The sequence below is a fragment of the Pseudomonas halotolerans genome (assembly GCF_039581215.1).
Lineage (GTDB): Bacteria > Pseudomonadota > Gammaproteobacteria > Pseudomonadales > Pseudomonadaceae > Aquipseudomonas > Aquipseudomonas tehranensis.
Map to the genome: position 1 here is coordinate 1 of NZ_JBCNTJ010000021.1, position 57,464 is coordinate 57,464.

General features: G+C 60.4%; 49 protein-coding genes (1 of these 49 running past the window's edge). 19 read left to right on the top strand and 30 right to left on the bottom strand.

Annotated elements, in window-relative coordinates:
* Positions 1–284: 284 nt before the first annotated feature.
* The gene (locus AAIS01_RS23075) at positions 285–1,445 is read right to left on the bottom strand and encodes an AAA family ATPase (RefSeq protein WP_343470861.1); all 1,161 of its coding nucleotides are present in this window, start codon (positions 1,443–1,445) and stop codon (positions 285–287) included.
* A 255-nt stretch (positions 1,446–1,700) separates the two neighbouring features.
* On the opposite strand from AAIS01_RS23075, the gene AAIS01_RS23080 reads away from it, so the two are divergent.
* Genes AAIS01_RS23080 through AAIS01_RS23090 form a run of 3 tightly spaced genes read left to right on the top strand, consistent with a single transcriptional unit; the run spans position 1,701 to position 6,909 of the window.
* Entirely contained in the window at positions 1,701–2,804 is a 1,104-nt protein-coding gene (locus AAIS01_RS23080) for an efflux RND transporter periplasmic adaptor subunit (protein WP_343470862.1), read from the top strand.
* Positions 2,801–3,865 (top strand): efflux RND transporter periplasmic adaptor subunit, encoded by a 1,065-nt coding sequence (locus AAIS01_RS23085; protein WP_343470863.1) that lies wholly within the window; start codon positions 2,801–2,803, stop codon positions 3,863–3,865. Before AAIS01_RS23080 ends, AAIS01_RS23085 begins: the two co-directional genes overlap by 4 nt.
* Positions 3,862–6,909, top strand: coding sequence for an efflux RND transporter permease subunit (locus tag AAIS01_RS23090; RefSeq protein ID WP_343470864.1), 3,048 nt, complete (start codon positions 3,862–3,864; stop codon positions 6,907–6,909). Before AAIS01_RS23085 ends, AAIS01_RS23090 begins: the two co-directional genes overlap by 4 nt.
* A 148-nt stretch (positions 6,910–7,057) precedes the next feature.
* Here AAIS01_RS23090 and AAIS01_RS23095 read toward each other — a convergent pair whose 3' ends face one another.
* Positions 7,058–9,277 (bottom strand): heavy metal translocating P-type ATPase, encoded by a 2,220-nt coding sequence (locus AAIS01_RS23095; protein ID WP_343470865.1) that lies wholly within the window; start codon positions 9,275–9,277, stop codon positions 7,058–7,060.
* Positions 9,278–9,363: 86 nt separating this feature from the next.
* Between AAIS01_RS23095 and cadR the strand changes: the two genes are divergently transcribed.
* Positions 9,364–9,810: a Cd(II)/Pb(II)-responsive transcriptional regulator gene (cadR, locus tag AAIS01_RS23100; RefSeq protein ID WP_343470866.1), complete on the top strand. Its 447-nt coding sequence runs from the start codon at positions 9,364–9,366 to the stop codon at positions 9,808–9,810.
* 145 nt (positions 9,811–9,955) lie between these two features.
* Here cadR and AAIS01_RS23105 read toward each other — a convergent pair whose 3' ends face one another.
* The 3 genes from AAIS01_RS23105 to AAIS01_RS23115 all read right to left on the bottom strand — a co-directional run bounded on the left by AAIS01_RS23105 (position 9,956) and on the right by AAIS01_RS23115 (position 12,635).
* Positions 9,956–10,927 carry a thymidylate synthase gene (locus AAIS01_RS23105; RefSeq protein WP_343470867.1) on the bottom strand — a complete coding sequence of 324 codons (972 nt, stop codon included), beginning with the start codon at positions 10,925–10,927 and terminating at the stop codon, positions 9,956–9,958.
* Positions 10,928–10,974: 47 nt separating this feature from the next.
* On the bottom strand, positions 10,975–11,784 hold the full coding sequence (gene lgt / locus AAIS01_RS23110; RefSeq protein ID WP_343470868.1) for a prolipoprotein diacylglyceryl transferase: 810 nt from the start codon (positions 11,782–11,784) through the stop codon (positions 10,975–10,977).
* A 68-nt stretch (positions 11,785–11,852) separates the two neighbouring features.
* Positions 11,853–12,635: a sulfite exporter TauE/SafE family protein gene (locus tag AAIS01_RS23115; protein ID WP_343470944.1), complete on the bottom strand. Its 783-nt coding sequence runs from the start codon at positions 12,633–12,635 to the stop codon at positions 11,853–11,855.
* A 152-nt stretch (positions 12,636–12,787) separates the two neighbouring features.
* Here AAIS01_RS23115 and AAIS01_RS23120 point away from each other — a divergent pair, with 152 nt between their 5' ends.
* Entirely contained in the window at positions 12,788–13,534 is a 747-nt protein-coding gene (locus AAIS01_RS23120; protein WP_343470869.1) for an NRDE family protein, read from the top strand.
* A gap of 132 nt (positions 13,535–13,666) precedes the next feature.
* Here the strand turns inward: AAIS01_RS23120 and ptsP are convergent, their stop codons facing one another.
* Together ptsP and AAIS01_RS23130 are read right to left on the bottom strand one after the other, a co-directional pair.
* Positions 13,667–15,946 (bottom strand): phosphoenolpyruvate--protein phosphotransferase, encoded by a 2,280-nt coding sequence (gene ptsP / locus AAIS01_RS23125; RefSeq protein ID WP_343470870.1) that lies wholly within the window; start codon positions 15,944–15,946, stop codon positions 13,667–13,669.
* A gap of 22 nt (positions 15,947–15,968) precedes the next feature.
* A complete protein-coding gene (locus tag AAIS01_RS23130; RefSeq protein ID WP_003186867.1) occupies positions 15,969–16,448 on the bottom strand; it encodes an RNA pyrophosphohydrolase in 480 nt (159 codons plus the stop codon).
* 143 nt (positions 16,449–16,591) lie between these two features.
* On the opposite strand from AAIS01_RS23130, the gene AAIS01_RS23135 reads away from it, so the two are divergent.
* Positions 16,592–17,248: a histidinol-phosphatase gene (locus AAIS01_RS23135; RefSeq protein WP_343470871.1), complete on the top strand. Its 657-nt coding sequence runs from the start codon at positions 16,592–16,594 to the stop codon at positions 17,246–17,248.
* Between the two features lie 119 nt (positions 17,249–17,367).
* Here the strand turns inward: AAIS01_RS23135 and AAIS01_RS23140 are convergent, their stop codons facing one another.
* Together AAIS01_RS23140 and ilvA are read right to left on the bottom strand one after the other, a co-directional pair.
* Positions 17,368–17,793 carry a DUF2269 family protein gene (locus AAIS01_RS23140; RefSeq protein WP_343470872.1) on the bottom strand — a complete coding sequence of 142 codons (426 nt, stop codon included), beginning with the start codon at positions 17,791–17,793 and terminating at the stop codon, positions 17,368–17,370.
* Between the two features lie 153 nt (positions 17,794–17,946).
* Entirely contained in the window at positions 17,947–19,461 is a 1,515-nt protein-coding gene (gene ilvA, locus AAIS01_RS23145) for a threonine ammonia-lyase, biosynthetic (RefSeq protein WP_214912663.1), read from the bottom strand.
* A gap of 137 nt (positions 19,462–19,598) precedes the next feature.
* On the opposite strand from ilvA, the gene rpiA reads away from it, so the two are divergent.
* Complete coding sequence (gene rpiA / locus AAIS01_RS23150; protein ID WP_343470873.1) at positions 19,599–20,273, top strand: ribose-5-phosphate isomerase RpiA; 675 nt, start codon at positions 19,599–19,601, stop codon at positions 20,271–20,273.
* 144 nt (positions 20,274–20,417) lie between these two features.
* On the opposite strand, the gene AAIS01_RS23155 is transcribed toward rpiA, so the two are convergent.
* The 4 genes from AAIS01_RS23155 to AAIS01_RS23170 form a co-directional block, all read right to left on the bottom strand.
* A complete protein-coding gene (locus AAIS01_RS23155) occupies positions 20,418–21,332 on the bottom strand; it encodes an SdiA-regulated domain-containing protein (RefSeq protein ID WP_343470874.1) in 915 nt (304 codons plus the stop codon).
* Between the two features lie 118 nt (positions 21,333–21,450).
* Complete coding sequence (locus AAIS01_RS23160) at positions 21,451–22,383, bottom strand: SdiA-regulated domain-containing protein (protein ID WP_343470875.1); 933 nt, start codon at positions 22,381–22,383, stop codon at positions 21,451–21,453.
* Between the two features lie 239 nt (positions 22,384–22,622).
* On the bottom strand, positions 22,623–23,288 hold the full coding sequence (locus AAIS01_RS23165; RefSeq protein WP_047226821.1) for a fumarylacetoacetate hydrolase family protein: 666 nt from the start codon (positions 23,286–23,288) through the stop codon (positions 22,623–22,625).
* 41 nt (positions 23,289–23,329) lie between these two features.
* Positions 23,330–24,724: an FAD-binding oxidoreductase gene (locus AAIS01_RS23170; protein WP_343470876.1), complete on the bottom strand. Its 1,395-nt coding sequence runs from the start codon at positions 24,722–24,724 to the stop codon at positions 23,330–23,332.
* A 205-nt stretch (positions 24,725–24,929) separates the two neighbouring features.
* Here AAIS01_RS23170 and serA point away from each other — a divergent pair, with 205 nt between their 5' ends.
* Positions 24,930–26,159 (top strand): phosphoglycerate dehydrogenase, encoded by a 1,230-nt coding sequence (gene serA / locus AAIS01_RS23175; RefSeq protein ID WP_343470877.1) that lies wholly within the window; start codon positions 24,930–24,932, stop codon positions 26,157–26,159.
* Between the two features lie 228 nt (positions 26,160–26,387).
* Here serA and AAIS01_RS23180 read toward each other — a convergent pair whose 3' ends face one another.
* Entirely contained in the window at positions 26,388–26,813 is a 426-nt protein-coding gene (locus AAIS01_RS23180; RefSeq protein ID WP_343470878.1) for a DUF4399 domain-containing protein, read from the bottom strand.
* Between the two features lie 132 nt (positions 26,814–26,945).
* On the opposite strand from AAIS01_RS23180, the gene AAIS01_RS23185 reads away from it, so the two are divergent.
* Positions 26,946–27,512, top strand: a complete 567-nt coding sequence (locus AAIS01_RS23185) for a transporter substrate-binding domain-containing protein (protein ID WP_343470879.1) — start codon at positions 26,946–26,948, stop codon at positions 27,510–27,512.
* A 153-nt stretch (positions 27,513–27,665) separates the two neighbouring features.
* Here AAIS01_RS23185 and AAIS01_RS23190 read toward each other — a convergent pair whose 3' ends face one another.
* The 6 genes from AAIS01_RS23190 to AAIS01_RS23215 all read right to left on the bottom strand — a co-directional run bounded on the left by AAIS01_RS23190 (position 27,666) and on the right by AAIS01_RS23215 (position 33,148).
* Positions 27,666–28,292 carry a class I SAM-dependent methyltransferase gene (locus tag AAIS01_RS23190; RefSeq protein ID WP_343470880.1) on the bottom strand — a complete coding sequence of 209 codons (627 nt, stop codon included), beginning with the start codon at positions 28,290–28,292 and terminating at the stop codon, positions 27,666–27,668.
* Between the two features lie 98 nt (positions 28,293–28,390).
* Positions 28,391–29,161, bottom strand: coding sequence for a hypothetical protein (locus AAIS01_RS23195; RefSeq protein WP_343470881.1), 771 nt, complete (start codon positions 29,159–29,161; stop codon positions 28,391–28,393).
* A gap of 460 nt (positions 29,162–29,621) precedes the next feature.
* Complete coding sequence (gene tcyN / locus AAIS01_RS23200) at positions 29,622–30,383, bottom strand: L-cystine ABC transporter ATP-binding protein TcyN (RefSeq protein ID WP_343470882.1); 762 nt, start codon at positions 30,381–30,383, stop codon at positions 29,622–29,624.
* A 3-nt stretch (positions 30,384–30,386) separates the two neighbouring features.
* Positions 30,387–31,052: a cystine ABC transporter permease gene (gene tcyL / locus AAIS01_RS23205; RefSeq protein ID WP_092402038.1), complete on the bottom strand. Its 666-nt coding sequence runs from the start codon at positions 31,050–31,052 to the stop codon at positions 30,387–30,389.
* On the bottom strand, positions 31,052–31,846 hold the full coding sequence (tcyJ, locus tag AAIS01_RS23210) for a cystine ABC transporter substrate-binding protein (RefSeq protein ID WP_047226834.1): 795 nt from the start codon (positions 31,844–31,846) through the stop codon (positions 31,052–31,054). The genes tcyL and tcyJ overlap by 1 nt, the downstream gene beginning before the upstream one ends.
* 303 nt (positions 31,847–32,149) lie before the next feature.
* Positions 32,150–33,148: a D-cysteine desulfhydrase gene (locus tag AAIS01_RS23215; protein ID WP_343470883.1), complete on the bottom strand. Its 999-nt coding sequence runs from the start codon at positions 33,146–33,148 to the stop codon at positions 32,150–32,152.
* A gap of 506 nt (positions 33,149–33,654) precedes the next feature.
* Between AAIS01_RS23215 and betT the strand changes: the two genes are divergently transcribed.
* Positions 33,655–35,616: a choline transporter BetT gene (gene betT / locus AAIS01_RS23220; protein WP_343470945.1), complete on the top strand. Its 1,962-nt coding sequence runs from the start codon at positions 33,655–33,657 to the stop codon at positions 35,614–35,616.
* 12 nt (positions 35,617–35,628) lie between these two features.
* Here betT and AAIS01_RS23225 read toward each other — a convergent pair whose 3' ends face one another.
* Positions 35,629–36,369 (bottom strand): SDR family oxidoreductase, encoded by a 741-nt coding sequence (locus AAIS01_RS23225; protein WP_343470884.1) that lies wholly within the window; start codon positions 36,367–36,369, stop codon positions 35,629–35,631.
* 271 nt (positions 36,370–36,640) lie between these two features.
* On the opposite strand from AAIS01_RS23225, the gene mgrA reads away from it, so the two are divergent.
* On the top strand, positions 36,641–37,678 hold the full coding sequence (mgrA, locus tag AAIS01_RS23230; RefSeq protein ID WP_343470885.1) for an L-glyceraldehyde 3-phosphate reductase: 1,038 nt from the start codon (positions 36,641–36,643) through the stop codon (positions 37,676–37,678).
* Between the two features lie 94 nt (positions 37,679–37,772).
* Here mgrA and gshA read toward each other — a convergent pair whose 3' ends face one another.
* The 3 genes from gshA to AAIS01_RS23245 form a co-directional block, all read right to left on the bottom strand.
* Positions 37,773–39,356, bottom strand: coding sequence for a glutamate--cysteine ligase (gene gshA, locus AAIS01_RS23235; protein WP_343470886.1), 1,584 nt, complete (start codon positions 39,354–39,356; stop codon positions 37,773–37,775).
* A gap of 272 nt (positions 39,357–39,628) precedes the next feature.
* Complete coding sequence (locus tag AAIS01_RS23240; RefSeq protein ID WP_343470887.1) at positions 39,629–40,012, bottom strand: PaaI family thioesterase; 384 nt, start codon at positions 40,010–40,012, stop codon at positions 39,629–39,631.
* Complete coding sequence (locus tag AAIS01_RS23245; protein WP_343470888.1) at positions 40,012–42,336, bottom strand: Tex family protein; 2,325 nt, start codon at positions 42,334–42,336, stop codon at positions 40,012–40,014. Before AAIS01_RS23245 ends, AAIS01_RS23240 begins: the two co-directional genes overlap by 1 nt.
* A 355-nt stretch (positions 42,337–42,691) precedes the next feature.
* Between AAIS01_RS23245 and ompR the strand changes: the two genes are divergently transcribed.
* A complete protein-coding gene (gene ompR, locus AAIS01_RS23250) occupies positions 42,692–43,432 on the top strand; it encodes an osmolarity response regulator transcription factor OmpR (RefSeq protein ID WP_039592639.1) in 741 nt (246 codons plus the stop codon).
* 113 nt (positions 43,433–43,545) lie between these two features.
* Positions 43,546–44,859 carry an ATP-binding protein gene (locus AAIS01_RS23255; RefSeq protein WP_343470889.1) on the top strand — a complete coding sequence of 438 codons (1,314 nt, stop codon included), beginning with the start codon at positions 43,546–43,548 and terminating at the stop codon, positions 44,857–44,859.
* 122 nt (positions 44,860–44,981) lie between these two features.
* Here the strand turns inward: AAIS01_RS23255 and rimK are convergent, their stop codons facing one another.
* Both rimK and rimB read right to left on the bottom strand, forming a co-directional pair.
* Positions 44,982–45,887, bottom strand: a complete 906-nt coding sequence (gene rimK, locus AAIS01_RS23260; RefSeq protein ID WP_092402059.1) for a 30S ribosomal protein S6--L-glutamate ligase — start codon at positions 45,885–45,887, stop codon at positions 44,982–44,984.
* Positions 45,884–46,366 (bottom strand): retropepsin-like aspartic endopeptidase RimB, encoded by a 483-nt coding sequence (rimB, locus tag AAIS01_RS23265; RefSeq protein WP_025211286.1) that lies wholly within the window; start codon positions 46,364–46,366, stop codon positions 45,884–45,886. The genes rimK and rimB overlap by 4 nt, the downstream gene beginning before the upstream one ends.
* A gap of 233 nt (positions 46,367–46,599) precedes the next feature.
* Here rimB and AAIS01_RS23270 point away from each other — a divergent pair, with 233 nt between their 5' ends.
* The 3 genes from AAIS01_RS23270 (at position 46,600) to AAIS01_RS23280 (ending at position 49,779) form a co-directional block, all read left to right on the top strand.
* Positions 46,600–47,004, top strand: coding sequence for an RNA-binding S4 domain-containing protein (locus tag AAIS01_RS23270; protein WP_343470890.1), 405 nt, complete (start codon positions 46,600–46,602; stop codon positions 47,002–47,004).
* 149 nt (positions 47,005–47,153) lie between these two features.
* On the top strand, positions 47,154–48,056 hold the full coding sequence (hslO, locus tag AAIS01_RS23275; RefSeq protein WP_343470891.1) for an Hsp33 family molecular chaperone HslO: 903 nt from the start codon (positions 47,154–47,156) through the stop codon (positions 48,054–48,056).
* 178 nt (positions 48,057–48,234) lie between these two features.
* Positions 48,235–49,779, top strand: coding sequence for a phosphoenolpyruvate carboxykinase (locus AAIS01_RS23280; RefSeq protein ID WP_343470892.1), 1,545 nt, complete (start codon positions 48,235–48,237; stop codon positions 49,777–49,779).
* 57 nt (positions 49,780–49,836) lie between these two features.
* On the opposite strand, the gene AAIS01_RS23285 is transcribed toward AAIS01_RS23280, so the two are convergent.
* Together AAIS01_RS23285 and AAIS01_RS23290 are read right to left on the bottom strand one after the other, a co-directional pair.
* The gene (locus tag AAIS01_RS23285) at positions 49,837–50,640 is read right to left on the bottom strand and encodes a hypothetical protein (RefSeq protein WP_343470893.1); all 804 of its coding nucleotides are present in this window, start codon (positions 50,638–50,640) and stop codon (positions 49,837–49,839) included.
* Between the two features lie 71 nt (positions 50,641–50,711).
* A complete protein-coding gene (locus AAIS01_RS23290) occupies positions 50,712–51,776 on the bottom strand; it encodes a S8 family peptidase (protein WP_343470894.1) in 1,065 nt (354 codons plus the stop codon).
* 248 nt (positions 51,777–52,024) lie between these two features.
* On the opposite strand from AAIS01_RS23290, the gene AAIS01_RS23295 reads away from it, so the two are divergent.
* From AAIS01_RS23295 to AAIS01_RS23305, 3 genes are all read left to right on the top strand, one after another.
* Positions 52,025–53,953 carry a RecQ family ATP-dependent DNA helicase gene (locus tag AAIS01_RS23295; protein ID WP_343470895.1) on the top strand — a complete coding sequence of 643 codons (1,929 nt, stop codon included), beginning with the start codon at positions 52,025–52,027 and terminating at the stop codon, positions 53,951–53,953.
* 107 nt (positions 53,954–54,060) lie between these two features.
* The gene (locus tag AAIS01_RS23300) at positions 54,061–55,302 is read left to right on the top strand and encodes a 3-hydroxyacyl-CoA dehydrogenase (protein ID WP_343470896.1); all 1,242 of its coding nucleotides are present in this window, start codon (positions 54,061–54,063) and stop codon (positions 55,300–55,302) included.
* Positions 55,303–55,341: 39 nt separating this feature from the next.
* Entirely contained in the window at positions 55,342–55,761 is a 420-nt protein-coding gene (locus tag AAIS01_RS23305; RefSeq protein WP_343470897.1) for an acyl-CoA thioesterase, read from the top strand.
* 86 nt (positions 55,762–55,847) lie between these two features.
* Here the strand turns inward: AAIS01_RS23305 and AAIS01_RS23310 are convergent, their stop codons facing one another.
* Both AAIS01_RS23310 and AAIS01_RS23315 read right to left on the bottom strand, forming a co-directional pair.
* Positions 55,848–56,333, bottom strand: coding sequence for a glycine zipper domain-containing protein (locus tag AAIS01_RS23310; protein WP_092402083.1), 486 nt, complete (start codon positions 56,331–56,333; stop codon positions 55,848–55,850).
* Between the two features lie 260 nt (positions 56,334–56,593).
* Positions 56,594–57,464, bottom strand: the 3' end of a protein-coding gene (locus tag AAIS01_RS23315; protein WP_343470898.1) for an FdhF/YdeP family oxidoreductase. 1,478 nt of this gene lie beyond the right edge of the window; the window shows 871 of its 2,349 coding nt (coding positions 1,479–2,349); its start codon lies beyond the right edge, outside the window — the gene reads right to left on this strand; the stop codon is at positions 56,594–56,596.

Genomic DNA, 57,464 nt, shown 5'->3' on the forward strand with positions numbered 1-57,464 from the left:
CGTCGGCGTTTTTTTGTGCCGACGCTGGCAAAGCCGTCTTCATCGACGCAGCTATGCAGGCGGTTTTTTCAATGCGCGGCGCAGGGCCACGAGCAGTTTGACGATGTCGCGTGGATCGAGGTGTTGCGGGGCTTTCACGTCAGCCATGGTGATCTTCCTTGTGATGGGGCCCAGGCAGTCTGGCCATAAGCTGCGGTTCCTTGGAGAGGTCCGTCGAGAAATAGACCCGTCCTACAGCCAGGGGAAAAATAGCCTTCTTACATGGCCTCTGCAAATACCGTTGATCAATCTGGCCAGCTCCACGCTGGCGCATCCAGTATTGCCTGGCCGACGATGCCGGTCTGGCCCAGATCTTTCTCCAGCACGATGCAATTGCAATCGCCGTCCTGCTGCAAGGCGGTGATCAAGCGTCGGGCGTGGGAAACCACCCAGACCTGGCAATTCTCTGAAGCCCGGATGATCAACCGTGCCAAGGCCGGCAACAGGTCCGGGTGCAGGCTGGTTTCCGGTTCGTTGAGCACCATCAGCGAGGGGGGGCGTGGAGTGAGCAGTGCGGCTATCAGCAGCAGATAGCGCAGGGTCCCGTCTGACAGTTCGGCGGCCGACAGCGGGCGCAACAAGCCATGCTGGTGAAACTCGATGCCAAAACGCCCGCCTTGCAGTTTCTCGATATGCAGCCGGGCACCGGGAAATGCGTCGCTGATGGACGAATGCAGGGCTTGATCGTCGCCGATTTCCAGAATGGTTTGCAGGGCCGCGGCCAGGTCACGCCCGTCGTGGTGCAGCACCGGCGTGCGGGTGCCCAGTTGCGGCTGGCGCGCCGGGGCGTCGGCGTCGCTGCGAAAATGGTCGTAGAAGCGCCAGCGACGAATGAACTCACGCATCTGCAGCACCTCCGGCGAGGTGCGCAGGCTGCCGACCTGATCGAACAAACTGTCAAAGGTGGGGGTGTGCTGAGCCAGGACGTCCCATGCGCGGCCATCGCGGGCACGGATCATGGGCCCGTTGCGATCCACCAGCAGGCTGGCGGGACGAAACACCGGGCCGGCCCAGATGCATTCGCGCTTGATTTCAGGGTCCAGCGAAAACGCGGATAAACTCGGTTCCGGCAGGCCGAGGGAAATCGAATAGCTGAAATCTTCCCCGGCGAACCCCAGGCGCAGACGTTTGGTGCTGAGCCGCACCGTGGCCCCGATGGGCACCTCGCCGTTGCGCATGCGCCGGCTGATCACTTCCGGGCCGGCCCAGAAGGTCGAGTCCAGCCCGCCTTCACGAGCCAGGGCGTTGACCACGCCGCCCTGGGCCGTCTCCGCCAACAGGCGCAGGGCGCGATACAGATTGGATTTGCCACTGCCGTTGGGGCCGGTGATCAGGTTCAGCCGGCCCAGGGGGATCACCAGTTTGTTGATGGAGCGGTAGTTGGCCACCGCCAGTGTCTTGAGCATGGGCAATTTTTTCCTGCTGCCTGGAGGTGTAGGAGCTGTCGAGCGAAGCGAGGCTGCGATCTTTTGACCTTCGGCTTGAAACTCAACCGGCATCAAGGACAGATCGCAGCCTCGCTTCGCTCCTCAGCGCCTACAGCGAAAGCGTTAGTCTGCCTGATGACGCATCCATTGTGATCCCGTGCCAGGTGTTGAACCCTGTTCTAAGCTCACAGTCGTATCGTCACTGGTACGTTCGTACAACGCAAAGGAGTCTGCATGGCTGGTCCTCGAAGCAAAGTTTTGGTTGGCCTTGGCTTGTGTGCGTTGCTGGCCGGATGCGGTGATGAAACGCCCGAGGAAAAGGCCCTGCCGCGGGTTTTCGTGCAAGCCGCCGTGCCCACCGAATACGCGGCATCGGTGACCCTCACCGGTGACGTTCAGGCCCGGGTGCAGACCGACCTGTCCTTTCGCGTGAGCGGCAAGATCGTCGAGCGCAAGGTGGATGTCGGTGACCGGGTTTCGGCGCGACAGGTGCTCGCCCGGCTCGACCCCCAGGATTTGCAGACCCGCGTCGACTCCGCCCAGGCTCAGGTGGCCGCTGAACAGGCGCGGGTCGAGCAGAGTGCGGCGGCGTTCGTGCGCCAACAAAAACTCTTGCCCAAGGGCTATACCAGCCAGAGCGAATATGACACGGCCCAGGCGCAACTGCGCAGCAGTCAGAGTGCGCTGACCGCTGCCCAGGCCCAGTTGGCCAACGCTCGCGAACAACTGAGCTATACCGCGTTGATCGCCGAGGCGCCGGGCATCATCACGGCGCGGCAGGCGGAGGTCGGCCAAGTGGTACAGGCCACGGAACCGATCTTCAGCCTGGCCCAGGACGGAGAGCGCGACGCCGTGTTCAATATCTACGAATCACTGTTGCGCGAACGACCCTCGGACCCTGCAATCGTCATCAGCCTGCTGGACAACCCGGCCATCAAGACCACCGGTACGGTGCGCGAGATCACCCCGGCGGTCTCCGCTGAAACCGGCACCGTGCAGGTCAAGGTGACACTCAGTGAGTTACCCGAAGGCATGCGCTTGGGCTCGGTGGTCAGTGCCACCGCCAAGTCTGCCGGCCAGACCGCCGTGGAGCTGCCCTGGTCGGCGCTGACCAAGAACCTTCACGATCCGGCTGTGTGGCTGGTGGACGATGAAGGCAAGGCGCAGTTGCACAATGTCACCGTCGGCCGGTATCTCACCGGTAAGGTCATCATCAGCGACGGGCTCAAGGGGGGCGAGAAAGTGGTCACCGCGGGTGGGCAATTGCTGCACCCTGGCGTGCGCGTAGAGATCGCTGAAAATACCCATGAGAAGTCTCCGACGGGAGTCCAGCCATGAAGCGTTTATGGATGGTCTCGTCCGCCTTGCTGTTGGCAGCGTGCTCGAAGGAAGAGCCACCACCTGAGCCGGTGCGCCCGGTGTTGTCCATCGAGGTTCGCGCGCTCGACCAGCAAGCTCTTGGGCGCTTCGCGGGCAGTATCCAGGCCCGTTACGAGACCAATGTGGGGTTCCGCGTGCCGGGGCGGATCGCCAGCCGCAACGTCGATGTCGGCGCCGAAGTGAAGAAGGGCGATTTGCTCGCTACCCTCGACCCGACCGATCAACAGAACCAGTTGCGCGCCGCCCAGGGCGACCTGGCGCGGATCGAGGCGCAGTACATCAATGCCCAGGCCAATGCCCGTCGCCAGCAGCAGTTGTTCGACCGTGGTGTCGGTGCCCAGGCGCAATTGGACATCGCCCAGACTGACCTGAAAACCACCGCCGCTTCCCTGGAACAGGCCCGTGCCTCGGTGGAGCAGGCGCGCGACCAACTCAACTACAGCCAGTTGCACAGCGACCACGATGCCGTGGTGACGGCCTGGAACGCCGAGGCCGGGCAGGTGGTCACGGCCGGCCAGCAAGTGGTGACTCTGGCTCGCCCGGACATCAAGGAAGCGGTGATCGACCTGCCCGCCGGCCTGGCCGAGCGTCTGCCCGCTGACGTCGTGTTCGAGGTCGCCGCGCAACTGGACCCGACCATCCGCACGACCGCCATCGTGCGCGAGATCGAACCCCAGGCCCAAAGTGCCACTCGCACGCGCCGCGCACGCCTGACCCTGGCCGACACACCGCCAGGCTTTCGCCTGGGCACGGCCATCAGCGTGACCCTGAGTTCAACCATCGAGCCACGCATCGAGCTGCCGCTGAGCGCGTTGCAAGAGATCGATGGCAAGGCGCGGATCTGGCTGGTCGATCCGCAGAGTCAGACTGTTTCCCCCCATGAAGTGAGAATCCTCAGCCGCTCCACCGACTCGGTGCTGGTGGCCAATGGCATCAAACCCGGCGACCGTGTGGTCAGCGCCGGTGTGAACAGCCTCCAGCCGGGGCAGAAAGTGAAACTCGACGAGGACGCACGATGAAAGGGCCTTTCAACTTATCCGAATGGGCCCTGCGGCATCAGTCGTTCGTCTGGTACCTAATGTTCGTCGCGCTGTTGATGGGGGTGTTTTCGTACATGAACCTGGGGCGCGAAGAGGACCCCTCGTTCACCATCAAGACCATGGTCATCCAGACCCGTTGGCCCGGCGCGACCCAGGAGGAAACCCTCAAGCAGGTCACCGACCGCATCGAGAAAAAACTCGAAGAGCTCGACTCCCTCGACTACGTCAAAAGCTATACCCGGCCAGGGGAGTCGACGGTGTTCGTGTACCTGCGCGATACCACCGGCGCCGAGGAAATCCCCGAAATCTGGTACCAGGTTCGCAAGAAAATCGACGATATCCGTGGTGACTTCCCCCAAGGCCTGCAGGGCCCGGGATTCAACGATGAGTTCGGCGATGTGTACGGGTCGGTCTATGCCTTCACCGGCGACGGACTTTCGATGCGTCAGTTGCGCGATTATGTGGAGCAGGTGCGCGCCGAGATCCGTGAGGTGCCCGGCCTGGGCAAGGTCGAGATGGTGGGTGAGCAGGATGAAGTCCTGTACCTGAATTTTTCGACCCGCAAGCTCGCTGCGCTGGGCATCGATCAGCGCCAGGTGGTGCAGAGCCTGCAATCGCAGAACGCTGTGACTCCCGCCGGGGTGATCGACGCCGGGCCAGAGCGGATTTCCGTGCGCACTTCCGGGCAGTTCCAGTCGGAAAAGGACCTGGCCAACGTCAATCTGCGGCTCAATGATCGTTTTTATCGACTGGCCGATATCGCTGACATCCGCCGCGGTTATGTCGACCCCGCGACCCCGATGTTTCGCTTCAACGGCACGCCGGCCATCGGCCTGGCCATTGCGATGAAGAAGGGCGGCAACATCCAGGAATTCGGCAAGGCACTGCACGCGCGCATGAACCAACTGACCGCCGACCTGCCAGTGGGCGTCGACGTGCATACCGTGTCGGACCAGGCGGAGGTGGTGGAGGAAGCGGTCGGTGGTTTCACCAGCGCGTTGTTCGAGGCGGTGATTATCGTGCTGGTGGTCAGCTTTATCAGCCTTGGCTTACGAGCTGGGCTGGTGGTGGCTTGCTCGATACCACTGGTATTGGCGATGGTCTTTGTGTTCATGGAATACAGCGGCATTACCATGCAGCGGATTTCCCTCGGTGCGCTGATCATCGCCCTCGGCCTGCTGGTGGACGACGCGATGATCACCGTGGAAATGATGGTCACGCGCCTGGAGAAAGGTGAAACCAAGGAGCAGGCCGCGACGTTTGCCTATACCTCAACGGCGTTCCCGATGCTCACCGGGACCCTTGTGACCGTGGCCGGGTTCGTGCCGATCGGCCTGAACGCCAGCTCCGCTGGCGAGTACACCTTTACCCTGTTTGCGGTGATTGCCGTGGCGATGCTGGTGTCGTGGATCGTCGCGGTGCTGTTCGCGCCGGTGATCGGCGTGCATATCCTCAGCACCAATGTGAAGCCCCACAGCGCCGAGCCGGGGCGGATCGGTCGAGCGTTCAATGGCGGCTTGCTGTGGGCGATGCGCAATCGCTGGTGGGCCATCGGCATCACCGTGCTGCTGTTTGTGTTGGCGGTGTTTTGCATGCGTTTTGTGCAGAACCAGTTCTTCCCGTCTTCGGACCGCCCGGAAATCCTGGTGGACCTGAACCTGCCGCAGAACGCTTCGATGGACGAGACGCGCAAAGCGGTTGATCGCCTGGAGGCGACGCTCAAGGGCGACCCGGACATCGAGCGCTGGAGCACCTACATCGGTGAGGGCGCGATTCGTTTCTACCTGCCGCTGGACCAGCAGTTGCAGAATCCGTACTACGCGCAGCTGGTGATCGTCAGCAAGGGCCTGGAGTCGCGCACGGCCCTCACCGAACGGCTGCAAAAGCGTCTGCGCGAGGACTTCGTCGGGATTGGCAGCTACGTGCAAGCCCTGGAAATGGGCCCGCCGGTAGGGCGGCCGATCCAGTACCGGGTCAGCGGCAAGGACATCGACCAGGTGCGCAAGCACGCCATCGAACTTGCCAGTGAACTGGACAAGAACAGCCACATCGGCGAAATCATTTACGACTGGAACGAGCCGGGCAAGGTGCTGCGTATCGACATTGCCCAAGACCGGGCGCGGCAACTGGGTTTGTCTTCGGAAGACGTGGCCAGGTTGATGAACAGCATCGTCAGCGGTTCACCGGTGACCCAGGTCAATGACGATATTTACCTGATCAACGTGGTCGGGCGTGCCGAAGACGCCGAGCGCGGTTCGCCGGAGACCTTGCAGAATTTGCAGATCGTCACGCCGAGCGGCACCTCCATTCCGCTGCTGGCGTTTGCCACGGTGCGCTATGAACTGGAACAACCCCTGGTGTGGCGTCGCGACCGCAAGCCCACCATTACTATCAAGGCCGCGGTGCGCGATGAAATCCAGCCCACCGACCTGGTGAAACAACTGCAGCCGGCCATCGATAAATTCGCTGCCGGCCTGCCGGCGGGCTACAAGGTTGCCACCGGGGGCACGGTGGAAGAAAGCAGCAAAGCCCAAGGGCCGATCGCCAGCGTCGTGCCGCTGATGCTGTTTCTGATGGCGACCTTCCTGATGATCCAGCTGCATAGCGTGCAGAAAATGTTCCTGGTGGCCAGCGTCGCGCCCCTGGGGTTGATCGGTGTGGTGCTGGCGCTGGTGCCGACGGGCACGCCCATGGGCTTTGTGGCGATTCTCGGGATCCTCGCGTTGATCGGCATCATTATCCGCAACTCGGTGATCCTGGTGACCCAGATCGATGAGTATGAACGTGACGGATATGAGCCCTGGGATGCGGTGGTGCAAGCCACCGAACATCGCCGTCGGCCGATCCTGCTCACCGCGGCCGCCGCGAGCCTGGGGATGATCCCGATTGCCCGGGAAGTGTTCTGGGGGCCGATGGCTTACGCGATGATTGGCGGGATCATCATCGCCACCCTGCTGACGTTGTTGTTCCTGCCGGCGCTGTATGTGGCCTGGTACAAGATTCGCGAGCCCAAGCGCGACTGATCGTGCGGGCCTAAGGCATAAGGGCTGCTGTGCTGCCCATCGCGAGCAGGCTCGCTCCCACATTGGATCTCGGTTGTACGCAACACGTGTGGCCGCTGAGATCTACTGTGGGAGCGAGCCTGCTCGCGATGCGGGCGCCTGGTCCCCTCTATTTACGCAACAACCGCAGCCCATTGAACACCACCAGCAAACTCACCCCCATGTCGGCGAACACTGCCATCCACATGGTGGCAACCCCGGCAAAGGTGAATCCCAGAAAGATCGCCTTGATGACCAGCGCCAAAGCGATGTTCTGTTTCAGGATGCTCGAAGTCTGCCGCGACAGACGGATGAACGCCGGAATCTTGCGCAAATCATCGTCCATCAGGGCAACATCGGCGGTTTCGATGGCGGTGTCGGTGCCCGCCGCCGCCATGGCGAAACCGATTTCCGAGCGCGCCAGGGCAGGGGCGTCGTTGATGCCGTCGCCCACCATGCCGACCCGGTGACCCAAGGCATACAGGTCTTCGATCGCTTGCAGCTTGTCGCCCGGCAACAGATCGCCTCGGGCCTGATCGATGCCCACCTGCGCGGCAATCGCCTCGGCGGTATGGGCGTTGTCGCCAGTGAGCATCAAGGTCTTGATGCCCAGCTCATGCAACTGCTGGATGGCCTCACGGCTGGAGTCCTTCACCGTGTCGGCGACGGCAAACAGCGCCAAGGGGCCTGAGTGGTCGAGCAACAGCACCACGGACTTGCCTTGTTTTTCCAAGGCGAAAAGTTGCTCTTCGAGCTCGGGGGAGCACAGGCCCAGGTCCTCCACCAACCGGTGATTGCCCAAGTGGTAGGTCTGGCCGTTGATATCGCCGCGCACCCCGCGTCCCGGCAGCGCCGCAAAGTTATCCACAGGGTGCGGTGCCAGCCGGTTATCCACAGCTGCGTTGGCGATCGCGTGAGAGACCGGATGGTCGGAGCGTGCGGCAAGACTGGCGGCCAACGCAGGGGCGGTTACTTCCGCTGTTGGGTCGAGTGGAACGTAGTCGGTCTGCACTGGCTTGCCATGGGTGATCGTGCCGGTCTTGTCCAGGGCCAGATAATCGAGCTTGTGGCCGCCTTCCAGGTACACGCCGCCTTTGATCAGAATGCCTTTGCGCGCCGCCGCGGCGAGGCCGCTGACAATGGTTACCGGGGTGGAAATCACCAGCGCACACGGGCAGGCCACTACTAGTAGCACCAGCGCCCGGTAGATCCAGTCGAACCAGGTCGCCCCCATGAACAGCGGCGGGATGATCGCCACCGCCAGGGCGAGGGCAAACACCGCAGGGGTGTAGATTTTCGAGAACTGATCGACGAAACGCTGGGTCGGGGCGCGAGAGCCCTGGGCCTGCTCCACGGCGTGGATGATCCGCGCCAGGGTGGAGTGGTCGGCTGCGGCGGTCACGGTGTATTCCAGTTCACCGGCCTGGTTGATGGTGCCGGCGAAGACCTTGTCGCCCACGGTTTTTTCCACCGGCAGGCTCTCGCCGGTAATGGGCGCCTGGTCGATGGTGGAGCGACCGGCAACGACGTCCCCGTCCAGACCCACCCGTTCGCCTGGGCGAACCCGCACCCGTGCGCCGAGGTTGATGGCCTTGACCGCTTGCACCTGCCAGCTGCCATCGGCCTGTTGCACGGTGGCTTGTTCCGGGGCCATCTGCATCAGGCCGCCGATGGCGTTGCGCGCCCGGTCCAGGGACTTGGCCTCGATCAGTTCAGCCACCGTGAACAGGAACATCACCATCGCCGCTTCCGGCCATTGGCCGATCAGCACCGCACCGGTCACCGCGATGCTCATCAGTGCATTGATGTTCAGGTTGCGGTTTTTCAGGGCGATCCAGCCCTTTTTGTATGTACCGAGACCGCCGCTGAGGATCGATACCAACGCCATTAGCGCGACCACCCACTCCGGCGCCGTGTTGGTGAAATGGATCACTTCGGCACCCAGGGCGGTGACACCCGACAGCGCCAGCGGCCACCAGGGCTTGGCCTGGGCGGGCAATTCGCTGGTTTCTTTTTCCTGGCCAGGGGCCAACGGCTCGGCCTGCATGCCCAGGGACTGGATCGCATTGATGATCGGCGTGTCGTTGGGTAAGTCGTGAGTCACGCCCAGCACGCGGTTGATCAGGTTGAATTCCAGTTGTTGCACGCCTTCAAGTTTGCCGAGCTTGTTCTGGATCAGCGTTTGTTCGGTGGGGCAGTCCATGGCCTGGATGCGAAAACTGCTCAGCCGAGCGCCGTCCGTCGGGGCCTTGCCGAGCTTGACTACCGACGGTGCCGCTTTCGCAGAGCAGCAGGAATGCCCGTGGTCATGGCCGTGGTCGGGCTTGTGGGTGTGAATGGAATCGCTCATCGGGTTACGTCCGTGAAAAGTGCCTGTTGCACAGTAAAGACCCTGTAGCCACTATAGGGTCAAGCATCTGTTTTGGAGGCAACGCCATGAAGATCGGCGAACTGGCAAAAATCACCGACTGTCAGGTCGAAACCATTCGCTACTACGAGCGCGAAGGCTTGCTGCCGGAGCCGGCCCGCAGCGACGGTAATTATCGTGTCTACACCCAGGCTCATGCCGAGCGGCTGACGTTCATCCGTAACTGCCGCACCCTGGACATGACCCTGGAAGAAATCCGCAGCCTCCTGGCCCTGCGCGACAGCCCCCAGGACCAGTGCGAAAACGTCAACGCGCTGATCGACGAACACATCCATCACGTCAAGGCGCGCATCGACGGTCTGCTGGCCTTGCAGACACAACTGATCGACCTGCGCCATCGGTGTGGTGAAGGGCCGGACCTGGATCAATGCGGGATCTTGCAGCGCTTGGAAGTGAGTGGCGCGGTGGTGCCGGAGGTGGAGCCTTCACATGTGGGGCGCAGTCATGGGCATTGAGTGCCCGTGCCACCGATCTTGACCCCATGGAGATCCAATGTGGGAGCGAGCTTGCTCGCGATAGCGGCTTGGCAGTCAACATCTAGGTTGAATGTAATGGCCTCATCGCGAGCAAGCTCGCTCCCACAGGGGATGGTGGTGTTGTTCAGACCGCCATCGGCGCGGTCATCGGCGCGTGGTGCTGGTAGCCCTCGAGGGAGAAGTCGCTCGGTTCCACCCGTTCCAGCCATTCAGGCTGGTACACGCCAGTTTTGGCGAACTCCGGCACGCGCTCGGAAATCACCAGTTTGGGCATCGGGAACGGCTCACGGGTGAGCTGTTCGTTGAGCATGTCCAGGTGGTTTTCGTAGACGTGGGCGTCGCCGATGAAGTAGGTGAACCAGCGTGGCGTGTAGCCGGTCAGGCGACCGATCAGGCTCAGCAGCGCGGCGCCTTCGGTGAGGTTGAATGGCGTGCCCAGGCCCAGGTCGTTGGAGCGGATGTAGAGGGTCAGGGAAATTTCCTTGGTCTCGACATTCGGGTGGAACTGGTAGAGCAAATGGCAGGGCGGCAGGGCCATTTCATCGAGCTGGGCGCAGTTCCAGCCGTGGAACAGGATCCGCCGGCTGCCCGGGTCCTGGATGATGGTGTCCACGCACTGGCGCACCTGGTCGATGGCTTTGTAAAGCACCACGTAGGCCTGACCGTTTTCTTCGCCTTCGGCGATCTGCCGGTAACCCTGGGCCAGGGTCTGTTCAATGGCCGCCGGGTTGCTCACAGGGATCTGCTTGTAAGCCGGCCACTTGCGCCATTGCACGCCGTAGATCTCGCCCAGGTCGTCTTCGCCCTGGCGAAACGGGTTGGCCAGCCATTGGGCGTTTTCGTTGGCGTTCTGATCCCAGACCTTGCAGCCCAGGGCACGGAATTCGGCAGCGTTGTTGACCCCGCGCAGGAAACCGCACATCTCGCCGATGGCCGACTTGAAGGCCATTTTACGTGTGGTGATGGCCGGGAAGCCGTCCTTCAAGTCATAGCGCAACATGGCGCCGGGAAAGCTGATGGTGTTCACGCCCGTGCGGTTGGCTTGCTTGGTGCCGTTCTTGATGACGTGGGCCACCAGATCGAGATATTGCTTCATGGGTTACCTGTGTCCTTGAACCCGGGGCCAGCGCCCCGGGGTTCGAATTAAACCTTGGCCGCCGCAGCCGGCGCACGATGGTAGGCCAGCCAGATCAGCGCCAGGCCACCGATGATCATCGGCAGGCACAGCAACTGGCCCATGGTCAGCCAGTTCCACGCCAGGTAGCCGAGTTGGGCGTCTGGTACGCGGACGAATTCAACGATGAAACGGAAGATCCCGTAGAACAGCGCGAACATGCCCGACACGGCCATGGTCGGCCTTGGCTTGCGCGAGAACAGCCACAGGATGGCAAACAGTGCCACGCCTTCGAGCGCGAACTGGTACAGCTGCGAAGGGTGACGGGGTAGCTGCGCCGGGTCGCTGAACGGTGGGAAGACCATCGCCCATGGCACGTCGGTGGCCTTGCCCCACAATTCGGCGTTGATGAAGTTGCCGATGCGCCCGGCCCCCAGGCCAATCGGCACCATTGGCGCGACGAAGTCCATCAGCTCGAAAAACGACTTGTTGTTGCGTTTACCGAACCACAGCGCTGCCAGCATCACGCCGATGAACCCGCCGTGGAACGACATGCCGCCCTTCCAGACTTCGAAGATCAGCGTCGGATTGGCCAGGTACGCGCTCAGGTCGTAGAACAAAACGTAACCCAGGCGTCCGCCGACGATCACGCCCATGGATAGCCAGAACACCAGGTCCGAGAGCTTTTCCTTGTTCCAGGTCGGATCGAAACGGTTGAGCCGGCTCGACGCCAGCAGCCAGGCGCCGCCGATGCCGATCAGGTACATCAGGCCGTACCAGTGGATTTTCAGCGGGCCGATGGCCAGGGCCACCGGATCGATCTGCGGGTAAGGCAGCATTGATATTCCTCGTAAACGTCAACAATATCCGGGCGACGCTGCCACCTCGGGATTAAGCCAGGATTGTGTCAGAGCAGAAAACTCAAGCCCACGCTGAACAGCAAAGCGGCGAACAGCCTTTTGAGCAAGCGCGGTGACAGGCGATGGGCCAGTCGCGCGCCGAAGCGGGCGAAAACCATGCTCGTCAGGGCAATGCCCAGCAACGCCGGTAAATAAATAAAACCGAGACTATGAGCCGGCAGCAGGGGATCTTGCCAGCCCAGAATCATGAAACTTAATGCACTGACCAGGGCAATCGGCAACCCGCAGGCCGATGAAGTCGCCACCGCCTGTTGCATCGGCACGCTGCGCCAGGTCAGGAACGGCACGGTCAGCGAGCCGCCGCCGATGCCGAAAATCGCCGAGGCCCAGCCGATCACCGTTCCCGCCATGGTCAACCCGACCTTGCCCGGAACTGTGCGGCTGGCCTTGGGCCGCAAGTCCAGACCTAGCTGCACGGCGACAATCAGGGCGAACACGCCGATGATTTTTTGCAGGTTCGGGCCGGAAATCGCTTCGGCAGTGACGGCTCCGAAACCGGCACCGATCAGAATGCCGACGGTCATCCAGGCGAAAATCGGCCAGCGCACCGCGCCTTTGCGCTGATGCTCGCGCACGGCATTGACCGAAGTGAAGATGATCGATGCCAGGGACGTGCCGACCGCCAGGTGCGTCAGCACCAGTGGGTCGAAGCCCTGCAAGGTAAAACTGAACACCAGCACCGGGACGATGATGATCCCGCCACCCACGCCGAACAGTCCGGCCAGCACGCCGGCACAGGCGCCGAGCAGCAGATAGAGCACAAATTCCACCAGCGTCCCTCGCCCATCCTCGAAACAAGAGCGGCATGGTAACGGATCCATGGCCTTGGGCTCCACTCAAGGCGATGGATGCCGGGGCGATGTCTGGGTAGAGTGAAACCCACCACAGCTGTGCTCGGCTTTATTTTCAATGGGACTACCTGATGTGCCTGATCGTATTTGCCTGGCGACCTGGACACCCCCAGCCGCTGATCGTGGCGGCCAACCGCGACGAGTTCTACGCGCGCCCGACCTTGCCCCTGGCGCAATGGCCTGACGCCCCTGATGTGCATGCCGGGCGCGATCTGGAAGCCGGGGGGACCTGGCTTGGCGTCGGCGCCGATGGCCGCTTCGCTGCCCTGACCAACATTCGCGACCCGGGCCAGCCGCCGGGCTTCAAGTCCCGTGGTGAACTGGTGGCGCGATTTTTGAGCGGAAATCTTTCAATTGCCGATTATTTGAGCGAAGTCGTACCCCGTGCCAGCGAGTTTGGCGGGTTCAACCTGCTGCTCGGCGATGGTACTGAGCTCTGGCACTTCAACGCCCGCGATGCCCGCCCACAGCGGTTGGCCGAGGGGGTCTACGGTTTGTCGAACGCCGGGCTCAATACCCCTTGGCCCAAGCTGCTCAAAGCCCGGGCAGCGCTGGTCGAGGTACTGGACGATCCGCAGCCCCAAGCCCTGTTGGCGCTGCTGAACGACCCGCAGCCGGCCCCGGTAGCCGAACTGCCGGATACCGGCGTGGGGCTGGCGACCGAGACGCTGCTTTCGAGTGTGTTCATCGCCAGTCCTGCTTACGGGACGCGAGCGAGTACCGCGTTGATTGTCCATGCCGATGGGACGCGGCATTTGGTCGAGCGCAGTTTTGGGCCGCTTGGGGGGCATTTGGGGGAGGTGGAGGTCAGGGTTTAGTTTTGTGGTGCTTGTGCCGGCCTCTTCGCGAGCAAGCCCGCTCCCACAGTGGATTTCGGTGGTACACAAAATATGTGGTCACCGAAGATCTACTGTGGGAGCGGGCTTGCTCGCGAAAAGGGCGCGACAGATTCAGAGCGTCTTGTTCGAAGCCGGATTGATCATCCGCGCCAACCCGAGGTTCTTCAGCGCCAGTTGCAAGGAGCTGTGGATCACCTGCGGGTTATCGATCGTCATCACTTCGGCCAACAACTCCTGGGCCTTGCTGAGGTTGATCTGACGCAGCATCCACTTCACTTTCGGCAGGTTGGTGGCGTTCATCGACAGGCTGTCAAAGCCCATCGCCATCAGCAGCACCGCCGCCGCCGGGTCCCCGGCCATTTCGCCGCAGATGCTCACCGGCTTGCCTTCGGCATGGGCGTCGCGGACCACGTTCTGCAGGGCTTGCAACACCGCCGGGTGCAGGTAATCGTACAGGTCGGCAACCCGCGGGTTGTTGCGGTCCACGGCTAGCAGATATTGAGTCAGGTCGTTAGAGCCCACCGACAGGAAGTCCACCTGCCGGGCCAGTTCCTTGGTCTGGTACACGGCTGCCGGAATTTCGATCATCACCCCGACTGGCGGCATCGGCACGTCGGTGCCTTCGTCGCGCACTTCGCCCCACGCCCGGTGGATCAGGTGCAAGGCCTCTTCCAGCTCATGGGTGCCGGAAATCATCGGCAACAGGATGCGCAGGTTATTCAGGCCTTCGCTGGCCTTGAGCATGGCGCGGGCCTGGACCAGGAAGATTTCCGGGTGGTCGAGTGTCACGCGTATCCCGCGCCAACCCAGGAAGGGGTTGTCTTCCTTGATGGGGAAGTAGGACAGGGATTTGTCCCCGCCGATGTCCAGGCTGCGCATGGTCACCGGTTGCGGATGGAAGGCGGCCAACTGTTCGCGATAGATCGCCAGCTGTTCCTTTTCGCTGGGGAAGCGCTGGTTGATCATGAAGGGCACTTCGGTGCGGTACAGGCCCACGCCTTCGGCGCCGCGCTTCTGCGCCCGGGCCACGTCGGCCAGCAGGCCGGTGTTGACCCACAGCGGCATGCGGTGGCCGTCGAGCGTCACGCAAGGTAAGTCCCGCAGCGCATCCAGGCCCAGGGACAGTTGCTTTTCTTCCTCCACCACATCGGCAAATTGTTTGCGCAGCAACTCGGTGGGGTTGGTGTAGACCTCGCCGTGGTAGCCATCGACGATCATCTGGATGCCGTCGACCTTTGAATACGGCAGGTCCACCACGCCCATGACCGTCGGAATGCCCATGGCGCGGGCCAGGATCGCGACGTGGGAGTTGCCCGAACCCAATACCGAGACCAGCCCCGCCAGCTTGCCTTCAGGCACTTCGCCGAGCATGGCCGGGGTCAGTTCTTCGCTGATCAGGATGGTGTTATCGGGGTAGACCAGGGTCTGCTGACGTTCCTGCTGCAAGTAGGCCAGCAGCCGGCGGCCGAGGTCCTTGACGTCGGAGGCGCGTTCGCGCAGGTAGGCGTCGTCCATCAGTTCGAAGCGGTTGACGTGGTCGGTCACCACCTGGCGCAACGCACCCTGGGCCCACTGACCGGTCTTGATGACCGTGGTCACCTCGCTGCCCAGGGAGGCGTCGTCGAGCATCATCAGGTAAACGTCGAACAGCGCGCGTTCTTCGGGGCGCAGCTGCGTTGCCAGTTTTGCCGACAGTGCGCGCATGTCGGCACGCACGCCCTCGATGGCTGTCTTGAACAGCCCCAATTCAGCGGTGATATCGCTGATGGTCTTGTCTGGCACTACGTCGAGGTCGGCGGGCGGCAACATGACCACCGCCGTACCCACCGCCGCGCCTGGAGAACCGGGCACGCCGACGAACTTGGCTTCCTGGATGCCCTTGCCCTGGCGACCCAGGCCGCTGATCGACCCGGTGGCTTCGGCGTGGGCGATAACCCCGGCCAACTGCGCGCTCATGGTCACAAGGAAGGCTTCTTCACCTTCGTCGAACTGGCGACGCTCCTTTTGCTGGATGACCAATACGCCGACGACACGGCGGTGGTGGATGATCGGCGCCCCGAGGAATGAGGCGTAGCGCTCTTCGCCAGTCTCGGCAAAATAGCGATAGCGCGGGTGACCCGCGGCGTTTTCGAGGTTCAGTGGTTCTTCGCGCGTGCCGACCAGACCGACCAGACCTTCATTGGGCGCCATGCTGACCTTGCCGATCGAGCGCTTGTTCAAGCCCTCGGTGGCCATCAGCACAAAACGGTTGGTCTCGGGGTCCAGCAGATAGACCGAGCAGACCTGGCTGCCCATGGCCTCTTTGACGCGCAATACAATAATCCCCAACGCCGCCTTGAGATCCTTGGCGGAGTTAACTTCCTGGACGATCTTGCGCAGCGTATTGAGCATGGCTCGGGGTCGAACTCCGTCGTCAGTCGCGCGTCAGCAGGCGCGGGGCAAGCTCTTTGAGGGCGCGTCGGTATACCTCGCGCTTGAATGTCACCACCTGGCCCAACGGATACCAATAACTGACCCAGCGCCAGCCATCGAACTCCGGTTTACCGGTCAAATCCATCCGCACCCGCTGCTCGTTGGAGATCAGGCGCAGGAGAAACCATTTTTGTTTCTGGCCGATGCACAGCGGTTGGCTGTGCGTTCTGACCAGGCGTTGCGGCAAACGATAGCGCAACCAGCCCCGCGTGCAGGCGAGTATTTCGACATCTTCTCGCTCAAGCCCCACTTCTTCGTTCAACTCGCGGTACAAGGCCTCTTCGGGCGTCTCCTGAGGGTTGATCCCACCCTGAGGAAACTGCCAGGCGTCTTGATTGATACGGCGAGCCCATAGCACCTGCCCTGCATCATTCGTAAGAATGATCCCCACATTGGGTCGGAAACCATCGGGATCGATCACGGCAACAACCTCGCAAACGCATGTCGCCGCATTGTTCCACAAAGGTTGTGAAAGCAGCAACGAGCCTTCCTACCTTATGTGCACTCTTGTGAAAAGTCCGTATTCTGGACGCCTTTCTTCAGATTCTTCAGCGAGTAACTGCAATGCGGCTGGCTTTATTCGACTTGGACAACACCTTGCTGGGCGGCGACAGTGACCATGCCTGGGGCGATTACCTGTGTGAACGCGGCTTCCTCGACGCCGTTACGTACAAGGCGCGTAATGATGAGTTCTATCAGGATTACCTGGCCGGCAAGCTCGACAACGCCGAGTACCTGAATTTTTGCCTGGAAATTCTTGGCCGTACAGAGATGGAAGTGCTGGCACAGTGGCATCGGGACTACATGCGCGATTGCATCGAACCGATTGTGTTGCCCCAGGCGATCGAGCTGTTGAGTCAACACCGTGACGCTGGCGACAAGCTGGTGATCATCACTGCCACCAATCGCTTCGTCACCGGACCGATTGCTGAGCGTCTGGGCGTCGAAACCCTGATCGCCACCGAGTGCGAAATGATCGACGGGCGCTACAGCGGGCGCAGTACGGATATCCCGTGCTTTCGCGAGGGCAAGGTGACCCGGCTGAACCGTTGGTTGGAAGAAACCGGGCATTCGCTGGAGGGCAGCTATTTTTATAGCGATTCGATGAACGATCTGGCGTTGCTGGAGGTGGTGACGCATCCGGTGGCGGTGGATCCGGACCCGAATCTTAAGGCCGAGGCCCAGAAGCGGGGTTGGCCGGTGATCAGTCTGCGCGGCTGAAATCGCTTTCGCGAGCAAGCCCGCTCCCACAGGATCTGTGTGTGACGCAAATGTCGCATGCACTGCAGAACCTTGTGGGAGCGGGCTTGCTCGCGAAAGGGCCGACGCGGTCCCAAGCTTTAAACCGGCTTGGCCCCCATCAACCCCGCAATGGCGATAAAGCAGACAACACTGAACAGCGCCAAGGCAAAGGTCAGTTTCCCGCTACCTCCCGGCGCCTTGCGCAGTTTGTTCAGCCGCACCAACAGCCAGAACCCCGCCAGCGCCGCCACGGTGTAGAGCACACTGGAAGCCAGCAACCAGGTCTGCCCCAGTGGCCAACCGACCTGATGCACCATCCACCACCCCGTGAACGGCAGGCTCGCCAACGCAAGGGCCATCACCAGCCAGACAAACACCCGCGGGCGTTGCAGTGTGCGCGCGGCCGCCGTGGCATCGCCGTTGCGGCGCGTCCTCCAGACCCAGATGGCCAGCCCCAGGGCACCCGCCAAGAGCAATACCGTGGCGACGACATGAGCGATCTTCAGCGCGGTTAACGTTTCCATCGTTGGATTTCCTTAAGTCTTGCTCAACAGCTTAGCCCCTGTGGCGAGGGAGCTTGCTCCCGCTTGAGTGCGAAGCGCTCACCGCTTTTTCTTGGGGCCGCTTCGCGACCCAGCGGGAGCAAGCTCCCTCGCCACAGGTCGTACTCGCGGAGTTCACCCCAAGAACAATTGGTACGCCGGGTTATCGCTTTCATCCCAGTACGGGTAGCCAATTTCTTCCAGGGCCGCCGGTACCAGATGACGTTCTTCGTGTGGTACTTGCAGTCCCGCCACCACACGACCATCCGCCGCACCATGGTTGCGGTAGTGGAACATTGAGATATTCCAGCGTCCGCCCAGCTTGTTGAGGAAGTTGAACAGCGCCCCCGGACGTTCCGGGAATTCGAAGCGCAGCACGACTTCGTCGATGACATGGGCCGCATGCCCGCCCACCATGTGGCGAATGTGCAGTTTGGCCAGCTCGTTGTCGGTCAGGTCCACCACCGGGAACCCTTGCTCGGTCAGACTGGCGATCAGCGCGCTGCGCGGGTCGTTTTCCGGGTGCGTTTGCACGCCCACGAAGATGTGCGCTTCGCTGCCTGTGTTGTAGCGATAGTTGAACTCGGTGATCTGGCGCTTGCCGACTGCTTCGCAGAAGGCCTTGAAGCTGCCTGGCTGCTCGGGAATGGTCACCGCGATGATCGCCTCGCGGCCTTCGCCCAACTCGGCGCGTTCGGCCACGTGACGCAGGCGGTCGAAGTTGACGTTGGCGCCGGAGTCGATGGCCACCAAGGTCTGCCCGCTGATGCCGCGCGACTCGACGTATTTCTTGATCCCTGCCACGCCCAAGGCGCCGGCGGGTTCGGTGATCGAACGGGTATCGTCGTAGATATCCTTGATGGCCGCGCAGATCTCGTCGGTACTGACGGTGATGACTTCATCCACGTAATGCTTGCAGATGTCGAACGTGTGCTGGCCGATCTGTGCCACGGCAACGCCATCGGCAAACAGCCCCACGGTCGGCAGCACCACCCGCTCTCCGGCAGCCATGGCGGCTTGCAGGCAATTGGAATCGTCCGGTTCGACGCCGATCACCTTGATCTCTGGCCGCAGATATTTCACGTAGGCCGCGATCCCGGCAATCAACCCTCCGCCGCCCACCGGGACGAAAATCGCATCCAGACGCCCCGGATGTTGGCGCAGGATCTCCATGGCCACCGTGCCCTGCCCGGCAATGGTGTGGGGATCGTCATAAGGATGAATGTAGACGTAGCCCTTTTCGTCGACCAGTTTCAGCGAATAGGCCAGCGCTTCGGGGAACGAATCGCCGTGCAGCACCACTTTGCCGCCGCGGGAACGCACGCCCTCGACTTTGATTTCCGGGGTGGTCTTGGGCATCACGATGGTGGCTTTGACGCCCAGTACCTTGGCCGCCAGGGCCAGGCCCTGGGCGTGATTGCCCGCCGAAGCCGTGACCACGCCGCGTGCGCGCTCTTCGTCGCTGAGCTGGGTCAGCTTGTTGTAGGCGCCGCGAATCTTGAACGAGAATACCGGCTGTAAGTCTTCGCGCTTGAGCCAGATGTTGTTGCCCAGCCGCTCGGAGAGCTGGCGGGCAGTCTGCAATGGGGTTTCCACGGCAACGTCGTAAACGCGCGAGGTGAGGATCTTTTTGACGTACTGTTCAAGCATCGGAAAGCATCACTGAGCGGGTTGGGCAGGGCCAAGGAGTCTAACCCGGCTTTTGGCTGGGCGACCACACGAATCCCAAGGTTTTGTTGGGTTATACTCGCGTCCCTCTTTACTCCCCGTCCGCTTTCGGAGCCCGCATGACCCAGGATCAACTCAAACAGGCCGTGGCCCAGGCCGCTGTCGACCTCATCCTCCCAAAACTGGATGACAAGAGCATCGTTGGGGTCGGCACCGGCTCGACGGCCAATTGCTTTATCGACGCACTGGCGCAGCACAAAGGCGCGTTCGACGGCGCGGTCGCCAGCTCCGAAGCCACCGCCGCGCGCCTGAAGGGCCACGGGATTCCGGTCTATGAGCTCAATACCGTGAACGATCTGGAGTTCTACATCGACGGCGCCGATGAAAGTGACGCGCACCTGAACCTGATCAAGGGCGGTGGCGCGGCCCTGACCCGCGAGAAGATTGTCGCGGCCGTGGCCAAGACCTTCATTTGCATCGCCGACGCCAGCAAACTGGTGCCAGTGCTCGGCGCGTTCCCACTGCCGGTGGAAGTCATCCCGATGGCCCGCAGCCATGTGGCCCGCCAACTGGTGAAACTGGGCGGCGACCCGGTGTATCGCGAAGGCGTGCTGACCGATAACGGCAACATTATCCTGGATGTCTATAACCTGCAGATCACCAACCCGGTGGAACTGGAAAGCCAGATCAATGCCATCGTCGGCGTAGTCACCAATGGCTTGTTCGCGGCTCGTCCGGCGGACGTGTTGTTGCTGGGTACTGCTGAAGGGGTGAAGACCCTGCGGGCTGAGTAAGCAGGTGGCATAACCTGCTCTTTGAGTGAAGCAGTCCCTGTGGGAGCGAGCCTGCTCGCGATAGCGGTCTACCCGACACATTCATGTTGGCTGATGCACCGCCATCGCGAGCAGGCTCGCTCCCACATTGGTTTTTTTGGTGGATCAAGGCTGCGGTTTCTTGAAGACGTAGAACAGGTTGGGCTCGCTGACCAGATAGAGGTTGCCATCGTCATCCATGGCAACGCCCTCGGCTTGAGGGACGGTTTTCTGTAGCCCTTGACGCCCCTTGCTCAACGACAGCGTGCTCAGCGGCCGGCCGTCGATATCCAGCTCGAGAATCAATCGCGACTCATCGGACAGCGCCAGTAAATGGCCGCTGCGCTCGTCGTATTGCAGGCTTGAAAGATCGCGGACGAACAGTCCGGCATCGCGCTTGGGGTTGTTGATCACATGGACGGCGTAGGATTTTTCCGGTTTGTGGTGGGGAAAGCCTCGCACTTCATAAATCAGCATCGGATCGCGCTCCTTGGCCACGAACAACCGTTTGCCCACTGAGTCGTAGGCCAAGCCTTCGAACCCTTTGTTGCCGTTCAGGTGCAGGCCAAGCGTCATTTGCTCTGCGTCGGCGGCGTCGAGGAATTGGGTGTCGTCGTCCAAGTGAATCTTGATCAGCCGCTGCTGACGTTCGTCAGTGATGACGTAAATGTCCTCGCTGATGAACTCCACCGCCTCCGGGTCGCCGAAGCCAATCAAGGCGATGCGCCTAAGGATCTTGCCGTCCAATGACAGCTCGATCAGTTCGGCATTCTTGTTGGTAACGGTAAAGAGGCTCTTGCGGATCGGGTCGTATGTCAGCGCCGAAACGTCATTGTCCAAGCCTTCGATCACCAGTGCCTCGACCGTAACCCGATACTGGTCCAGCGCAATGGCCTGCTCGCTGGTGGGCTGCCAGAGGGCGTTGAAATTGAACCAGGCGCGCTCGAACAGGCGCAGGTATTGAGCGGCGGTGATCAAAGCGATCAGCACGATGGTTATCAGCAGCAGGATCAAGGGCTTCGGGCGGGCAAGTCGACGCATGTGGGTGGGCTCGGATGAGGACAGGTGGTTGGAAATACCACGGCTGCCTGAACTGAAGCTTAATGGCCGGATGCCACACCCTACAGCGAAGGATGAATTGCCTTACAGAGTTGTGCTATCAGCGTTGTTTTTCGAAACGATAGAACAGGTTCGGCTCGCTGACCATGTACAGGTTGCCCGCCTCATCGAGGGCTACGCCTTCGGCACGGGGGATCGTGTCCTTGATGCCGTTGAAACCGCCCAGCAACGTCATGAAGCTGACCTGTTCCCCTGTATCGTCCAGCTCCAGCAACAGATGGGAGTCGGCTGACAACACCAGCGAGTGCCCCGTGCGCGGATCGATCGCCAGCGCCGAGAGGTTGCGCAGGTCCAGCTCATCGCTGGCATGGATCTGTTTGTCGCCCTTTAGCAGTTGGCTGCCGTCACTTTTCCAGGTGAACAACGCCGGTGGACGCTCCTCACCCAGGGCCAGTCGCTGGTTACGTGGATCCCAGGCGATGCCTTCGAAGCCCTTGTTCTGGTTCTTCGACGGGCCGAGATCGTAGTGGGGGAAGTCCGTGCTGTTCAGTTCGCGGGTATCGGCATCGACCTGGATGATCGACAACGTGTGTTTTCGCTCATCGGTAATGGCCAGCAGGCCATTCTCCATATAGGCCACGCCTTCAGGATTGCTCCAGCCCACCAACGGCATTTTGCGCAGCACATCCCCCTGCAGGGTCAGTTCCACCAGAAACGGGTGCTTACCCATGACCGCGAAGAGGGTTTTGGTCTGTGGGTTATAGGTCAGATCGGAAGCTTCATCCTCCTCCATACCTGGCAGGACCTTGGCATCAATCACGGCGTGGTAGTCCGGCAGCCAGATGCTTTCCTGACGCTGGGCAGGGGTCTCGAAGCGTTCCGATGCCCACAGCAGGCCCCGGTCATCCCAGTGCATGGCATACGCCAGCCAGTAAAAGGCCCCGGCCGCTATCAGCGACCAGGCATACCAGGGCAGCGCCAGGCGGGAGCGGCGGACGCGGTTGGAGGAGGGCTGTGCAAGGGGCGTGGCCATCAGGGGGCATTCCAGATAAGTCGGATTCGGAAAATGGCTGGCTCAGATGCCGCATTCCCTGGGATTATCCGGATGGGATGTGAAAAAACAGTAAAACCTAGGGCTCGGGAAAGCTGGATACCTGTGGGAGCGGGCTTGCTCGCGAAGGGGGCGTCAGATTCAACATCTATGCTGACTGTTATATCGCCTTCGCGAGCAAGCCCGCTCCCACATGATTTCTAGCGGGTCACAAAACCGAGTTAGCGAACGCTGCTTTCGAAACGGCTCGCGCCTGGCAATTCCAGTACCAGTTCATCCCCGACGTTCAACGGTCCCACGCCTGCTGGAGTGCCAGTGAGGATCACGTCGCCGGCCTGCAATGAGAAGCAGCCGGCCATGTATTGGATCATCGGCACGATGGGGTTGAGCATCAGGCTGCTGTTGCCGTCCTGGCGCACTTCACCGTTGATGGTCAGGCGAACCGGGATGTCGGTCAGGTCGGCAAAGGTGCCGCTGGACACGAAAGGTGCGAGCACCGCCGCGCCGTCGAAGGATTTGGCGACTTCCCAAGGCAAGCCCTTGGCCTTGAGCTCGGCTTGCTTGTCCCGCAGGGTCAGATCCAGGGCCGGGGCGAAGCCGGAGATGGCATCCAGCACTTCCTCGGCACTGGGCCGGGTCGACAGAGGTTTGCCGATCAGCACGGCAATTTCAGCTTCGTAATGCACTGCACCACGGTCGGCGGGGATGCTGAAACCGCCTTCCAGTGGCACCGCGCAGCTGCCGGGCTTGATGAACAGCAGGGGTTCGGTGGGGACCGGGTTGTCCAGTTCCTTGGCGTGTTCGGCGTAGTTACGGCCAATGCACACGATTTTTCCCACCGGGAAATGAATTCGGGTACCGTCGACATACTGGTGCTGATAGCTCATTACCGACTCCTGCTTCTGGGATTCATCAGGTATTTTTCGCGTTAAACCGCGAAAATCTTGCCCGGATTCATGATGCCGTTCGGGTCGAATACGGCCTTGACGGCCTTCATGTATTCGATTTCCACCGGCGAGCGACTGTAGGTCAGGTAGTCGCGCTTAGTCATGCCTACGCCGTGTTCGGCGGAGATCGAGCCGTTGTATTTCTCCACGGTTTCAAAGACCCATTTGTTCACGGTCGCGCACTTGGCAAAGAAATCGTCCTTGCTCAGGTTCTCTGGCTTGAGGATGTTCAAGTGCAAGTTGCCGTCGCCGATGTGACCAAACCAGACGATTTCGAAATCCGGGTAATGTTGACCGACGATAGTGTCGATGTCGCGCAAGAACCCGGGGACTTTCGAAACGGTGACCGAGATGTCGTTCTTGTACGGCGTCCAGTGGGAGATGGTTTCCGAGATGTACTCGCGCAACTTCCACAGGTTTTGCAGTTGGGTTTCGCTTTGGCTCATCACCCCGTCCAGCACCCAGCCCTGTTCTACGCAGTGTTCGAACGTTTCCAGGGCATGGTTGGCGACTTCATCGGTGGTGGCTTCGAACTCCAGCAGGGCGTAGAACGGGCACTCGGTTTCGAATGGCGCCGGTACGTCGCCCCGATCCAGAACCTTGGCCAGTGCCTTGTCGGAGAAAAATTCGAACGCCGTCAGGTCCAGCTTGCCTTGGAAGGCATGCAGAACGGGCATGATCGAGTCAAAATCGGCGGTGCCCAGGACCATGGCAGTGAGGTTCTTCGGGGCCCGGTCCAGGCGCATGGTGGCTTCGACCACGAACCCAAGGGTGCCTTCGGCGCCGATGAACAGCTGGCGAAGATCGTAGCCAGTGGCGTTCTTGATCAGGTCCTTGTTCAGTTCCAGCAGGTCACCTTTACCGGTGACGACTTTCATGCCGGCCACCCAGTTGCGGGTCATGCCGTAACGAATGACCTTGATTCCGCCGGCATTGGTGCCGATGTTGCCGCCAATTTGGCTGGATCCGGCTGAGGCGAAGTCCACTGGGTAGTACAGGCCGTGTTCTTCAGCCTTGTTCTGCAGTTGTTCAGTGACCACGCCTGGCTGACAGACAGCGGTGCGATCAGTGAGGTTCACGTCGAGAATCTGGTTCATGTAGTCGAATGACACGACCACTTCGCCGTTGGCCGCCACGGCAGCCGCGGAGAGCCCGGTACGCCCGCCCGATGGCACCAGCGCGACCTTATGCTCATTGGCCCAGCGGACAATGGCCTGAACCTGTTCGATGGTCTTGGGAAAGACGATGGCGCTCGGCGCCGGAGCGAAGTGCTTGGTCCAATCCTTGCCGTAAGCGTTCAGGGAGTCGGCGTCGGTCAAGACTTTGCCGGGCTCAACCAGGGTCTTCAGCTCATCTATCAGGGCAGGATGGGTCATCGACAGAACTCTCGAACAATTCATGGTCATCCTGAGAACGCTTCACGTCGCAGGAATGAGTGTTTAGCGGGGTGCGTATGCTAGCATACCGACCCCGCAGCGTAGTGCCCATTGGCTGTTCTGCGGCGACGGCTGTCATGCCGGTCGGAGCAGCATGCGCTGTCCGATTCCCTGCCATTTTTCTCCGGGACACAGGTTTACGCAGATGAGCAAGACTTCTCTCGATAAGAGCAAGATCAAGTTCCTTCTTCTCGAAGGCGTCCACCAATCGGCTGTCGACGTCCTCAAGTCGGCGGGTTACACCAGCATCGAGTACATCACCAGTTCTCTGCCGGAAGCCCTGCTCAAGGAAAAGATCGCCGATGCTCACTTCATCGGCATTCGCTCCCGTACCCAATTGACCGAAGAGATCTTCGACCACGCCAAGAAACTGGTCGCGGTCGGTTGCTTCTGCATCGGCACCAACCAGGTGGACCTCAATGCGGCGCGCGAGCGCGGTATCGCGGTGTTCAACGCGCCATACTCCAACACCCGCTCCGTGGCTGAACTGGTGCTGGCCGAAGCGATCCTGCTGCTGCGTGGCATCCCCGAGAAGAACGCTTCCTGCCACCGTGGCGGCTGGATCAAGAGCGCGGCCAACTCCTTTGAAATCCGTGGCAAGAAGCTGGGCATCGTCGGTTACGGCTCGATCGGCACGCAGTTGTCGGTGTTGGCTGAAGGCCTTGGCATGCAGGTGTTTTTCTACGACACCGTGACCAAGCTGCCGCTGGGCAATGCCACCCAGGTTAATGACCTGCACGAACTGCTGGGCATGTCCGACATTGTAACGCTGCACGTTCCGGAAACGGCCGCCACCCAGTGGATGATCGGCGAGAAGGAAATCCGTGCGATCAAGAAAGGCGGGATCCTGATCAACGCTGCCCGTGGCACCGTGGTCAAGCTCGATGCCCTGGCTGAAGCGATCAAGGACAAACACCTGATCGGCGCCGCTATCGATGTCTTCCCGGTGGAGCCGCGCTCCAACGACGAGATCTTCGAGAGCCCGCTGCGTGGCCTGGACAATGTGATCCTGACCCCGCACATTGGCGGTTCCACCGCTGAAGCCCAGGCCAACATCGGCCTGGAAGTGGCGGAAAAACTGGTCAAGTACAGCGACAACGGTACGTCGGTATCGTCGGTGAACTTCCCGGAAGTGGCCCTGCCGGCCCACCCTGGCAAGCATCGTCTGCTGCACATCCACGAAAACATCCCGGGTGTGATGAGCGAGATCAACAAGGTCTTCGCCGAAAACGGTATCAACATTTCCGGTCAGTTCCTGCAGACCAACGAGAAAGTCGGTTATGTCGTGATCGACGTCGATGCCGAATACTCCGACCTGGCGCAAGAGAAACTGCAGCACATCAATGGCACTATTCGTAGCCGGGTGTTGTTTTAAGAGCAGTGGCGAGTTGTTAGCTTCAAGCGGCAAGCTGAGGTTTGGCTTGCAATAAAAAACGGGAGCCCGGTCAGGGCTCCCGTTTTTTTTATTGCCTGACACAGCATCAGTTCTTGTGGGAGCGGGCTTGCTCGCGAAGGCGATGTGTCAGTCGATATATCCCTCACCGATACACCGCCTTCGCGAGCAAGCCCGCTCCCACAGGGGGGCGTGTTTATGGGTACCGTGTTATTTCACGTTTACCGTGATCTTCTTGGAAACGATGGTCGGATCGAACGGCATATGGCCGCTGTCGCCCAGTATCAGCTGCAAGGTGTGCTTGCCCGGTGCCAGTTTGATCGTAGCCTCGGTTTGCGCCTTACCGAAGTGCATGTGGTTGGCGTCGGTCGGAATTGGCGCACCCGCGGCAGGCAACTTGTCGACATCAATCAGCAAATGGTGATGACCTGTATTTTTCGTCACATCACCCGCCGGGGCCAGCGCGATGTCCTTGACGCCGAACTTGACCTTGAATTCCTGGCCGACGGTGGCACCGTCTTCCGGGGAAACGATGAACACCTCTGCACCCTTGGGAGCAGGGGTTGCGGCTGTCGCCAGCATCGAAGCTCCCAGCAACAGGCTGGCCAAGGCGGTGCGTGACATAAAGCTTTTCATTTTTTTCTCCAGTTTTTCATGAAATCCGCGAGATCATGACAACTTCATGACCATTCGTTGTCGAAGCCTGCAACAACCATAGCAAAGCGAGCCTGAAACGAGCGTCGCTTGTAACAATACAAAGGAGTGACCATGCGTTTTCTGCCTGGGCTGATCTGCCTGCTACCCCTCTTGAGCCCTCTGGCCCATGCCGAACTGATCGACGACGTCAACGACCGTGGCGAGTTGCGCATCGCTCTGGAAGCAAACACCCGCCCTTTCAACTTCAAGGAAGATGGCAAACTCACCGGCTTCGAGGTGGAGTTGGGTCAGATGCTGGCCGGTGAGCTGGATGTTCGCGCCGATTTTGTGGTCACCGATGCCGGGGATCTGCTGTCCGGCGTGGAAAGTGGCAAGTACGACGTTGCCATCAACCACATAGCAATGACCCCGGAACTGGCGGAACGTTTCGACACCAGCGCCGCTTACAGCAACGCGGATGCGCAACTGCTGGCGCGCAAGGATGACTTGCAACGCCCGATGGTCATGGCGCAGTCCTTCCAGCCGGAAGAAAAAAGCGGTCCGGCGCCGAGCCTGGTGATTCCGTTCCAGAAGGGCAACCCGGCGTTCAAGGCCAGCCTGGACAATGCCCTGGCGCGGATCAAGGACGATGGGCGATTGGAGCGGTTGTCGCAGAAGTGGTTGGGTCGTAGGAGCTGACGAGTGCAACGAGGCTGCGATCTTTCCACAGACACTTGAAGCTCAAGCGAAATATCAAAAGATCGCAGGCTTCGCCAGCTCCTACAGAGCCGAAGGGGAGCAAGCCCCTTCGCCCCAGGGTTCACCGCTCACCCTGTCCAAACAGGCCTGTCCTCAAGACTTGCGCCAGACGCTCGCCAGCCATGGCTGCTGCTCCCGCGGCAGCCCCGCAGGCCGATAGTAGTGCTCAAGCTCGACAAAACCTGCCTCGGTGAGCAGCGTGCGCCATCCCGCAAGGTCGTGATACGCGCCGAAACGCTGTCCGTTCCAGCCTTCCTGGTTTTGGCCCCGAGGGTTGGAACTGAACAGCACACCGCCGGGCTTGAGGGTGGCGTGCAATTGCTTGAGCACCCGAGGCAATTCCTGGACAGGGATATGGAACAGTACGGCGTTGGCGAAGATGCCATCGAAGCGTTCGATTGGCAGGTCGAGGTTCAAGAAGTCCTGCTGCCAGACTTCGCAGCCGCTGTCCTGGCGCGCCATTCGGGCAAATTCCGCTGAGCCGTCGAGGCCGACCGCGACATGGCCCATGCCAGTGAACGTTCGCAGGTCTCGTCCGGGGCCGCAGCCGAAGTCCAGGATGTGCAAGGGTGCTTGCCCCTGGATATGCCGCAGCAGCGCGTCGATGTTCTGGCTGACGTCGTGATCACGCGTGCCTTCGCGAAAACTCTCGGCGACCGCGTTGTAATGGCCCAGGGTCGTGGTGGTGATGGTCTGCAGGTCGTCGGGGGTGTGTTTCATGGTCGCTGGCTTGGGTTGGGGAGCTTGGTCGGACTATACCGCAAGCAGCCTGGCCGCTTCGCTGCCAATCACGACCAGGCTCTTGCGCATCGGATCGCTCAAGGATTTTTGCCGCGCGGTTCGGCAGCCATGAGCGCTTCTTTCGCCGGGTTTTTCAGATACGGGTTGGCGCAACCGATTTTCAACGTTCGCGGCGGCGCCCAGTGGGAGTTGTTGCCCACGCGGTCGAGGATGCAGTAGGTCACCTCCAGACGCAGGTCTTCCCCCGCCTCCAGGATGATGTGCGGCGGTACCCAGATATTGATCGGTAGGCCGACCTCACAAGGTTTGATACGGGGCAGGTCCATGCGCACATCGCCCCAGCGCAAGGTAATCGCATCGTCAGCAGCCATGTTCAGATAGGGCTCTATGGTCAGGGGGACGCCACGTTTGATCTGACTCGGATTCACGCCCTTGCGGCGGATAGCATCAGGGATTCGTACCGGCGCCAGGCCCTGGTTTTCATCACCGCTCAAGGCCGACGGCTGCCCTCCGGGACAATCCAGCTTGACCTGCACCCGTTGCGTTGCTGACAGTGCCGGGCCGCGCCCCACTTGCATCAGGCGATAATGGATGCGCGAGGTCCCATTGACGATGAAGCTCTCGGGGACCCGCAGCGTAACGCTATTTTGCACATCGGCCTGTGACAGCAGACGGGAGCCGACGTAGCAGTCGTCCCAGAACAGCTCGATCAGATCCCCCGCGTCCATGCCGGGGTAGGGAGCAATCGCCACTTGCAAGTGCGCAGCGCTGGTGATGTTGATGCTGGTACGCAGGACGTTGGCGAGGGTGGGCGCAGCCAGTTCAGGAATATTCGACGTACATGTCATGGTGTTCTCCTTGACGCTTTAAAATGAAGTCCGTTTCGGGGAAATCAAAGGCGCTTAATCATCGCGACATATTTTTATTGCGCAATATGGACCCTGTCTGCGGTTCATCGCGCAGAACTAAAATAGTTCGCATCGCCTGTGGGTCACTAGATAAGGGTTCAACAGTTTCAGTGTCAATAGAGGAACTTGCTTAATAATTAATTGTATAGGGCTTCAGAAATGTCCTACGCGTTCAAGTTAAGAATGCGCGGCGTCACGCACCTTTTTCCTCGGTTCATTCGTTTGGAAGGGGCGTGGTAAAAAGCCTGCTAAATAGCTTGGCTCAAAGGGAAGTATTGCCAGAGATATGTATATATCGCAGATCAACGGGCGTGCTAACTAAACTGAAAGTTTCAGTTTGTTGCGTTGGCGTGTGAGTTGTTCCACTTCCATCCTTGGAAGTAGGGGCAATATAAATAACTTACTGGTTGCCGTGTCCGGCCGAGAGGAACTTGCTGAGGAACTGTCGAGTGCGTTCTTCCCGGGGGGCTGCAAACAAGGCCTTGGCTTCGCCTTGTTCGACGATCACGCCTTTGTCGAAAAACACCACGCGGTTCGCCACGTCCCGGGCGAAGCCCATTTCGTGAGTCACAATGACCATGGTGCGCTTTTCTTCCGCCAGGCCGCGAATCGTCGCCAGCACCTCGCCCACCAGTTCCGGGTCCAGGGCCGAGGTCGGCTCGTCGAACAGAATCACCTCGGGCTCCATCGCCAGCGCCCTGGCAATCGCCACGCGCTGTTGCTGGCCACCGGAAAGACGCCGTGGATAGGCGTCCTCCTTGCCCGCCAGCCCGACCTTGGCCAGCAGCCTGCGGCCCAAGGCTTCAGCGTCGGCACGTGGGGTCTTCTTCACCACCAGCGGGCCTTCGATGACGTTCTCCAGCGCCGTGCGATGGGGGAACAGATTGAAGTTCTGGAACACAAAACCCACTTGCTGGCGCAAACGACGCACCAGGTTCTGCTGCTGGTTCAGCGGGCGACTGCCATCGATTTCGATGTCGCCGACCTTGATCCGGCCACTGCTGGGTTCTTCAAGGAAGTTCAGGCAGCGCAGGAAGGTGGTTTTGCCCGAACCGCTGGGGCCGATGATCGCCACCACTTCGCCTTCTTTGATCTCAAGGTCGATGCCGTTGAGTACCACCTGTCCCTTGAACTGCTTTGTCAGTTTTTCCACGACGATCATGGGTCAGGACTCCTGGTCATGTCGATTGACCCGGGCTTCCAGGACGTTCTGCAGGTGCGCCAGCACGCTGGCCAGAATCCAGTAGATCAGCGCGGCGGCAAGATACATGGTGAAGATTTCGAAAGTACGGGCAGTGATCAACTGCGCCTGACGGAACAGCTCCGGCACCTGGATGGTCGCCGCCAGTGCGGTGTCCTTGACCAGGGAAATGAAGCTGTTGCCCAAAGGTGGCAAGGCCGTTCGCGCCGCTTGCGGCAGGATGGCCCGGCGCAGGGTCTGGGCGCGGGTCATGCCGATACTGGCCGCTGCTTCCCACTGGCCGCGCTCGATGGAGCTGATGGCCGCGCGCAGGATTTCACACGCATAGGCCGCCATGTTCAGCGAGAAACCGATCAGCGCCGCCGGCAATGGATCCAGCTCAACACCCAGTTGGGGCAGCCCGTAATAGATCACGAACAGTTGCACCAGCAGCGGCGTGCCGCGAAAGAACGACACGTAGATGCGAGCGATCCAGCTCACCAGCTTGAAGCGCGACAGGCGCATCAACGCCAGGCCGAAGCCCAGCAACAAGCCGAAGAACATGCCGCCCAAACTGAGGATGACCGTGTAATACGCGCCCTTGAGCAAGAAGGGCGCGGAGTCCAGCGCGAGTTGAAAAGCCTCTTCCATTATTGAGTGACGTCAGCGTTGAAGTACTTCTGCGAGATTTTCGCCAGGGTGCCGTCGGCCCGCAGTTTGTCGATGGCCTTGTTGATTGCGTCCAGCAGCTCAGGCTCGCCTTTGCGCAGGGCGATACCGGCCTCCTGGCGGGAGAACGGCTCGCCGGCAACGGCGGTGTCCTTGGCTTTGGCGGTCAGCTCCAGAGCAGCCAGCCGGTCTACCAGAATGGCGTCGATGCGACCTACACGCAGGTCCTGGTATTTGGTCGGATCATCGTCGTAGGTGCGGATAATTGCCTTTGGCTGGTTTTCCTTGAGCCATTGCTCATAGTTGGTGCCCAGGCCAACGCCGACTTTCTTGCCGGCCAGGTCATCGGCGGTCTTGATGGCGTCTTTGTTCTTGGTCAGAACCAGCGCCTGGATGCCGGAAACTGTGTAGGGCTGGGAGAAGTCGTACTTCTTTTTGCGCTCCTCGGAGATGGTGACCTGATTGATCACCGCGTCCAAACGCTTGGATTCCAGCGCGGCGAGAATGCCGTCCCACTTGGTCGGTTGCAGTTTGACCTTCACGCCCAGCTCCTTGGCCAGGGCTTCGGAAAATTCCACTTCGAAACCGGCCAGCTTGCCATCGGCGTCCACGAAACTGAACGGTGGGTAAGTGCCTTCCAGGCCGACGTTGATCACGCCCGCGTCCTTGATCTTTTGCAGTTGCTCACCGGCTACTGCCTGCCCCAGCAGACCGGCGCTCAATGCCAGGCCCAGCGAACCCACCAACAGGTTGCGACGTAATGCGGAAAAATTCATGACAAGCCCCTGTGTTTTTTTATGGAGACGTTATTTCGGATGAGAGAAGGCGTCGCCGCGATTAAAAAGATTGCCCATCCTGCCTTAAAGCAGCCTGTGCGTCTCGCGGCAAATACGCCGGTGGCAAGACTATAAGACGGCTTTTATAGATTGGAAAACAATATTAAATCTCCCACTTATTCAACCATGGAATGAATGTTTCTGTGGGAGCGGGCTTGCTCGCGAAGGTTAACTGTCAGTCACCAAACATTGGACGCGCCGACGCTTTCGCGAGCAAGCCCGCTCCCACACAAAACGCTTCACCTAAGCCTGGAGCGCCGCATCATAGGCAAACAACGCCGGGGCGCCGCCGGTATGCAGGAAGATGATCGGGCCCTCGTCGAAGCGATCGCGACCAATACCGTCGAGCAGGCCGGCCATCGCCTTGCCGGTGTAGACCGGATCGAGCAACAGACCCTCCAGGCTCGCCAGCAATTTGACTGCCGCCAGCGTACCGGCATTGGGTTCGCCATAACGGGGGCCGAAATATTCGTCCCACAGGTTCACCTTGAAGGCCTCTGGAAGGGACACATCAAGCAGTAGGGCGGTGCGTTCGGCCAAGCCCTGGACCTTGGGGCGCTGGTCTTCTTCGCTGCGTGAGACCGTTATGCCAATCACGGGAAGTTGCGGCAGCGTTTCACTGAGCGCCAGCGTCAGGCCGCTGTGAGTCCCGGCGCTGCCGGAGGCCAGCACCACGGCGGCGAAATTCAGGCCGGTGTCCTTGATTTGTTCGGCCAGTTCCAGCCCGGCGCGCACATACCCTAGCGCGCCCAGAGCGTTTGATCCGCCAATCGGTACCAGGTACGGCTTCTTCCCATTGCTGCGCAGACGCGCGGCGAGGGCCTGCAATTGCTCGTCGGCGTTATCCAGGTTTTCGACCAATTCGACCTTGGCGTCGAACAGCTCCAGTAGCAGCCGGTTGCCGTTGCTCAGGTAGTTGCTGTCTTCGGTGCCAATGGGATTTTCCAGCAGGGCCACACAACCCAGGCCCAACTTTGCCGCCAGGGCGGCAGTCTGGCGCACGTGATTGGACTGGATCGCACCGGCGGTAATGAGGGTGTCGGCGCCTTGGGTCTGAGCGTCGGCGACCAGGTATTCCAGTTTGCGCAGCTTGTTGCCGCCCAACGCCAGCGGGGTCAGGTCGTCGCGCTTGATATAGATGTCGCGACCGAGCCAGGCAGAGAGGCGGTCGAGTTTTTCCAGGGGCGTCGGATGGCCGAGCAGGTCGAGACGGTTAAAGCGCGCCAGTTGTTGTTTGATCATGAGGTCGTACTGGTTGCCGGAAATCCATGGACTATAGGCACGCTGATATTGATGGGCAACCGCCAATCGTTTTGTTTGGACGTAAATCGGCAGGGTAGGACTCCCGATTGCTGGACAATGAAGATCCTGTGGGAGCGGGCTTGCTCGCGAAGGCGGACTTCCAATCTACATTGATGTGAATGTTACGGCCTCTTCGCGAGCAAGCCCGCTCCCACAGGGGGCATGTTCCCTAGGACATATACATTAGACACTGAACGAATGCTCTTCAGGCAGCGTCATAGCCTCCCAGACCAGCGTAGGAAAATTACCGGCCAGCCCTGGGATTAGTCCTTAGCTACCTATTCATGTTTAACTTGAACGTTCATTCAAGTTAAACCGTCGGTTTGCTGCCCGCTCACAACAGGAGGCTTGCCTTTGCCGAGTCCGTTCGCAATTTTCACGATTTCGCTTTCCGGGGACCCTCGCTCATGAGTGCCTCGTCCTCTCCACCCAGCGGCCTGGTCCGCATGAATCCGCCGGTTTTTTACTTTGCCGCGACCTTCATTCTGCTGTTCGGCCTGGTGGTCATCGCCGTGCCGGAGCAGGCCGGCGCCTGGCTGCTGGCGGCGCAGAACTGGGCGGCCAATACGGTCGGCTGGTATTACATGTTGGCGATGACCCTGTATCTGGTCTTCGTGGTGGTCACCGCCTTGTCCGGCTACGGCAAGATCAAGCTCGGTGCCGACCACGACGAGCCCGAATTCAGTTACCTGTCTTGGGCCGGCATGCTGTTTGCTGCCGGGATCAGCATCACGCTGTTTTTTTTCTGTGTCTCCGAACCGCTGACCCATCTGGTTCAGCCACCGCAAGGCGAAGCTGGTACCGCAGATGCCGCGCGCCAAGCCATGCAGATCCTGTTTCTGCACTGGGGCCTGCACGGCTGGGGCGTGTTTGCTTTCGTCGGCATGGCCCTGGCGTACTTTGCCTACCGGCACAATTTGCCGTTGGCCCTGCGTTCAGCGCTGTACCCGCTGATCGGTAAACGTATTAACGGCACCATCGGCTACGCGGTGGACGGCTTCGGCATCATCGCGACCGTGTTCGGCCTCGGCGCGGACATGGGGTTTGGGGTGCTGCATCTCAATTCCGGGCTCGATTATCTGTTCGGCATCGCCCACACCCAGTGGATTCAGGTCGGCCTGATCGTACTGATGATGGGCGCGGCAATCATTGTGGCTGTGGCCGGTGTCGATAAAGGCGTGCGGGTCATGTCCGACATCAACATGCTGCTGGCCTGCGCGTTGCTGCTGTTTGTGCTGTTTGCCGGGCCTACCCAGCATTTGCTCAACACGTTGATCCAGAACATCGGCGATTATCTCGGCGCCCTGCCGATGAAGAGTTTTGACGTGTACGCCTACAACGAGCCCAGCGACTGGCTGGGCGGCTGGACGGTGTTCTACTGGGCCTGGTGGATCGCATGGTCGCCGTTTGTGGGGCTGTTCATTGCGCGAATTTCCCGTGGGCGCACTATCCGCGAGTTTGTGTTTGGCGTGTTGCTGATTCCCCTTGGCTTCACCCTGGCGTGGATGTCGATCTTTGGTAACAGCGCCATTGACCAAGTGTTGAACCACGGCATGAGTGCCTTGGGTATGTCCGCCCTGGAAAACCCCTCGATGAGCCTTTATTTGCTGCTGGAAACCTATCCATGGAGCAAGACCGTCATCGCGGTGACCGTGTTTATCAGTTTTGTGTTCTTTGTTACGTCAGCCGACTCCGGCACGGTGGTGCTTTCGACGTTGTCGGCCAAGGGCGGCAGCCCTGATGAAGACGGGCCCAAATGGCTGCGGGTATTCTGGGGGGCGATGACCGCCCTGGTGACCAGTGCATTGCTGTTCTCCGGCAGCATCGATGCCTTGAAGTCGGCAGTGGTGCTGACGTCTTTGCCGTTCTCGCTGATTCTGCTGTTGATGATGTGGGGCCTGCACAAGGCGTTTTACCTTGAGTCCCAGAAGCAGATTGCGCAGTTGCATTCGCTGGCGCCGGTGTCGGCTTCTCGACGGGGTACGGGCGGCTGGCGGCAGCGCTTGAGTCAGGCGGTGCATTTCCCGTCTCGCGACGAGGTGTACCGTTTTCTCGACACCACGGTACGCCCGGCCATCGAAGAGGTGAAAGCGGTGTTCGCCGAGAAAGGCCTGACCGTGGTGACTCAGCCCGACCCGGCCAACGACAGCGTCAGCCTGGAGATCGGCCACGGCGAGCAGCATCCGTTCATCTACCAGGTGCAGATGCGTGGCTACTTCACGCCGTCCTTCGCCCGCGGCGGCATGGGCTCCAAGGAACTCAATAACCGCCGTTACTACCGCGCTGAAGTGCACCTGAGCGAAGGCAGCCAGGATTACGATCTGGTGGGCTACACCAAGGAGCAGGTCATCAACGACATCCTCGATCAGTACGAGCGGCACATGCAGTTCCTGCACCTGGTGCGCTGATTGGGCTGAACCTCAGACCAGGCCGCCGTTGGCACGCAGAATTTGCCCATTCACCCAGCCGGCGGCCGGGCTGACCAGGAAGGATATGATGCTGGCGATGTCCTCCGGCTGGCCGAGGCGTTCCAGGGGCGGCATTTTGGCGAAGTTCTGGATCTGTTCTTCGCTTTTGCCATGCAGGAACAGTTCGGTAGCGACCGGGCCGGGCGCCACGGCGTTGACCGTGATCTGGCGGCCGCGCAGTTCCTTGGCGAACACCTGCGTGAGTGATTCGACGGCGGCCTTGCTGGCGATGTACACCGAATAGCCGGGCAGGTTCAGGCCAACGGTGCTGCTGGAAAAATTCACGATCCGGCCACCGTCGTTCAGACGGGTTGCGGCTTCGCGCAGGGTGTTGAAGGTGCCGCGGGTGTTGATGGCGAACGTCTGGTCGAACAGCTCGTCACTGTGCTGGGCCAAGGGCATCACTTGGAGGGTGCCAGCGTTATTGATCAGCACATCCACCTTGCCCAGTTGCGCTTCGGTCTCGTCGAACATCCGGCGGACGTCGACGGCAGAGGACACATCTGCCTTGATCGCTATGGCCTGGTGACCGGCCTGGCGCAATTGCACCACCAGCTTCGAGGCCTCGGCTGCGCTGTTGGCGAAGTTAATGGCGACGGCATAACCATCGCGGGCCAGTTGCTTGGCGATTTCGGCGCCGATGCCGCGGGAGGCGCCGGTTACGATGGCAACTTTGGTGGTTTGCGGGGACATGACAGGGCTCCTTTGGAAGTGGATGAAGCCAGATTCACATGTTTACTGTCGGTGATAAATGCCCGAAGGCTGCCTTGACTGTTCAGTAATCACAAACAATACGGGCAGGAAGACGCCTCTTCCATGGGCCGACGTGTCGACCAACTGCGGTAGATCACCTGCACTGGCAAGCCCGTTCCCATGCCGGACAGGCGAACTTTTGGCCTGACGGATGCGTCTGTGAGGTGTTAGCTTGCCCTTTGTACCAGCCACCCGAACAGAGAGTCTTTGGATGACCTATACCGCTGCTGAAAACCGCTACGAGTCCATTCCTTACCGCCGTGTCGGTCGCAGCGGGTTGGTGCTGCCGGCGCTGTCGTTGGGTTTGTGGCACAACTTCGGCGACAGCACGCCGATCGACACACAGCGCTCCCTGCTGCGTACGGCGTTTGATCTGGGTATCAATCACTTCGATCTGGCAAACAACTACGGCCCGCCCTACGGCAGCGCCGAGATCAATTTTGGCCGCTTGCTGCGCGAAGACTTCAAACAGTACCGCGATGAGTTGATCATCTCCAGCAAGGCCGGTTGGGACATGTGGCCCGGTCCTTACGGCCAGGGTGGTGGTTCGCGCAAGTACGTGTTGGCCAGCCTGGACCAGAGCCTGCAGCGCTTGGGCCTGGACTATGTGGATATCTTCTATTCCCACCGCTTCGACCCCGACACCCCGTTGGAAGAAACCGCCAGCGCGCTGGCCACGGCCGTGCAGCAGGGCAAGGCGTTGTACATTGGCATCTCTTCGTATTCCGGCGTGAAGACTCGGGAAATGGCTGCGCTACTCAAAGAGTGGAAGGTCCCACTGCTGATCCACCAACCGGCCTACAACCTGCTCAATCGCTGGGTGGAGAAGGACCTGCTGGACGCCACCGATGAACTGGGCGCGGGTGTGATTGCCTTTACGCCGTTGGCCCAGGGCCTGCTGACTGACAAGTACCTCAAGGGCATTCCGGCCGATGCCCGGGTCAATCGCCCGGGTGGCGGTTCGTTGCAGGCCTCGCACCTGTCGCAGGAGAACATCGCCCATGTGCGCGCCCTCAATGAGATTGCCCAGCGACGCGGCCAAAGCCTGGCGCAAATGGCCCTGGCCTGGACCCTGCGTGACGCACGGGTAACTTCAGCGCTGATCGGCGCCAGTCGGCCGGAGCAGATTATCGAGAACGTCGGGGCGTTGAAGAACCTGAGTTTCAGCGCTGAAGAACTGGCGCAGATCGATCGGTTTGCCCAAGAGGGTGGGATCAATCTGTGGGAGAAACCTTCGTCGGCGGAGTAGTTACTTTTGCCAAGCAGCCGATCCGCCAGAAATGGCCGGCTGTACACAAAACTCTGTGGGAGGGAGCATGCTCCCTCCCACAGGTGTTCGCTCGCTAGTTACTGATCGCCAGAATGCTCGCCTGGTACGCCCCTACAAACACATCGAAATCCCCTTCTTCGTTCTGCTCAAGCTCGGCCTGCTGTACCAGGGATTGCCGGGCGTTTTCTTCGAAGGCGCTCTGTTCCCGGGCAGGCAACGGCGCGGCGCGGAAGAATTCGGCGTGGGCCTTGCTCTGGCGCAGCGAGAACTGGGCGAAACTTTCCTGGTGTTCTGCCATGGCGGCCAGCACTTGGGCGGAAGGGGTCAGTGACGGGTCCCGGACCTTCGCCAATTGCGCGTCCAATGCCTGACGGTGGGCATCGCCCCCCTGGCTCTGGTCGAGCAGCGAGGCCAATGGCGCGATTTTCTCCAGAAGCTCGACGGCCCAGGCTTGCATATCCACCGATTGCCCTTGGCGCTGCAATTGCAAACCGGGCCGACGGCCTTCCTTGACCACGGTCAGGAAGTTGTTCGTCGCATTGCTGCACTCGTTGTTTTCCAGCAGCGGACTGTCGTTCAGGCCGCAATACAGCAGGAACGCATCGAGGAAGCGCGATTCGGTGAGGTCGATGCCCATCGGCAGGAATGGGTTGATGTCCAGACAACGGACTTCGACGTACTGGATGCCCCGGGCCATCAACGCCTGGATCGGGCGCTCGCCGGTATAGGTCACGCGTTTTGGGCGGATGTTGGAGTAGTACTCGTTTTCGATCTGCAAAATATTGGTGTTGAGCTGCACCCACTCACCATTCTTATGCGTGCCGACTTCGACGTAGGGTGCGTACGGTGTCGCCACCGCCTTGCGCAGGCTGTCGGTGTAGCTTGCCAGGTCGTTGTAGCAAGGGGTCAGGCCGGCCTGGGCGTTGCTTTGGTAACCCAGGTCGCTCATGCGCAGGCTGGTGGCATACGGCAGGTATAAGGTGTCCGGGTCCAATTGTTCCAACTGGTGCGGGCGGCCACGCAGAAAGCCGGCATCCAGAGCCGGCGAGGCACCGAACAAGTACATCAGCAACCAGCTGTAGCGACGGAAATTACGGATCAGCGCGATGTAGGCCGATGACTGGAAATCACGATCGCTCGTTTCAATGGCTTCGGCCTGACGCAGCAGCGGCCAGAGTTTTTCCGGCAGGGAAAAGTTGTAGTGGATCCCGGCGATGCATTGCATGGTCTTGCCATAGCGCAGGGCCAGCCCCTGGCGGTAGACATACTTGAGCCGGCCGATGTTCGAGGTGCCGTAATACGCGATCGGAATGTCTTCCTCCGCTGGCAGCGGGCACGGCATCGAAGGACTCCACAGGTACTCGTCGCCGAGCTTGCTGTAGGCAAACCGGTGGATCTTGTCGAGGCTGCGCAAGGTGTCGGCCACGTCAGCCTGAGCCGGGGTGATGAACTCCAGCAGCGACTCGGAATAGTCGGTGGTGATCTGCTCGTTGGTCAGCGCCGAGCCCAGGGCCTCGGGGTGCGGGGTCTGCGCCAGATGCCCGGTGTCCGTGACGCGCAGGCATTCACGTTCGATGCCATGCAGGCACTGCTCGAGCAGGGAGAGGTTGGCGCGCTCGCCGAGCAGAGCCAGGCGGCGGTTTAAAAGGTCGCTCAAGTTGAATTCCTTCACGCGTCAGTCGCCCCAATATGGGGGTGGTCAAGACGGTCTACAAGGGTGAAGTTGAAACTGGCGTTTTCGCCTGGTTTTTGTGCTGCCAAGGACTGAGCGCCGCAATCCCCTGTGGGAGCGGGCTTGCTCGCGAAGGCGGTATGTCAGTCGGCATTGGAGTCGCCTGATACACCGCCTTCGCGAGCAAGCCCGCTCCCACAAGGATTTCCGACACCGCATTCGCAGCGCCGAAATTAACCCAAATCGATGACAGGGAGCTATAGGACTGCGAACGTGCCTTGTGCTTTTGCGACCAGTTTGTCGCCTTGCACCACCTCAGCCTCGACCACCAGCGTGCGCCGACCCGGGTGAATGACCCGGGCCGTGCACAGCACCTCACCGTCGGAGACGGCGCGAATGTAGTTGATCTTGCATTCGATGGTCGCGCTCTGCTGGTCAAAGCCGTGGACACTGGAGCAGGCCAGTCCCATGGCGATGTCCACCAGGCTGAACAGCGCGCCGCCGTGCAGCTTGCCGCCACGATTGCGCAGCGGTGGCTCAAGGCTCAGGGCGACTTGCGCCACCCCGTCCCCCAGGCTGTGCAGACGGCAGCCGAGCAGCTTGAAAAAGGCGCTTTCCACCAACCCGGCTGGCGCATCCATCAGCGTTTCTTCAACTGTTTGGCATTGGCGAACAGCGAAGCCATGGCGTTGTTCGCCGGGGCCTGTGTGACGCTTTCCTTGCGTGGCGCGGTGTTCTGCGACTGGCGCGGTGTCGAGCCGGGACGAGCACCACGGGCACCGTCGACTTTCTCGCCCGGCGTATCGCTCATGCGCATCGACAGGCCAACGCGTTTGCGCGGGATGTCGACTTCCATGACCTTCACTTTCACCACATCACCGGCCTTCACCGCTTCGCGCGGGTCCTTGATGAACTTCTCCGACAGCGCCGAAATGTGTACCAGGCCGTCCTGGTGCACGCCGATGTCGACGAAGGCACCGAAGTTGGTGACGTTGGTCACCACGCCTTCGAGGATCATGCCCGGTTGCAGGTCCTTGAGGTCTTCGACGCCGTCCTGGAACTCGGCAGTCTTGAACTCGGGACGCGGGTCGCGGCCGGGTTTCTCCAGTTCCTGAAGGATGTCGGTGACGGTGGGCAGGCCGAAGGTTTCGTCGGTGAATTTTTTCGGGTCCAGGCGCTTGAGAAACGCCGCATCACCGATCAGCGAGCGGATGTCGCGGTCGGTCTGGGCGGCGATGCGTTGCACCAGCGGGTAGGCCTCAGGGTGGACTGCCGACGAATCCAGCGGGTTGTCGCCGTTCATGACGCGCAGGAAGCCGGCGGCCTGTTCGAAGGTTTTTTCACCCAGGCGCGGGACTTTCTTCAAGGCGGCGCGGGTCTTGAACGCACCATGTTCATCGCGATGAGTGACAATGTTCTGCGCCAGCGTGGCGTTGAGACCCGAGATACGCGCCAACAGCGCTACCGAAGCGGTGTTCACGTCCACACCCACGGCGTTCACGCAATCCTCCACCACAGCGTCCAGGCCGCGGGCCAGTTTCAACTGGGAAACGTCGTGCTGGTACTGGCCGACACCGATGGATTTCGGATCGATCTTCACCAGTTCCGCCAGCGGGTCCTGCAGGCGGCGAGCAATGGACACTGCGCCACGAATCGATACGTCCAGGTCCGGGAATTCCTTGGAGGCCAGTTCCGACGCCGAATATACCGATGCGCCGGCCTCGGAAACCATAACCTTGGTCATCTTCATGGCCGGGTATTTCTTGATCAGTTCAGCAGCCAGTTTGTCGGTCTCCCGGCTAGCGGTGCCGTTGCCAATGGCGATCAGGTCCACCGAATGCTTGGCGCATAGCGCGGCAAGCACGGCGAGGGTCTGGTCCCACTTGTTATGCGGCACATGGGGGTAGACCGTGGCATGGTCCAGCAGCTTGCCGGTGGAGTCCACCACGGCCACTTTGCAACCGGTACGCAGGCCGGGGTCCAGGCCCAGGGTGGCGCGCGGCCCGGCGGGTGCGGCCAGCAGCAGGTCGTGCAGGTTGTGAGCGAAGACGTTGATCGCCTCGGTCTCGGCGTTGTCGCGCAGTTCGCCCAGCAGATCGGTCTCCAGGTGGGTGTACAGCTTGACTTTCCAGGTCCAGCGCACCACTTCGGCCAGCCATTTGTCGGCGGCGCGGTTCTGGTTCTGGATGCCGAACTGCTGGCCGATCATGCCTTCGCAGGGGTGCATGGTGCCGGGCAACTCATCGCCCACCTTCAACGCGGAGCTGAGAATGCCTTCGTTGCGGCCGCGGAAGATCGCCAGGGCGCGGTGTGACGGCATGCTCTTGAGCGGTTCGTCGTGCTCGAAATAATCGCGGAACTTGGCGCCTTCCTCTTCCTTGCCAGCGATCACTCGGGCGCTGAGGGTGGCTTCCTGCTTAAGGTAATTGCGCAGTTTTTCCAGCAGGTTGGCGTCTTCGGCGAAACGTTCCATCAGAATGTACTTGGCGCCTTCCAGCGCCGCTTTCACGTCCGCCACACCTTTTTCGGCATCGACGAAACGCGCGGCTTCGGTTTCCGGGGCCAGGGTCGGGTCGTTGAACAGACCGTCGGCCAACTCGCCGAGGCCGGCTTCCAGGGCAATCTGGCCCTTGGTGCGGCGTTTTTGCTTGTAGGGCAGGTACAAGTCTTCGAGACGGGTCTTGGTGTCGGCCAGCTTGATGTCACGCTCAAGTTGCGGGGTCAGCTTGCCCTGTTCCTGAATGCTGGCCAGGATGCTGACGCGCCGCTCGTCGAGTTCTCGCAAGTAACGCAGGCGTTCTTCCAGATGACGCAGTTGGGTGTCATCGAGGCTGCCGGTCACTTCTTTTCGGTAACGGGCGATAAAGGGCACCGTGGAGCCTTCATCCAGTAGCGCGACGGCCGCTTCGACCTGTTGTGGGCGTACGCCGAGTTCCTCGGCGATGCGGCTGTTGATGCTGTCCATAAAACCACCTGAAAAATTGTGAAATCAGACCCGCCACCGCAGAAGCCGGGCTCGGCGAGACTGGTTGAGCGGCCTGGCGTGCGCCGCTGCCTGGGTCAAGAGGCTGCCTGTTGACCCGCGAAATTCAGAAAGTGCTGCCTGGCAAGGGAAAAAACGATACGTCGGGATCACGATCCGACATTCCCTGGCACAAAAGGCCGCGCATTATAACCAGCGTTCCGTTCTTAGGGGGCTCCGTGGTCTGTAGGCTTGATACCCGGATTGCTGGAGATAGAGGAAAAATCTGCTAACAATGCACACGGTGCGTATAACCGCAGCTAGGCCATAATGCGCGCCGAGATCAAAGGAGCTTCCTATGAGCAGCACTGCACAAACTGCTGAAGGCGAAAAAATTCTTATTGTTGACGACGATCCGGGGCTGAGCAGCCTGCTGGAGCGCTTTTTCGTCAGCAAGGGCTACCGCGCCCGCACCGTACCGAACACCGAGCAAATGGATCGGCTGCTGGCCCGTGAAGTCTTCAACCTGGTCGTACTCGACCTGATGCTGCCAGGTGAAGACGGTTTGACGGCCTGCCGTCGCCTGCGTGGCGCCAACAACCAGATCCCGATCATCATGCTGACCGCCAAGGGCGATGAGCTGAGCCGTATCAAGGGGCTGGAGCTGGGGGCCGACGATTACCTGGCCAAGCCGTTCAACCCGGACGAGCTGATGGCCCGGGTCAAGGCGGTGTTGCGTCGTCAGTCGGCGCCGGTGCCTGGCGCCCCGGGCAGCGAAGATGAAAGCGTGACCTTCGGCGACTATGAACTGTCACTGGCCACTCGCGAGCTCAAGCGCGGTGATGAGATACACATGCTCACCACCGGTGAGTTCGCCGTGCTCAAGGCCCTGGTGATGAACGCCCGTCAGCCGCTGACCCGTGACAAGCTGATGAACCTGGCCCGTGGCCGTGAATGGGATGCCCTGGAACGCTCCATCGATGTGCAGATTTCCCGTCTGCGCCGGATGATCGAGCCCGATCCTTCCAAGCCGCGTTACATCCAGACCGTCTGGGGTGTGGGTTATGTATTCGTGCCGGATGGCGCCGCCGGCAAGTGATCGGTGATTTGTAGGAGCGGGTGGCCTGACGGGTTGAATTTCTTCCTGCAGGCGACTCGCGGTCCGTTATTGTGCGAGCATCGCTCGCTCCTGCAAGTGTGTAGCGGCTATTCATGAAAACCCCCGTTTGGTTCCCCCAGAGCTTCTTCTCCCGCACCCTCTGGCTGGTGCTGATTGTCGTGCTCTTTTCCAAGGCACTGACGCTTGTCTACTTGCTGATGAACGAAGATGTGCTGGTGGACCGGCAGTACAGCCACGGCGTTGCCTTGACCCTTCGAGCCTATTGGGCCGCCGATGAAGCCAACCGGGAGAAGATTGCCGAAGCGGCGACCCTGATCCGGGTGGTTGGCGCCGGTGTGCCGGAGGGCGAGCAACACTGGCCTTACAGCGAGATCTATCAACGGCAGATGCAGGACGAACTCGGCGCCGATACCGAAGTGCGATTGCGCATGCACTCGCCTCCGGCGTTGTGGGTGCGTGCGCCGAGCCTGGGGGATGGCTGGTTGAAGGTGCCGTTGTACCCCCACCCGTTGCGCGGCCAGAAAATCTGGAACGTGCTGGGCTGGTTCCTGGCCATCGGCCTGTTGTCGACGGCCTCGGCGTGGATCTTCGTCAGCCAGCTCAATCAGCCGCTCAAGCGCCTGGTCTACGCGGCCCGGCAGCTGGGCCAGGGTCGTAGCGTGCGACTGCCCATCAGCGACACCCCCAGTGAGATGACCGAGGTGTACCGCGCCTTCAACCAGATGGCCGAGGATGTCGAACAGGCCGGTCGCGAGCGTGAACTGATGCTGGCGGGCGTCTCCCATGACCTGCGCACGCCGTTGACCCGTTTACGGCTGTCGCTGGAGTTGATGGGCGAGCACACCGACCTGACCGATGAAATGGTCCGCGATATCGAAGACATGGACGCGATTCTCGATCAGTTCCTGGCGTTCATTCGCGACGGTCGGGACGAGTCCGTGGAAGAAGTCGACCTCAGCGAGCTGGTACGGGAAGTGGCCGCGCCCTATAACCAGAACGCCGAGAAAGTGCACCTGCGCCTGGAGCCGATCCAGCCGTTCCCGTTGCGCCGGGTGTCGATGAAGCGATTGTTGAATAATCTGATCGGCAATGCTCTGAATCACGCCGGCACGGGCGTCGAAGTGGCGGCTTATGTTTCCGGGGATACCAGCGCGCCCTATGTGGTGCTCAGCGTCATGGACCGTGGTGCAGGGATCGCCCCGTCGGAACTGGAAGCCATTTTCAACCCCTTCACCCGCGGCGACCGCGCCCGAGGCGGAAAAGGCACCGGATTGGGCTTGGCCATTGTCAAGCGCATTGCTTCGATGCACGGCGGCAATGTCGAGTTGCGCAACCGCGCCGGGGGTGGTCTGGAGGCGCGGGTGAGGTTGCCGTTGGGGCTGTTGTTGCCTAGGGATGCGGTATAGGGATACACCTGTTTACTCAAGAGCTGATGTGGGAGCGAGCCTGCTCGCGATAGCAGCGGATCAGCAGCATTGATGTTGACTGACACGCCGCCATCGCGAGCAGGCTCACTCCCACCTATGAGTTAACCCTTGCCCTTGGTCCGGGTCATGTTCGGCCCGCCATTTTTTTCCAGATGCTCGATGATCATCCCCGCCACGTTCTTGCTTGTGGTGGTTTCGATCCCTTCCAGACCCGGTGAGGAGTTGACCTCCATTACCAGCGGCCCGTGATTGGAGCGCAGGATGTCTACGCCCGCCACGGCCAGGCCCATGACCTTTGCTGCGCGCAGGGCCGTCATGCGCTCTTGCGGCGTGATCTTGATCAGGCTGGCGCTGCCGCCGCGATGCAGGTTGGAGCGGAATTCCCCTGGCTTGGCCTGGCGCTTCATCGAAGCGATCACCTTGTCGCCGACCACAAAACAGCGAATGTCGGCGCCACCGGCTTCCTTGATGTACTCCTGAACCATGATGTTCTGCTTCAGGCCCATGAACGCCTCGATCACCGACTCTGCCGCCGTCGCAGTTTCACACAACACCACGCCGATACCCTGGGTGCCTTCCAGCACCTTGATCACCAGCGGCGCGCCGTTGACCATGGCAATCAGGTCGGGAATGTCGTCGGGAGAGTGGGCAAAACCGGTTACCGGCAAGCCAATCCCACGGCGGGACAACAATTGCAGCGAGCGCAGCTTGTCCCGGGAGCGGGCGATGGCCACGGATTCGTTGAGAGGAAACACGCCCATCATTTCGAACTGGCGCAGCACCGCGCAGCCATAGAACGTTACCGACGCACCAATGCGCGGGATCACTGCATCGAATCCTTCCAGCGGCTTGCCACGGTAGTGGATCTGCGGTTTGTGGCTGGCAATGTTCATGTAGGCGCGCAGGGTATCGATCACCACCATTTCATGGCCACGTTCGGTCCCGGCTTCAACCAGGCGACGAGTGGAATACAGACGCGGGTTACGCGACAGCACAGCGATCTTCATGCAACACCTGTGGCAGAGGTAGTGGACACCGGGAACACCGGCTTGTCTTGAACGTATTTGATACCCGGATTGACCACCAGTTGGCCGTCGATCAAGGCTTTGGAACCCAATAACAGGCGATATCGCATGGACTTGCGGCAGGCGAGGGTGAACTCTACTCGCCAGATCCGATCCCCCAGTGCCAGCGTCGTGCTGATCACGTAGCGGACCTGAGCGTGGCCGTTGGAGCTTTTTATCGTTTTGCGCGCCACCAACGGGGCTTCGCAGCGGCGATGGCGCAACTGCACCACCGTGCCCAGGTGCGCGGTGAAACGCACCCATTTTTCACCGTCGCGCTCGAAGGGCTCGATGTCGGTGGCGTGCAGGCTGGAGGTGCTGGCGCCGGTGTCGATTTTTGCCCGCAGGCCCGCGACACCCAGATCCGGGAGCGCCACCCACTCGCGCAGACCGACAACGGTCAGATGGTCAAAAGTCTTCAATAAAAAAACCTGCGATCAGTACATCGGATCGTGGAGCCCGCGAATTGCGGTATTCACGCAGAATAATCACAAAATGGCGACAGTTATCTACACACCTGTTTGCGCTCGTGACCGACAGCGGCGTGCATCGAGCCGCCAGTCGGTTCGGCCGACATTCTATCCGTCGGACCAAATTCGTGCGCCCGACAAAAACGGTAGTACAGTTCTGACTATTGGCTGAAAGAGGAATTGCAGTGGCACAAAAAAAGGAAGAAGACGACAAGGTCCGTCTCGATAAATGGTTGTGGGCAGCGCGATTCTATAAAACCCGTGCCCTGGCCAAGACCGCCATCGAAAGCGGCAAGGTCCATCACCGGGGTGAACGCTGCAAACCGGGCAAGGAGCCTCGCATCGGCGACGAATATGTCATTCGCGCCGGGTTCGACGAAAAAACCGTGGTGGTCGAAGCCCTGTCGATTGTTCGACGCGGCGCGCCAGAAGCCCAGACGCTGTATCGCGAAACCGAAGCCAGCATCGCCAAGCGTGAAGCCGCGGCTGCCCAACGCAAGGCCGGCGCCTTGGGGGTCAGCACCGACGGCAAGCCAAGCAAGAAGCAGCGGCGGGACCTGTTCAGGTTTCATGGCAGCAACAGCGAATAAAAGATCGGCCATTGGGGCCAGGAGTGCCTGTGGCTCAGATGAGCAGTCAGCCCCATCCCGTCAGACAAAGCCTTGCCTTGCTTGGAACCCACCCTGAATGTCCATAAAATGCCTGCCATCCTTTGTCATCACCTCAGATACCAGACCCTATGACTGATTTGCCGGATACCGACTACACCCAACGCTTCATCTTCGATGACAGCGACACTCGTGGCGAGCTGGTGGCGTTGGAGCGTAGCTACGCCGAAGTGCTTGCCAAGCATCCCTATCCGGAACCGGTCGCTCAACTGCTCGGTGAATTGATGGCGGCTGCGGCGCTACTGGTTGGCACCTTGAAGTTCGATGGCTTGCTGATTCTCCAGGCCCGTTCCGAAGGCCCGGTGCCGCTGTTGATGATCGAATGCTCCAGCGAACGCGAGATCCGTGGCCTGGCCCGCTACCACGCCGAGCAGATCGCCCCCGACGCGACCCTGGCCGACATGATGCCCGATGGTGTGCTGGCGCTCACGGTCGATCCCACCCACGGCAAGCGCTACCAGGGCATTGTCGATCTCGATGGCACGTCCCTGGCTGAATGCTTCACCAACTACTTCGTCATGTCGCAACAGACCAACACTCGCTTCTGGCTATACGCCGACGGGCGGCGCGCCCGCGGTCTGCTGCTGCAGCAATTGCCCGCCGACCGCCTTCGCGACCCGGAAGAACGTGACGCCAGTTGGCAGCACATCACGGCTCTGGCCAGCACCCTGAGCGCCGATGAGCTGCTGAGCCTGGACAACGAAACCGTGCTGCATCGGCTCTACCACGAAGAGCAGGTGCGCCTGTTCGACGGTCAGCCGTTGCGCTTCCAGTGCAGCTGCTCTCGTGAACGTTCCGGCAATGCGCTGGTCAGTCTGGGTCTGGAAGATGCGCAGCAACTGGTGATCGAGCATGGTGGCGCCATCGAGATCGATTGCCAGTTTTGCAACGAGCGCTACCTGTTCGACGCCGCGGACATCGCTCAATTGTTCGCCGGTGCGGGTGTCGACATACCGTCAGATACTCGTCACTAAAACGGTTCAGCGCAGGTAAATCTCCTGGCAAACGCCGGATTTACGCCGTACTGACGGGAGGGCCCTACTTTTTTTGGGCTTTTCTGGCATAATCCGGCCCACTTTTTTCGGGTAGTAGTGCGCGACTTCCTACTACAAAACGTTTGGAGCACTCGGCCACAGGCCGACGGGGAATCTCATGACGCAAGCCAATAACGCCGTGTACACCGATCTGAGTGTCGATGATCTGGTCAAAGAAGCCCTGAGTCGCGGTGAAGGCGAGCTTGCCGATACTGGCGCGCTGGTTGTTCGTACGGGTCATCGTACCGGTCGTTCGCCGGTAGACCGTTTCATCGTTGAAGAGCCGACCACCCAGGACGCCATCGCTTGGGGGCCGATCAACCGCAAGTTCCCGGCCGACAAATTCGACGCCCTGTGGGACCGCGTAGCAGCCTATCTGGGCGAGCGTGAGCGTTTTGTGTCCCACGTTCATGTAGGTTCCGATCCTGCGCACTACCTGCCGGTCAAGATGACCACCGAGACTGCCTGGCACAACCTGTTCGGCCGCTGCCTGTTCATCAACCCCGAGCAGTACAACGCCGGTGGCAAAGATGAATGGCAGATCCTCAACGCACCGAACTTCGTCTGCGAGCCTGAGCGCGACGGCACCAATTCCGACGGCACCGTGATCATCAACTTCGCGGCCAGGAAAGTGCTGATCGCCGGCATGCGGTACGCCGGTGAAATGAAGAAAGCCCTGTTCTCCGTCCAGAACTTCCTGCTGCCAGCGGTTGACGTACTGCCGATGCACTGCGCGGCCAACATGGGCGAAGAGGGCGATGTGACCCTGTTCTTCGGCCTGTCGGGCACGGGTAAAACCACTCTGTCCGCCGATGAAAGCCGTTACCTGATCGGTGATGACGAGCACGGCTGGGGCGTTGGCGTGGTCTTCAACATCGAAGGCGGTTGCTATGCCAAGTGCATCGACCTGTCCGAGAAGAACGAGCCGGTTATCTGGAAAGCCATCCAGCACGGCGCCGTACTGGAAAACGTCGTCCTGGACCCGGTCACCAAGAAAGCCGATTACGCCGACGACAGCCTGACCCAGAACAGCCGCGCCGCGTACCCGCGTGAACTGATCGAAAAACGCGCACCGAAAAACCTCGGTGGCGAGCCAAACGCAGTGATCTTCCTGACCTGCGACCTGACCGGCGTACTGCCGCCGGTGTCGATCCTCAGTGAAGAACAAGCGGCCTACCACTTCCTGTCCGGCTACACTGCGCTGGTGGGCTCGACCGAAATGGGTTCGGGCAGCGGCATCAAGTCGACGTTCTCCACCTGCTTCGGCGCTCCATTCTTCCCACGTCCTGCCGGTGAGTACGCTGAGCTGCTGATCAAGCGTATCCGTGGCTTCGGCTCCAAGGTCTACCTGGTCAACACCGGCTGGACCGGCGGTGGCTATGGCGTCGGTAAGCGTTTCAACATCCCGACCACCCGTGCGGTGATCGCGGCCATCCAGAGCGGCGCACTGATCGGCGCTGAAACCGAGCACTTGGACATCATCAACCTGGACGTGCCGCTGGCTGTTCCGGGCGTTGATACTGGTCTGTTGAACCCACGCAACACCTGGGCTGACAAGGCTGCCTACGACGAAGCGGCCAAGGCATTGGCCGGTTTGTTCACCGAGAACTTCAAGAAGTTCGACGTGAGCGACGCGATCAAGGCGGCGGGTCCGCAGTTGTAAGGCTTGGTTTTCGAATGAAAAGAACCGCCCTTTTTAGGGCGGTTTTTTTGTGAGTGACTATTTGTGTGAAAGATGAAATGCGGGCGCCATATTGTCTTGCTCACGCCGCGATAATCCTAGTGCCCCAGCCAATACGGGCCATTGGCTGACCACCTCCTGGAACCGCGTAATGATGTCCTGTGCATCCGCTCGGCCGATCCGAAAATACTCAGCCACCTCTAGAGCGAGTTCCAGGTCCAGGGCATTGTCTGCATCGGTGATGTTGAGTTTCAGTCCATCGGCGTGTGGCACCGGGTTCGTGTCGTAGGCGGCGGACAGGCGCCATCCTCGGCCATTGAGCGATGTGTTATCTGGATCGTTCTCCAGGGCTTGACTCGCCTGCTCCAAAGCGCGCAATTCGACAAAAGGGGGAGCTGCCACACCGTCGCGGTCATCGAGGAAGTTGCCTTTAACATTTAGCTTGTATCGGAGCGCGCCGACTCGATAGAGATCATGCACCCCCAGAAGGTAGTCGGACTCGTACAGCTTGCTGCCTTTGGGAAGCAATTCGCCTCGAATATCTCGCTCCAGGCGCCGTTTCATTAACCGTTGCCCCCAGCGATCAGGGCTCGAATCGGCAAACACGCCAAAGCGGGTCTGGTGTTGGCCAGGAAACTGACGACCTTCAAAGAGCCTGATGCGAGGATCCAGGGGGGTGAAGCTCAACTCCGGATCGGACAGCGCGGGGATTCGACAGTCGCCAGCAGTGGTGGCTCTTCGGGAACTTTCATGCATCCGCCCAGCAGCAGGGACAGGATGAGGGTGGTGGCTAAAGTCAGTTTGTGCGACATGATGGTTTCCTTTTTTGAAGTCCGCGAGCATCAGGCGTCCTGCCGTTACGGGGTTCGCGGAGAATGTATTCTGGATGTCGTGAGCGAGCGGGTCGCGGGGTTTCAATCAGCCATTTGTTCAGGAGCGCGTAGCGCGGCAGCCTCAAGGTCCATCAACCCTCTGCCATAGGCTTCGCTGTTGGCGTAGATACCTTCGCGGTTGGCTGTCGCCAGCAGATGCTCGCGCACCTGCTGCGCGTTGAGCTGCGGGTAGAGGCTTTGCAGCGCAGCCAGTGCGCCACTGACCAACGCAGCGGCCGGGGAGGTGCCGGCGGTTTGCACGTAACGGCCATCCTTGCCTACGGTAAGCAGGCCTGCCTGTGGGCCTGCGTCGCCGCCGGGTACGGCGATGCACCAGGCGGCTGCGACGCCGCAATAGTTGGATTTTCCATTGATGGTGCTGCCATCGTTTTTCAACGCCACGACCGCGATCCAGCCTTTCTCCAGTTCCGGCAATGCTGCCGGTAATCCAGGTTCGGCCAAGGGCTCGCGCTTGAGCTCATTGCCGGTCGGGAAGACAAATACGGCGCCGTCTTCTACCAGTTTTCGGGCAACGGCCAGGGAATCGGGCATCACCTGGTTGTAACGTGCTTCAGTGATTTCGGTGGCGGGGATGGCGTTGGCCCATGAGTTATTGAACAGGCGCGCACCCTTGTCGAAACCGCTTTGCCAGGACTGCGCGATTTCGCTGTCGAAAAAAAACGGTTCGTTGTCGTCGCCGAAACGGAAGGGGATCAACCGGGCGTCAAACGCGATGCCATGCATCCCCTGACCGTCCTTGTTCGCGGCGAGGATGCCGGCCATTTGCGTGCCGTGACCGACACGGTCAACGGTCCCGGGACGGTTTTCGACATGGTCGAATCCGGGGTCACTCAGCCTGCCCTCGAACTCCGTCAGGTTGCTGTTCAGTCCAGAGTCGATGAGCGCCACGGTCACGTTCTGGCCGGTGCCGCCTCGGGCATACAGCGCTGAGGCCTTGACGATCTCCAGACCTTGCTGGGCAAGGTATTCCGGTGTTTCAAAGGCGGCGGCTTCCGTGTGGGGTTGTTCAGGAAGGGTCAAGCAGCCGGCCAGCAGTGAGGCCGACGTTAGCGCCAGGGTGCGTAGCGCGGAAAAAGGATGTGGCATGGTTCATTCCTTGAACGAAGTTTTGAGCGCCAGGCTTCCTGGCCTGCAGCGCATCTGGATGGCGCACCTTACCTTGCAAGCGAAACGGGAACGAGACATCAAAGTGCCTGGATTTGTATCACTTCATGGCAAAGCATAAGGGCGCTGAGGCTGTATCATCCGGTATCGTTTTCTCCCAAACCTTTTCTCGACTCCCTGCGCTGTCCGGCTAGGCTTTTGGCATCGCAGCAGTCAAGGAGTGACCGCTTATGCACAGCACCCTGGAACAGGTTTTCGGTTATCCGCAGTTTCGCCCCGGTCAGGAAGCTGCCGTCAGCGCAGTGCTTGCCGGACGGTCGGCAGCAGCCATTTTCCCCACCGGCTCGGGCAAGTCCCTGTGTTATCAACTGCCGGCCCTGTTATTGCCGCACTTGACGCTGGTGGTCTCGCCGCTGTTGGCGCTGATGCAAGACCAACTGGCGTTCTTGCATCGCCATGGCATCGCGGCGGCGAGTATTGATTCAGTCCAGCGTCGTGACGAAGCCAGCGAGGTCATGGCACGGGCCCGTTCCGGCGAATTGAAAATCCTGATGATTTCAGTGGAGCGGCTCAAGAACGAGCGCTTCCGCAATTTCCTGCAGCAGGTGCCAATCTCGTTGCTGGTGGTGGACGAAGCCCACTGTATCTCCGAATGGGGGCATAACTTTCGTCCCGACTACCTCAAGCTCCCCGATTATCAGCGTCAGTTCGACATTCTCCAGGTGTTGCTGTTGACGGCCACTGCAACGCCCAAAGTCATTGCGGACATGCAGGCGAAGTTCGCCATCGCCCCCGACGATGTGGTCACCACCGGCTTCTATCGACCCAACCTCAACCTGCTGGTGGAGCCCGTGCGCGGTGCGGATAAACGGCGGCGACTGGTGCAATGGTTGGGCGAGCGAGCCGGGCAGCCGAGCATCGTCTATGTCACCTTGCAGCGAACGGCTGAGCAGATTGCCGAGTATCTGAGCCAGCATGGGATTGGGGCCGAGGCTTACCATGCCGGTTTACCTCATGAACAACGCGAAGCCATCCAGCGACGGTTCATGGGCGGACAGACCAATTGCATCGTCGCGACCATTGCCTTCGGCATGGGTATCGACAAGAGCGATATCCGTAACGTGGTGCATTTCGACCTGCCCAAGTCCATCGAAAACTACAGTCAGGAGATCGGCCGGGCGGGGCGTGACGGATTGCCGTCTGATTGTCTGGTACTGGCCAACCGCGACAGCCTCAATGTGCTGGAAAACTTTGTTTATGGCGATACACCGGAGCTGGCGGGTATTCGCTGCGTGCTCGACGAGTTGAAGGCCGCAGCTGCCGATGGGCAGTGGGAGTTTTTGCTGGGGCCGCTGGCGGACAAGAGCAACATCCGGCAACTGCCGCTCAAAACGCTGCTGGTGCAACTGGAACTGCGCCGGCTGATCGCGCCGCGTTATGCCTATTTCGCAGAGTATCGCTTCAAATTTCTGATCGAGCCGCAGGCGTTGCTGGAGCGCTTCGAAGGTGAGCGACAGGCGTTCGTCGCGGCCATTATCCAGACCTCCAGCCGCGCCCGTACCTGGGCCACCGTGGATTTCGACGGGATGCACCAGCAGTATCACGCCGAGCGCAACCGCGTGGTCAAGGCGCTGGATTACTTTCAGGAAAAGGGCTGGATCGAGCTGGAAAGCAAACAGATGACCGAGGTGTATAACGTCCTTGAGGCAGGGTTCGACGTTCAGGCGCTGAGTGCCGAGTTGCACGATTATTTCACCCGGCACGAGCGTGGGGAAATCGCGCGGATCCACGCCATGCTCGACCTGTTCGCCACCGATCGTTGCTTAGGTTATCGGTTGGCGCAGTATTTCGGCGATGAAGATGCTCCGCAGCGCTGTGGTCATTGTTCGGTGTGCCATGGACACGTTGCCCGTCTGCCGGAGCCGCCACCATTGCCGGTACTGGTGGACAGAGACTTCAACGCGCTATGTGGCGACTTTATCAACAGGCACGAGCAGCATACTGGCAGTGCACCCTCTGCGGAGCGGGTGACCCGGTTCCTCTGCGGCATCAGCGTGCCGTTGTTCACCAAACTGAAGGCGCGGACGATTCCAGGATATGCGCAGCTGGAGGATTATCCCTACGCTGAAGTTCGCCACTGGGTTCAAGCGGCTTTGTAATCCGCATCCATCCGATGAATGCCCGCCATCACACGAATAAATTTCAAAAATATTCTGTGGCTGACTAAGGTGAGGGCTGTCTTTGGATCGCCAACAAGAGAGCAAACATGAGCCAGACACCTTTCGATATTCAGCGCGCCGCCGTGGTCGGTGCAGGCACTATGGGGCGGGGCATCGTGATGTGCCTGGCCAACGCCGGCGTGACGGTGCAGTGGGTCGACAACAACCCGCAGATGCTGGAACAGGCGTTGGCTGCCGTGGCCGATACTTATGCCCACAACGTGCGCCAGGGCCGTATCGACCAGGGTGAAGCCGATGCCCGAATCGCCAGGGTGACGCGGGCAGATGACTACCCGGCGATCCGCAATGTGGATCTGGTCATCGAGGCGGTTTACGAGAACCTTGAGCTCAAGCAACAGATCTTCCGCGAGCTGGACGGCTTGCTCAAACCGCAAGCCATTCTGGCGAGCAACACCTCGGCACTGGATATCGATGCCATCGCCGCCGTCACCCGCCGCTCCACCCAGGTGTTGGGCCTGCACTTCTTCAGCCCGGCGCACATCATGAAACTGCTGGAAATCGTTCGGGGGGCGCAAACCTCCAAAGCGGTGCTGGATGCAGCCCTGGCCTTGGGCAAACGCATGGGCAAGGTCAGCGTGGTGTCGGGCAATTGCCACGGGTTCATCGGCAACCGGATGCTTCACCCCTACGTGCTGGAGGCGCGCAAAATGCTGCTGGAGGGGGCGTTTCCCCATCAGGTGGATGCTGCATTGCAAGGTTTCGGCTTTGCCATGGGGCCATTTCGTATGTACGACGTCGTGGGGATCGATCTGGAGTGGCGCGCTCGGGAGCTGGCGGGCAAAGGCCAGGAGGCACCGGAGGTGCAGGTGGACAACCGTTTGTGTGAGCTGGGGCGGTTCGGTCAGAAAAGTGGCAACGGCTACTATCACTACGAAGCCGGGAGTCGGCAGGCCGAGCACGATGTAGAGGTCGATGCGCTGGTGCAGCGGGTCAGTGAAACGTTGGGTTTTCAGCGTCGTGAGATCGGACCCGAGGAAGTCCTCGAGCGTTGCTTGCTGGCGCTGGTCAATGAGGGCGCAAAAATTCTGCAGGAAGGTATTGCCGAGTCGGCTCACGACATCGACCTGGTGTATCTCAACGGCTACGGATTTCCCGCGGACAAGGGCGGCCCGATGGCCTGGGCCGACCATCAGGGACTTGAAGACATCCATGCACGGTTGCTGGAACTTGAAACGAAGCAGGGGGACCACTGGAAGCCCGCGCGTCTGATCGGGGAGCTGGCGGCACAGGGCAAGGGATTCGCACAACACCAGGCCTCAAAATCCTGAACAACGCATGAACCATTGAGCAACCGTAAAGGACACCTGATGCCCCAACGTAGCGAATACCCGCACCTGCACCCCATCACCACGCGTTGGCATGACAACGATGTGTACGGTCACGTCAATAACGTGACTTACTACAGTTTTTTCGATACGGCGGTGAACACCTACCTGATCGAGGTCGGCGGTCTGGATATCCATGATGGAGAGGTGGTGGGGTTCGTGGTGAGCTCGGCTTGCGACTACTTTGCCTCGATCGCCTTTCCCGACCGGATTGAAATCGGTTTGCGGGTAGGAAAGCTGGGTAGCAGTTCGGTGCAGTATGAACTGGCGGTGTTCAAGGCGGGGGAGGACGAGGCCTGCGCGGCGGGGCGCTTCGTACACGTATTCGTGGGTCGGGCGTCAAATCGGCCAGTGGCGATTCCGGATTCGCTACGTGCGGTTTTAGAGCGGTTGGTGGTCTGAAACGAAAATCGCAGTCTCCTGTCAGGCTCTTGAGAAGCGCTGACGAAGACTGCGATTTTCTATCGACGGCTGGCTAGAGCCAGTGATCAATCGTCGTGATAGCGATGTTTGTGCTTGTGCTTGCGATGCCCGTAGGCATGGCCACGACCCGGATGGCCGTCACGGTAGTAGCGGCGATCACCACGGCGACCGTCATAACGACGATCGTCGTCATCGTCCTTGCCCATGTAGTTGCCCAATGCACCGCCGGCGCCACCGCCCGCTGCCGCACCGATCAGGCTGCCGGTGGTGCCGCCTACGCTACGGCCGACCACGTTACCGCCGGCTGCGCCCAGCGCACCGCCAATCGCTGCTTCGCCGCGGCTGCGTTTGTCCGCACCGACGGCACTGCCACCCGCGCCGCCCAAGGCCGCGCCGATGGTGGAGCCGGTGTTGCCGCCCAAGGACTGGCCGACCACTGAACCCAGAACCCCGCCCAATGCGCCGCCCACGCCTGCTTCGGTGGTGCCACCGGCAGAGGCTACGCCACTGACCAGGCCAAGGGACAACAAGAGAATCGAGGAGAACTTCATAGAGGAGCCTCAAAGGGATGACGGCGCGATCCTGAGGCTGGCTTCGCTTGGTTACAATCAAAATCCGACGAGTAACACGACTTGTGCACAATTCGATAAGTTATTGTTTTAACTGCGGAACTTAACAGATTTTCGCCGGTCTTTAGCTACTTCGGACAGGCCGTTTTCTATGGAAAACGGCCTTTTTTGTGGGCGTTTGAAAACAGTATCGTGGGAGCCGAGCCTTGCTCCCACACAACCTGATCTCCTGGCACGTTGTGTCAGGCCGACTTGGCCAGAATCAGCCCATTCTCGCTCGCCGCTTCCAGACGGATCGCCACGAATTTCGAGGTCGGGGTATGGCTGCCGTCGCCGGTGCTCTCCAACGGCACCAACGGATTCACTTCAGGGTAATAGGCGGCGGCCTGTCCGGCAGGGATGTCGAATGCCAGCAGGGTAAAGCCCTTGACCCGTCGTTCGCGCCCGTCGTCCCACAGCGAAACAATGTCGGCCTTCTGCCCTGGCTTGAAGCCCAGGCGAATGATGTCCGCTTCGTTGACGAACAACACGTCACGCTGGCCCTTCACGCCACGATAGCGGTCATCAAGGCCATAGATCGTGGTGTTGTACTGATCGTGAGAACGCATGGACTGCATGATCAGGTCAGGCAACTGGCCGGTGGCGCGGGTGCGTTCGTGCACCAGGTCGGTTGGCAACCGGTTGGGTTTGAAGTTGGCGCGGCCGGAGGCAGTGTTCCAGCGACGCGCACCGGCACTGTTGCCCAGATAGAAACCACCGGGATTCTGGAGCTTCTCGTTGAAGTCTTTAAACCCCGGGATAGTGTCGGCGATCAAGTCGCGGATGCGGCTGTAATCAGCCACCAGCCAGTTCCAGTCCACCGGGCGGCTGCCCAGCGTGGCGGCGGCGATGCCGGCGATGATCCAGGGTTCGGAGCGCATCTGGTTCGACAACGGCTGCAATTGGCCATTGGACGCATGGACCATACTGAAGGAGTCTTCCACGGTCACCGCTTGCGCGCCTTCGACTTGAAGGTCGATGTCGGTGCGGCCCAGGCACGGCAGGATCAGCGCCTCTTTTCCGTGAGCCAGATGGCTGCGGTTGAGCTTGGTGCTGATCTGCACGGTCAGGTCG

Coding starts and splice junctions, on each gene's coding strand:
- AAIS01_RS23075 (WP_343470861.1), bottom strand. CDS start 1,445: ATGCTCAAGACACTGGCGGTGGCCAACTACCGCTCCATCAACAAACTG.
- AAIS01_RS23080 (WP_343470862.1), top strand. CDS start 1,701: ATGGCTGGTCCTCGAAGCAAAGTTTTGGTTGGCCTTGGCTTGTGTGCG.
- AAIS01_RS23085 (WP_343470863.1), top strand. CDS start 2,801: ATGAAGCGTTTATGGATGGTCTCGTCCGCCTTGCTGTTGGCAGCGTGC.
- AAIS01_RS23090 (WP_343470864.1), top strand. CDS start 3,862: ATGAAAGGGCCTTTCAACTTATCCGAATGGGCCCTGCGGCATCAGTCG.
- AAIS01_RS23095 (WP_343470865.1), bottom strand. CDS start 9,277: ATGAGCGATTCCATTCACACCCACAAGCCCGACCACGGCCATGACCAC.
- cadR (WP_343470866.1), top strand. CDS start 9,364: ATGAAGATCGGCGAACTGGCAAAAATCACCGACTGTCAGGTCGAAACC.
- AAIS01_RS23105 (WP_343470867.1), bottom strand. CDS start 10,927: ATGAAGCAATATCTCGATCTGGTGGCCCACGTCATCAAGAACGGCACC.
- lgt (WP_343470868.1), bottom strand. CDS start 11,784: ATGCTGCCTTACCCGCAGATCGATCCGGTGGCCCTGGCCATCGGCCCG.
- AAIS01_RS23120 (WP_343470869.1), top strand. CDS start 12,788: ATGTGCCTGATCGTATTTGCCTGGCGACCTGGACACCCCCAGCCGCTG.
- ptsP (WP_343470870.1), bottom strand. CDS start 15,946: ATGCTCAATACGCTGCGCAAGATCGTCCAGGAAGTTAACTCCGCCAAG.
- AAIS01_RS23135 (WP_343470871.1), top strand. CDS start 16,592: ATGCGGCTGGCTTTATTCGACTTGGACAACACCTTGCTGGGCGGCGAC.
- AAIS01_RS23140 (WP_343470872.1), bottom strand. CDS start 17,793: ATGGAAACGTTAACCGCGCTGAAGATCGCTCATGTCGTCGCCACGGTA.
- ilvA (WP_214912663.1), bottom strand. CDS start 19,461: ATGCTTGAACAGTACGTCAAAAAGATCCTCACCTCGCGCGTTTACGAC.
- rpiA (WP_343470873.1), top strand. CDS start 19,599: ATGACCCAGGATCAACTCAAACAGGCCGTGGCCCAGGCCGCTGTCGAC.
- AAIS01_RS23155 (WP_343470874.1), bottom strand. CDS start 21,332: ATGCGTCGACTTGCCCGCCCGAAGCCCTTGATCCTGCTGCTGATAACC.
- AAIS01_RS23160 (WP_343470875.1), bottom strand. CDS start 22,383: ATGGCCACGCCCCTTGCACAGCCCTCCTCCAACCGCGTCCGCCGCTCC.
- AAIS01_RS23165 (WP_047226821.1), bottom strand. CDS start 23,288: ATGAGCTATCAGCACCAGTATGTCGACGGTACCCGAATTCATTTCCCG.
- AAIS01_RS23170 (WP_343470876.1), bottom strand. CDS start 24,724: ATGACCCATCCTGCCCTGATAGATGAGCTGAAGACCCTGGTTGAGCCC.
- serA (WP_343470877.1), top strand. CDS start 24,930: ATGAGCAAGACTTCTCTCGATAAGAGCAAGATCAAGTTCCTTCTTCTC.
- AAIS01_RS23180 (WP_343470878.1), bottom strand. CDS start 26,813: ATGAAAAGCTTTATGTCACGCACCGCCTTGGCCAGCCTGTTGCTGGGA.
- AAIS01_RS23185 (WP_343470879.1), top strand. CDS start 26,946: ATGCGTTTTCTGCCTGGGCTGATCTGCCTGCTACCCCTCTTGAGCCCT.
- AAIS01_RS23190 (WP_343470880.1), bottom strand. CDS start 28,292: ATGAAACACACCCCCGACGACCTGCAGACCATCACCACCACGACCCTG.
- AAIS01_RS23195 (WP_343470881.1), bottom strand. CDS start 29,161: ATGACATGTACGTCGAATATTCCTGAACTGGCTGCGCCCACCCTCGCC.
- tcyN (WP_343470882.1), bottom strand. CDS start 30,383: ATGATCGTCGTGGAAAAACTGACAAAGCAGTTCAAGGGACAGGTGGTA.
- tcyL (WP_092402038.1), bottom strand. CDS start 31,052: ATGGAAGAGGCTTTTCAACTCGCGCTGGACTCCGCGCCCTTCTTGCTC.
- tcyJ (WP_047226834.1), bottom strand. CDS start 31,846: ATGAATTTTTCCGCATTACGTCGCAACCTGTTGGTGGGTTCGCTGGGC.
- AAIS01_RS23215 (WP_343470883.1), bottom strand. CDS start 33,148: ATGATCAAACAACAACTGGCGCGCTTTAACCGTCTCGACCTGCTCGGC.
- betT (WP_343470945.1), top strand. CDS start 33,655: ATGAATCCGCCGGTTTTTTACTTTGCCGCGACCTTCATTCTGCTGTTC.
- AAIS01_RS23225 (WP_343470884.1), bottom strand. CDS start 36,369: ATGTCCCCGCAAACCACCAAAGTTGCCATCGTAACCGGCGCCTCCCGC.
- mgrA (WP_343470885.1), top strand. CDS start 36,641: ATGACCTATACCGCTGCTGAAAACCGCTACGAGTCCATTCCTTACCGC.
- AAIS01_RS23240 (WP_343470887.1), bottom strand. CDS start 40,012: ATGGATGCGCCAGCCGGGTTGGTGGAAAGCGCCTTTTTCAAGCTGCTC.
- AAIS01_RS23245 (WP_343470888.1), bottom strand. CDS start 42,336: ATGGACAGCATCAACAGCCGCATCGCCGAGGAACTCGGCGTACGCCCA.
- ompR (WP_039592639.1), top strand. CDS start 42,692: ATGAGCAGCACTGCACAAACTGCTGAAGGCGAAAAAATTCTTATTGTT.
- AAIS01_RS23255 (WP_343470889.1), top strand. CDS start 43,546: ATGAAAACCCCCGTTTGGTTCCCCCAGAGCTTCTTCTCCCGCACCCTC.
- rimK (WP_092402059.1), bottom strand. CDS start 45,887: ATGAAGATCGCTGTGCTGTCGCGTAACCCGCGTCTGTATTCCACTCGT.
- hslO (WP_343470891.1), top strand. CDS start 47,154: ATGACTGATTTGCCGGATACCGACTACACCCAACGCTTCATCTTCGAT.
- AAIS01_RS23280 (WP_343470892.1), top strand. CDS start 48,235: ATGACGCAAGCCAATAACGCCGTGTACACCGATCTGAGTGTCGATGAT.
- AAIS01_RS23285 (WP_343470893.1), bottom strand. CDS start 50,640: ATGCTCGCGGACTTCAAAAAAGGAAACCATCATGTCGCACAAACTGAC.
- AAIS01_RS23290 (WP_343470894.1), bottom strand. CDS start 51,776: ATGCCACATCCTTTTTCCGCGCTACGCACCCTGGCGCTAACGTCGGCC.
- AAIS01_RS23295 (WP_343470895.1), top strand. CDS start 52,025: ATGCACAGCACCCTGGAACAGGTTTTCGGTTATCCGCAGTTTCGCCCC.
- AAIS01_RS23300 (WP_343470896.1), top strand. CDS start 54,061: ATGAGCCAGACACCTTTCGATATTCAGCGCGCCGCCGTGGTCGGTGCA.
- AAIS01_RS23305 (WP_343470897.1), top strand. CDS start 55,342: ATGCCCCAACGTAGCGAATACCCGCACCTGCACCCCATCACCACGCGT.
- AAIS01_RS23310 (WP_092402083.1), bottom strand. CDS start 56,333: ATGAAGTTCTCCTCGATTCTCTTGTTGTCCCTTGGCCTGGTCAGTGGC.